Here is a 56,628-nt window from a genome sequence, read left to right as displayed (position 1 = left end):
GATTCGTTTGTCGTCGTTGTCCTTCCGGCATCTCAGCTCCGGGGTCGGTCCGCATTCGCGCGACGTGAACCACCACGCTCCCACCTCGCCGACGGCCCCGCAATAATTCAAACGGCACAACGATCGCGGAGACGTCCGTTCCGTCGCGTGGACCGACGTCGGGGTGGTCTATTCAGAACTGTTGGGAGACAAGGATACTAGCCAGATACTTGGCCGCCGAGATCGTCGTTGCGTGATGTGCGGCGGCCGATGGGTGGGTCGTCCGTTTGACGGATCGTTCGGCGTCGGTGGTAATACGACGTCGGCCGTCGACGAATCATCGTGTGTTGGATTCCCGATCGAATGAGGAGGAAGTGCAATGCACAGCAAGAGAACCACATTCAGTGCTCTGGCCGCCGGATTCATCGTCGGCGTCTCGGCGTGGGGGACCGGGGTTGCCGCGGCCCAACCGGCGCCGCCGATCGGCGGCGACGGCGAGGCCTGTCTCGTCAACGGTGACGGCACGCAACAATGTGTCGGAAACCGTGCACAAGCCGAGCAGTTGGCCGCAGCCCGAGGCTGGTCGATCATCGCCATCGGCACCAACAAGCCGAACTACAAAGGAAAGATCACCGTCTTTCCGGTTCGCAAGGGCGGGTGCAGCCCGCGCACCGACGACATCGACTACAGCATCCCGCTTCGGGGCAGCAACGGTTACAAGGCGTTGAGCTCGATGGACAAGATCGAGAAGTATCACTGCAACTACCAACTGGTCGACAAAGACGGCAAGAAGTCCACCTGGATCGACCACGACGTCGCTCGGCTGGGAACCATCGGCAAGGGCTGGAACAACCGCGCCGTGCGGGTGCGGTTCACCTGATCTCGACGGCGGGCGACCGTCTGGACTCGCCGCCGCCCATCCGCGGAACCTGCGAGCAAAAATGTGTGCTGCTACATCCGCGCGGGACAGGAGCCGCCGCATTCACCCGTGACTGGGGCAGCAGGTGCCGGGAGCGAGGGTTGCGACGGGCGCGAGTGGCTGCGTCGAGACCGCGAAGCGGTCGGAGCGCGGCTGTCGTTATGCCGCGGCAGGCGGTCGACGAGTGGTCGGCAACGGTTCAGCAGGTCCGGACAGATCGACGGCCCGCCTCGTCGCTCGAGGAGGCGGACCGTCCGGCCGGTTGGTCTGTCTGTTGTGCCTACTTCGGTGGCACGAAGGGAGAGTTGATCGTTTGGAAATACTGGATGCCGGCGATGAGCAGGGTGCCGCCACCGCCGAGCAGCAAACCTACGACCGCTCCAATGGAAGCTCCGGTTAGGAAGCCTGGGATGCATCCGACGCCAGCGATGGCCAAGCCGGGTACGCAACCGACGATTCCGCCGATAACGGCTCCCAGCGCTATTCCCACGATCTGCGAGATGGTCATCCCCGCGCCGAGTACTTGATTGAACCGTGCCAATGCCTGGTCGTCGCGTTCTTGTTTGGTCTTCGGTACATCGACCTGGTTGGCTGCCGACACCCGTAACGCCTCAACCTCGATCGGATTCACCGGTGTCGACCGGGCAACGTTTCGGGACGGTATCAGCGTCGCCTTGTTTCCGACGGTGCGCGCATCGATCGGGAATTGCCGATATTCCTTTCGGTAAAATAACGGCATTCGGAATTTCTCTGCGCCCGCAGAATTACGGATCACCAGCGATCCGGAATTGGTGCTGATCGATCCGTTGTGCACGGTGAGGCTGAATGCGCCGCCGCCCACCGAGACGTCGTAGGTGGTCGGTCTGTTCGGGTTCGGTGCCGCCTGTGCGGTTCCGGCGAATGCCGTAACAGCCACGGTGGCAATGGAAATGACGGTGAGTAACCAGAGGGGGGTGCGGGAATGGGGCCGGGATGAACCGGTGTGCCGATCGGGGAGCATGGGGTGACTTTCGGGTTATCGGCTCTGGCGGGATGGCCGTTTTCGAGTCGGGCTTGACGTATTTGATTTGTTCGCAGTACAAAAGACCTAGCCCCCGGCATTTTTCGCCGCTGCGGACGGATTCAACTGTCACAAATCAATGTTCTGTTGTGAATGAGAATGTGTCGCTTGTGGCCGAATGTTGCGATTCGTGATCGGAGTGTGATGTACGGCACACGATCCTTGTGATGGTTGTCGTACGAATGGTGGACGGTGTTACGCGATCTGGTTTTCGGGTGGGCTGAGGGTGGTCTCGATACGGCACGGGCTCGCTGCGCTCGCTCGTGCCTACTCGACCGGCAGGGGGCCGCTCGTGCCTACTCGACCGGCAGGGGGTGCGGGTCGGGCTGGTCTCGATACGGCTCGGGCTCGCTGCGCTCGCTCGTGCCTACTCGACCGGCAGGGGGCGCTCGTGCCTACTCGACCGGCAGGGGGCGAGTGTGGTGGTCTTTGTCCCGGGCGATGACCGGCATGACAAGCTAGAGATGTGCCCAGTCCTCATCGCACAGGCCCGTACGGCGACGACATCGAAGACATCCTGATCACCGAGGATCAGATCAAACAGCGCACCCAGGAGCTGGCCGACTCGGTGGCCGCCCGCTACACCGACATCGACGAGGATCTCGTGCTGATCGGCGTGCTCAAGGGTGCGGTGATGTTCATGACCGATTTCGCGAAGGCGTTGCCGATCCCGTCCCAGATGGAGTTCATGGCGGTGTCGAGCTACGGCTCGTCGACGTCGTCGTCGGGGGTGGTGCGGATCCTCAAGGATCTCGATCGCGACATCACCGGACGCGACGTGCTGATCGTCGAGGACATCATCGACTCCGGGCTCACCCTCTCGTGGCTGATGAAGAACCTGGCTACCCGTGCACCGCGCACGCTCGAGGTGTGCACCCTGCTGCGCAAGCCGGAGGCGGTGCGATCGCCGGTGAACGTCGCCGACGTGGGCTTCGACATCCCGAACGAGTTCGTCGTCGGCTACGGCCTCGACTACGCCGAGCGGTACCGCGACCTGCCCTACATCGGTCGGCTGCGCCCGTCGGTCTACCAGCCGGACTGAGCGTCGGCCGCGAGTCGTCAGGAAGGGTTCGAGGCGAGGTGAGCCGAGGTTCGGAACCGTTTTCCCTGGATGTTCGTTCACCGGTAGCCTGTCTACTGTCGACCGCGCGTCAGTAGACGGACGCGCTTTGGACCGCAGCTACCCCGACCGGGAAGGACAGTAGGAACGGCCCCGCAGCGTCGAGATCTCGACGGGCCGGACCTCCACACCAGGCATGAACCGTAAGTCAGTCTTCCGCAATCTCGCCATCGTGGCGCTCGTCGTGCTCGCCCTCTGGGGCTGGAGCGTGATGCGCGACTCCGATCGTGAGTACCGGTCTGTCGACACCTCGGTCGCCTTGACACAGCTGAACGTCAAGAACACCGAACGCATCGACATCGATGACCGTGAACAGCAGCTCCGGGTGGAACTCAAGAACCCGATCAAGGTCGACGGCAATGACGTCACCAAGATCACCACCAAGTACCCGGCGTCGGCTGGCGAGCAGATCTTCGATTCGGTCACCAAGACCGGGGCGCCGTATCAGACCAACGTCAGCCAGCAGTCGGTGCTGTGGCAGATCCTCATCTTCGTCCTCCCGATGCTGCTGCTGTTCGGCCTGTTCTTCTTCGTGATGAACCGCATGCAGGGTGGCGGCAAGGGCGGCGTCATGGGCTTCGGCAAGTCCAAGGCCAAGCAGTTGAGCAAGGACATGCCCAAGACCACCTTCGCCGACGTCGCCGGCGCCGACGAGGCGGTCGAGGAGCTCTACGAGATCAAGGACTTCCTGCAGAACCCGGCTCGCTACCAGGCGGTGGGCGCCAAGATCCCCAAGGGTGTGCTGCTCTACGGTCCGCCCGGCACCGGTAAGACACTGCTCGCGCGTGCCGTCGCGGGTGAGGCGGGCGTGCCGTTCTTCACCATCTCCGGTTCGGACTTCGTCGAGATGTTCGTCGGTGTCGGTGCCTCGCGCGTCCGTGACCTGTTCGAGCAGGCCAAGAACAACAGCCCGTGCATCATCTTCGTCGACGAGATCGACGCCGTCGGACGCCAGCGCGGCGCAGGCCTCGGTGGCGGTCACGACGAGCGCGAGCAGACACTGAACCAGTTGCTCGTGGAGATGGACGGCTTCGGCGACCGCTCGGGCATCATCCTGATCGCGGCCACCAACCGTCCCGACATCCTCGATCCGGCCTTGCTGCGGCCGGGCCGTTTCGACCGGCAGATCCCTGTCGGCAACCCCGACATGGCGGGTCGTCGCGCGATCCTGCGGGTGCACGCACAGGGCAAGCCGATCGACGCCGAGGCCGATCTGGACGGGCTGGCCAAGCGCACGCCCGGCATGTCCGGTGCCGATCTGGCCAACGTCGTCAACGAGGCGGCGTTGCTCGCCGCACGTGAGAACAAGACGTCGATCACCGCGGAGATGTTGGAAGAGGCGGTCGACCGTGTCATCGGCGGACCGCGTCGCAAGAGCCGCATCATCAGCGAGCACGAGAAGAAGACCGTCGCCTATCACGAAGGTGGTCACACGCTGGCCGCGTGGGCGATGCCCGACCTCGATCCGATCTACAAGGTCACCATCCTGGCCCGCGGCCGCACCGGCGGCCACGCCCTCGCCGTGCCCGAGCAGGACAAGGACCTGATGACGCGGTCGGAGATGATCGCCCGTCTGGTCATGGCGATGGGTGGTCGTGCCGCCGAGGAACTCGTGTTCCACGAGCCGACCACCGGCGCGTCGTCGGACATCGACCAGGCGACCAAGATCGCCCGCGCGATGGTGACCGAATACGGCATGAGCGCCAAGCTCGGCGCGGTGCACTACGGCCAGGAACAGGGCGACCCGTTCCTGGGTCGGTCCATGGGCAACCAGGCGTCGTACTCCGCCGAGATCGCCAGCGAGATCGACGACGAGGTCCGTCGCCTGATCGAGGCGGCACACACCGAGGCGTGGTCGATCCTGTCGGAGTACCGCGACACCCTCGACGTGCTGGCCACCCAGCTGCTCGAGAAGGAGACGCTGACCCGCAAGGACCTGGAGAAGATCTTCTCCAACGTGGTGAAGCGTCCGCGGATCACAACCTTCAACGAGTTCGGTGAGCGCACCCCGAGCGACAAGCCGCCGGTGAAGACTCCGGGCGAGCTGGCCATGGAACGCGGTGAGCCGTGGCCGCCCGAGCCCGTGGTGCCCGAGCCGGTTCCGGTCGCACAGTCGGTCGGCGCTCCGCAGCAAGGTCCCGGATACCCCAATCCGGCACCGGGCCAGGGCTATCAGCCTGCCTACCCGGCGCAGCCGGCACCCGGTCACCAGCCGTACGGTGGCTACCCGGGTCAACCGAACAGCGGCTACCCCGGCCAACCCGGCGGTTACCCGGGTCAGCCGAACAGCTACCCGGGTCAGCCGAACAGTTACCCGGGTCAGCCGACCCATGGCACCCGTCCCGACTACGGCGCCCCGCGCGACTGGTCGGCACCCGGTTGGCCTCCGCAGGATTCATCGCCCGCTCCCGGGGGCACCAACGGCACCAACGGTGCCAACGGGTCGGGCGCCAACGGCTCGGGCCGGCACGGACATCCCGACGATTCGTCGGATGATTCCGGCGGCGGGAGCCGGTAGTCCACGGGTCAGCGGTTCAGTAGAGCAAGGTCGTAGAACGGATCAGATGGACGATGACGATCAGTGAGGATCAGGACGCGCGTGTCGATCACAACGGTGCGGACTTGACCACCGACGAGGGGCGGTTCTTCGACCAGGCCCGGGCGGAGGCCGCGGTCCGCGAACTCCTGATCGCGGTCGGCGAGGATCCGGATCGACAAGGGTTGCAGCGCACGCCGACTCGCGTCGCCAACGCGTACCGGGAGATGTTCGCCGGGCTCTACACCGACCCCAGCGAAGTGCTCGCGACCATGTTCGACGAGGACCACGACGAACTGGTGCTGGTCAAGGACATCCCGCTGTATTCGACCTGTGAGCATCATCTGGTCTCGTTCCACGGCGTCGCGCACGTCGGGTACATCCCGGGCGACTCCGGTCAGGTGACCGGCCTGTCCAAGCTCGCGCGGCTCGTCGACCTCTATGCCAAGCGACCGCAGGTGCAGGAACGGCTCACCAGCCAGATCGCCGACGCCATCGTCCGCCGTCTCGAGCCGCGCGGCGTGATCGTGGTGATCGAGGCCGAACATCTGTGCATGGCGATGCGGGGTATCCGTAAGCCGGGTGCCAAGACCACCACCTCGGCGGTGCGCGGGTTGTTCAAGACCAGCGCGGTCTCCCGCGGTGAGGCCCTCGACCTGATCTCGCGGACCTGAGCGCCCATCCACCCGATGCGCACATCTGACGACCGGACCCTCGTCATGGGGGTCATCAACGTCACGGCAGACTCCTTCTCCGACGGTGGGCGCTACCTCGATCACGACGCCGCCATTGCCCACGGGCACGAACTCATCGCCCAGGGCGCCGATCTCATCGACATCGGTGGGGAGTCCACCCGGCCGGGTGCGGTCCGCGTCGATCCGGGCGACGAGGCGAAACGTGTAGCACCCGTCATCGCGGGCCTTGCTGGTACGGGCGTACCGATCTCGGTCGACACCATGCGTGCGTCGGTGGCGGCGGCGGCCGTGGAGGCGGGTGTCGCGATCATCAACGACGTCTCCGGCGGCCGCGCCGACCCCGACATGGCGCGGGTGGTCGCGGACTCCGGCCTGCCATGGGTGTTGATGCATTGGCGTCCGATGGATCGGGAGAACCGCCACGTCGCCGACGACGCGTTCGCCCACGGGCGTCACGACGCCAATTCGTACCGGGACGTGGTCGCCGAGGTGTGTGGCGAACTACTCGCGCAGGTCGACGTCGCGGTGGCGGCCGGAGTGAACCCCGACAAGATCATCCTCGACCCGGGCCTCGGCTTCGCCAAGACGGCCGAACACAACTGGGCTCTGCTGCACGCCTTGCCGACCTTCGTCGGCCTCGGATTCCCGGTACTCGTCGGTGCCTCGCGGAAACGATTCCTGGGCACCCTGCTCGCCGACGACGACGGCACACCCCGACCTCCCGACGGTCGCGAGACCGCGACGGCCACGATCTCCGCATTGTCGGCGATGGACGGGGCCTGGGCGGTCCGCGTCCACGATGTGGTGCGCAGTCGCGACGCGATCGCGGTTGCGACCGCGTGGAAGCGAGGAGCCGGCGGCTCGTCTCGCGGTGTGACAGGTGACGTCGGCCCGTCCCGTGGTGTGGCCGAGGAGAGTGGCATTTCTCGCGGTGTGGCCGAGGAGGGTGACGTTTCTCGTGGTGTGGCCGAGGAGGGTGACGTTTCTCGTGGTGTGGCTGGTGGTGGCGGCCCGTCCCGTGGTGTGGCCGAGGAGGGTGACGTTCCCCGCCGGTCGAGTAGCCGCGAACGGAGTGAGTGGCGTATCGAGACCCCGAGAACGGGAGCGACTGACTGATGGCTGATCGGATCGAATTGCGCGGTCTGGTGGTCCGCGGACATCACGGCGTCTTCGACCACGAGCGTCGCGACGGCCAGGACTTCGTCATCGACGTCACGTTGTGGCTCGATCTCGCCGAGGCGGCCGCCACCGACGACCTCGCCGACACGGTCGACTATGGCGCCTTGGCCCAACGCGCCCACGACATCGTCGCGGGCGAACCACGCAACCTGATCGAGACGGTCGGCGCCGAGGTGGCCGAGGCCATCATGGACGACGAACGCATCGCGGCCTGCGAGGTGACCGTGCACAAGCCGTCCGCGCCGATCCCGCTGCAGTTCGACGACGTGGCGGTCGTGACGCGGCGTTCTCGGAAGGCCATGTCGCGGTGAGTTCGGCGCCGGGAGCGGAGCGAGCGGGCCGGGATGTGATGGCGCCGGGAGCGGAGCGAGCGGGCCGGGATGTGTCGGCGCCGGGAGCGGAGCGAGCGGTCACGCGGGCGGTACTGTCGGCCGGTTCCAACATCGGCGATCGGCTGGCTCATCTGGCCGGTGTGGTGGAGCGTTTCGCCGACGAAGTGGTGTCGGTGTCTCCGGTGTATTCGACAGCCCCGTGGGGTGGTGTCGAACAAGACGACTTCTTCAACATCACCCTCGTCGTCGAGGGTCCGTATCGCGCGTCCGACTGGCTCGAGATCGGCGCCGAGCTCGAGCAGGCCGCCGACCGAACTCGTGAAGTCCGTTGGGGACCGAGAACTTTGGACGTCGACGTGATCACCGTCAGCGGTGCCGACGGGGTGATCCGCAGTGACGATCCCACGCTGACTCTGCCTCATCCGCGGGCCGCCGAGCGTGCGTTCGTGCTGGTGCCGTGGCTGGCGGCCGACCCGCAGGCGATGTTGTGGACGCCGCAGGGCATCACGCCGGTGGCCGAGCTGATCGAACGGATCGATCCGGCCGAACGCGCCGGGGTGGTGCGTGTGGCCGACGCACCGGGGGCAGGTTCGTCATGACCGAACCGAAGCCACCGACGGGGCCGTACAAGGAGGACGAACCGGGACTCGGGCCCACACGCCTGCGCGACCTCGTGGTGACCGCGATCGTCGTCGGCGTGGTGGCGTGGATTCTCGTTCGCTACAACTACGGCAGTCTGCCTCCGCTGCCACTGCTGTCCGGGCTCGTGCTCTATGTCCTGGCCGCCCTCGAGGTGATCATCGCCTTCGTCGTTCGCGCCCGGGTGGCCGATCGTCAGGTCGGGCGGGCGCGCGGGCAGTTGCATCCGCTGACCGCCGCACGGGTGTTGGCCTTGGCCAAGGCGTCGGCGATTCTGGGGGCGATCGCGGTGGGTGTGTGGGCGGGCCTGCTCATCTATCTGTGGACGCAGCACGATTTGGCCGCGGCCGATCATGACCGGCCGGGCGCGATCATCGGACTGGTGGGTGGCGTGCTGCTCGTCGCGGCGGCGGTGTGGCTCGAATACTGTTGCCGGGCACCGGACGATCCCACCGACGACAGGGTGGGGCGACGACCGGATGGTCATCCCGGCCCCGCCTGATCGGGGCGTCACACTGACCCGTCACAGGGATTTCTTATCGTGACTCTCCGATTCGGTTGGCCGACATCGGAGAGGTCAGGCGGTATGTTCCCCACATGACGACCTCAAATGGCCGTTCCACCGAGTCGCGGCGCTCCGGGAGATCGGTAGGACAGTGGCTGCTGGGGCTGCTCATCGTGCTGGCCTTGGTGGCGAGCATTCTCATGGTGTTCAGCGACCAGCTGTCGGTCACCGGCTCTCTCGCGGTGATCGCGGCGCTGTGGGCTGCGGTCATCGGGGCCATCCTGGTCACCAAGTTTCGTCGTCAGGCCGAGACCGCCGAGTCGAAGAGTCGCGACCTGAGGCTCGTCTACGAATTGCAGCTCGAACGTGAGATCGCCGCTCGACGCCAGTACGAGCTCGACGTCGAGACGACGATCCGCAAGGAGCTCAGCGACGAGTCCAATTCGGAGATCTCCGAGCTGCGCGAACAGGTGATGTCGCTGCGCGCGAGCCTGGAGGCGTTGCTCGGCGAATCGCTACCGGACCATCGCGCCGCCCTGCCCAGCGAGAAGCTGCGGGAGCTGGCCTCGGGGATTGACCGTCCCGACGAGGGCTACAAGCCGTTTCGGGCCGACGACAGCGCACTGGCCGCCCAGGACTTCGCGGCGACGGCCCCGGCCGCCGACAGCGGGCGTCACATTCCCGCCGACGTCGACCCGAACGAGCTGACCGAGGTCATCCCGATCATCACCGACGATCCGCTCTCGGGTCGGATCGCGACAGCCGTCCCCGAGGACGAGACATCCGATCAGGTCGAGGACGCGGTCATCGCGGAGACGCCGGGCGCGGACACCCCGGCGTACGTCGAAGACAACCCGACCGACCAGTGGGCCACCGAATCCCCGGCCGCGGTCGAAGAGGAGCCGGTTGCCGAGTCGCCTGAGCCGGTGGTCGCCGAGGTCGTGGAGGCCGAGCCGGTCGAGGCGGACACCGTCGTCGGTGACCAGACCCCGCAGGCCGAGGCCGCCGACCAGCCGACTGCAGAAACCGTCGAAGAGGCGGAGACCGCCGAGGCACCCGCCGACACCGCGGCTGCGGAAACCGACGAGGGTGAGCACGGTCGGCACGAGACCGCCGAGGAGCAGGGCGTGGATCCCAACGCGTACGGGGGACGACGTCGTCGTCGCGGCGGAGACGATGGGGAGAGCGCACACTCGGCCGGGCTGCCGGTCTCCGAACTGCTCAGCCAGCTGCGTCAATCCGGGGCGCCCGGCGGCGGACGTCGTCGCCGCGAGGACTGATCGACTCCGCACGTTCGACGATGAGGTGAAGCCTGTCACAGGCAATGGCCTCCGGTCCGGTCCAGGGCCTACCCTGGCCACGGACGTCTGGTACCCGCATGGCGGGACTGGAACGGAAATCGGAGGACAGTGGTGACCTCACCGAGTGATGATCTCGGCCCGGGTGCGGGCACGCCCGAGGCTGCCGCATACCCGTCAGGCATCTCGAATCTCCCCACCCCGGCCCGACTCACCGTCGGCGTCATCTCTGCGGGACGAGTCGGCACCGCACTCGCCGAGGCCCTCGAACAGGCCGGGCATGTGGTCGGTGCCGTCGTCGCGCGGTCGGACGAGTCCCGCCGACGGGCCACCAGCCGACTGCCTGAATCGCAGATCCTCGATCTGCCCGACGTGGTCGCCCGTGCCGAACTGCTGCTGCTCGCGGTGCCCGACGCGGCGTTGCCCGAGGTGATCGACGAGATCGCCGGCTCCGGTGCGCTGCGACCCAACACCCTCGTCGCGCACACCGCCGGCGCCAAGGGAGTGGGTGTGCTCGCGCCACTCGCATCGCTCGGTGCCTTGCCGCTGGCCATTCATCCCGCGATGACGTTCGTCGGATCCGCCGACGACACCGCACGGATTCGACAGGCGTGTTTCGGCGTCACCGCGGGTGACGAACTCGGATACGCGATCGCCCAGTCGCTGGTCTTGGAGATGGGTGGCGAACCCGTACGTATCGGCGAGGCCGACCGGGTGCTCTACCACGCGGCGTTGGCCCACGGTGCCAATCACCTGATCACCCTGATCTCCGACGCGGTGACCGCATTGAACGCCGCCATCGAGGGCGGGGCGGGATCGTCGGGACGCGCCGCCGCCACCGTCGACGGCAGCGGCACCCTGCTGGCCGAACGCATCCTCGGCCCACTGGTCACCGCATCGCTGCAGAACGTGCTGGAACTGGGGTCCGACGCACTGACCGGTCCGGTGGCGCGTGGCGATGCCGCTGCGGTGACCGACCATCTCACCGCTCTGCGGGCACTGAGCCCCGGCAGCGATACCACCGACGTCGCCGAGGCGTATCGAGTGTTGGCCCGGCGCACCGCCGACTACACCGACGCCCCGGCCGAGGTACTCGACGCACTGGAGACATCATGACCTCGGATCTGTCCGAAAAGGCATACACGCCTGGAGAACTCACCGTGCACCGCGATCCGGCGACGCTGCACCGGGTGACCGCTGCGCTGCGCCGTGCCGGCCGCCGCGTGGTGCTGGTGCCGACCATGGGCGCCTTGCACGCCGGGCATCTCGAACTGGTCCGCGCGGCCAAGGGCAAGGGCGACACCGTCGTCATCGTGTCGATCTTCGTGAACCCCTTGCAGTTCGGTGCCAACGAGGATCTCGACGCCTACCCGCGCACCCTGGACGCCGATCTCGAACTGCTGCGCCCACTCGGCGTGGAACTGGTGTTCGCGCCGACGGCCGCGGACATGTACCCGTCCGGGCAACGCACCATGGTGCACCCCGGTCCGACCGGAGCCATCCTGGACGGCATCTCGCGGCCGACACATTTCGCCGGGATGCTGACCGTCGTCCTCAAACTGCTCACCATCGCAGCGCCGCACGCGGCCTACTTCGGTGAGAAGGATTATCAGCAGCTGGTTCTCATCCGGCAGATGGTCACCGACCTCAACGTCGACGTGGAGATCGTCGGCGTCCCGACGGTGCGCGAATCCGACGGCCTGGCCATGTCGTCGCGCAATCGCTACCTCGACGAGTCGCAACGTGAACTCGCGACGACGTTGTCGGCGGCGTTGGTCGCGGGCGCGCATGCGGCAGCCGGCGGCCGCGATGCGGTTCTCGCTGCGGCACAGGCAGTTCTGGACACCCACCCGCAGATCGAGGTCGACTATCTGGAACTGCGTGGTCGGCAGCTCGAGGAGCCGCCGGAGCGCGGTGACGGGCGACTTCTCGTCGCCGCCCGGATCGGCGCCGCACGACTGATCGACAACGTCGGTGTGGCCATCGGCACCGGATTCGCCGACCGAGACGAGCCGACCGCCTGACGGCGGGCGACCACACCATCACAGACGACCGAGATAGAAAGGGACGCGACATGTTCCGCACCATGATGAAGTCCAAGATCCATCGGGCCCGGGTGACCCAGGCCGACCTGCACTACGTGGGGTCGGTGACGATCGACCAGGATCTGCTCGACGCCGCCGACCTGCTCGAGGGTGAGCAGGTCACCATCGTCGACATCGACAACGGCGCCCGCCTGGAGACCTACGTGATCGCCGGCGAGCGTGGCTCGGGTGTCATCGGGATCAACGGTGCCGCAGCTCATCTCGTCCACCCTGACGACCTGGTCATCATCATCGCCTACGGCATCATGAGCGAGCAGGAACTGCGCGACTACGCGCCGTCCGTCGTGTTTGTCGACGACCACAACCGGGTCCTCGACGCCGGTGACGATCCGGCGCACGTCCCGGCCGGGTCGGGTCTGCTCGATCCGCGCGAGCTCGCCGCGACCTCGGTCTGAGATGCTCCTCACCGTCGACGTCGGGAACACCAACATCCACCTCGGCCTCTTCACCGGTGCCGGTGACCATGCGACGCTGGTGCGCGACTGGCGGATTCACACCGATCCGAATCTCACCTCGGACGAGCTCGCGCTGCTCATCCGCGGGTTGATCGGGTCGGACATCGAGCAGGTGACCGGGGTGGCGGCATTGTCGACGGTGCCCTCGTTGCTCCGTGAACTCCGCGTGATGGTGCCCCGCTACTTCTCCGGGGCGCATCACGTGCTGCTGGAACCCGGTGTGCGGACCGGTGTCCCGCTGCTCGTCGACAACCCCAAGGAAGTCGGCACCGACCGCGTCGCCAATGCACTTGCCGCGCAGCACAATTATCCGGACGCCCCGGCCATCGTGGTGGCCTTCGGCACGGCCACCGTGGTCGACGCCGTCTCGGCGAAGGGGGAGTTCCTCGGTGGAGCCATCGCTCCCGGGGTCAACCTGGCGGTGCAGGCGCTCTCCGAGCACACCGTGACGGTGCGTCGCGTGGAGCTGATGCCGCCCCGCAGCGTGCTCGGCAAGAACACCGTCGAGGCCCTGCAGTCGGGGATTCTGTACGGCTTCGCCGGCCAGGTGGACGGGCTGGTCGATCGCGTCCGCGACACCATCCCCGACTTCGACGCCGACGATGTCACCGTGGTCGCCACCGGTTTCCTTGCGCCGCTGATGTTCTCCGAATGCGAGACCCTCACCGCCCATCACCCGTACCTGACCCTCGACGGTCTGCGCCTGGTGCACGAACGGTCGAAAGCGCAACGCAATCGCGGTCGGTGAGCCGTTCCACCGCCGGTCATTCCACTGCCCGTCGCTCCACCGCCCGTCGCTCCACTGCCCGTCGCTCCACTGCCCGTCGCTCCGCTGCCCGTCGCTCCACTGCCCGTCGCTCCGCTGCCCGTCGAGTAGCGTCCGAGGCGTAAGGCCGAGGCCGCGTATCGAGACGCTGCTTGTCGTGCGCGAGCCGTTCACTGCCGGCTATTTCGCCGCTCGTCGTTCCTCTGCCCGTCGTTTTCCCGCCGCCCGTCGCCCCGCTGCCCGTCGAGTAGCGTCCGAGGCGTAAGGCCGAGGCCGCGTATCGAGACGCCGCTTGTCATGCGCGAGCCGTTCACTGCCGGCTTTTTCGCCGTCGGTCGCCCCGCTGCCCGTCGAGTAGCGTCCGAGGCGTAAGGCCGAGGCCGCGTATCGAGACGCCGCTTGTCATGCGCGAGCCGTTCACTGCCGGCTTTTTCGCCGTCGGTCGCCCCGCTGCCCGTCGAGTAGCGTCCGAGGCGTAAGGCCGAGGCCGCGTATCGAGACGCCGCGTATCGAGACGTGCTGCGCGACAACGCCACCCTCACAACCAGCCGCACCGTCGGCTGCGCCTAACGGTGGCACCCCTGGTGCCGCCAGGAGATCTGTGGCAAACTGTCCGGCGTGATCAAGAGCTGTCTGGAGTGTTGTCAGGGCTAGTTCCGCATCTGCGGCCGCCCTCTTTCGACGACCCCCGCTCATCTCGATCATTCTCAGGACTTCTCATGACCGCCGTCATCGGCACCGCTGTTTCTGCAGCCAACCTGTCTGCCGCCACCGTTTCTGCCCCCGCTCCCGTCGACGCGTCTGCGCCGGTCACCTCCACACCGACGACCGACGCACCCCTGTCGGTGCAGGCCACCGCATACACCGCCCTCGTCGCCGCCGGGATCACGCCGGTCGACGTCCGTAGCCAGCGCAAACGCGACCTCGACGGAGTGCTGTCGGGCGCGCTGGCCATCGACGCCACCGAGGTCCTGCCCAGCCTCACACCCGGCACCGACAATTCGCTGCGCATCGCCGCGATCGGCGCCCGGTGGCTGCTGGTCAGCGACGACGGGCACGAGGCCGAGTGGCTCGCCTGGCATCTGCAGGCCCGCGGTGTGAGCGGCGCGGTGTTCGTCGTCGGCGGTTACCGCGCACTGCGCCGATCGGGTGTCGTCGGCACCGTCAGCCCGCAGGAACTCGCCGCCATCTCCGCGCACTGACTCCGCTCTAGCACCTCGGGCCCACACGCGGACCCTGCACGCAAAACGGAGTGTGGCTTCACACCGTTTTGCCTGGTGGGTCCGCGTGTGCGGGCTCAAGGGCGCCCGGCGTGGGCGCGGTCGTGTCTATGGTCGAAGCATGAGTACTTCGGCAGTGTGGAACGGCAAGATCTTCGACGGAACGTGGCGCCCCGGCGGTGCCGGAACTCTCGATGTGACCGCGCCGGCCACCGGCGAGGTCGTGTCCACCGTCGGCGCCGCGAGCGTCGACGACCTCGACCGCGCCGTCGACAAGGCGACGACAGCGCAAGCCGCATGGGCGGCGCTGCCGTACACGGAGCGCGCGGCGGTGATGAGCAAGGCTGCTGCGTTGCTGTCCGAAGAACCCGAACGCCTGACCCGTTGGCTGGTCCCGGAATCGGGCTCCGGACAGGGCAAGGCGTCCTTCGAAGCCGGGCTGGTCACCAGCGAACTCGCCGAGGCCGCCGGGCTCGCGTCTCAGCCCTACGGTCAGGTCCTGCGCAGCAGGAAGCCACGGCTGTCCATCGGCCGGCACGTACCGGTCGGTGTGGTCGGCGTGATCAGCCCGTTCAACTTCCCGGCCATCCTGTCGATGCGGTCGGTGGCCCCGGCGCTCGCGCTCGGCAACGCGGTCATCCTCAAACCGGACCCGCGCACCCCGATCGCGGGCGGTCTCGCACTGGCCGCGCTGTTGGCCGAGGCCGGTCTGCCCGACGGTCTGCTGCACGTGCTGCCCGCAGGCGCCGACGTGGGTGCGGCTCTCGTCGCGCATCCCGGCGTGCCGTGTATCTCCTTCACCGGTTCGACCGCGGCCGGCCGCAAGATCGGCGAGGCTGCCGCGCCGCTGCTCAAGAAGGTGCATCTCGAACTCGGCGGCAACAACGCGCTGCTCGTGCTGCCCGACGCGGACATCGATGCGGCCGCGTCGGCCGGTGCGTGGGGCTCCTTCCTGCACCAGGGGCAGATCTGCATGACGTCCGGCCGTCATCTCGTACCCGCCGACCTCGCCGCGGAGTACACGGCCAAGCTGGCGGAGAAAGCGCGCAACATCCCGGTCGGTGACCCCACGGACCCGGATAATGCGCTCGGCCCGATCATCGACGAGAACCAGCTCAAGAAGGTCGACGAGATCGTGCAGGCGTCCGTGCTGGCCGGTGCATCTCTCGAGGCGGGCGGTACCTATCAGGCGTTGTTCTACCGGCCGACGGTGCTGGGCAACGTGCCGAAGGACTCGCCGGCGTTCACCCAGGAGATCTTCGGCCCGGTCGCCCCGATCACCACCTACGAGACGATCGACGAGGCCATCGACATCATCAACGCGTCGGAGTACGGGCTGTCGGTGGGCATCCTGACCGGCAACCCCTACCGGGCGTTCGAACTCGCCGACCGGATCCGCTCCGGAGCCGTGCACATCAACGACCAGACCGTCGACGACGAGGCGGTCGCACCGTTCGGCGGTACCAAGGCGTCGGGCACGGGCGGGCATTTCGGGTCGTCGGTCAATCTCGACACCTTCTGCGATCTGCAGTGGGTGACGATGCAGGCCGACATCGAGCGATACCCGTTCTGATTCGTGTCGTCGGCGCCACCGGGGGTCGGGCGCCGACGAGGATTCCGATAGGGTTTCGGGGGTGAGCAACACCCCGACCACGCAGAACGCCGACGACGACAACGCACCGGAACAGCTTCGGATCCGTCGGGAGAAGCGCGAACTCATCCTCGGTGAGGGGCGCGAGGCCTACCCGGTCTCCATCCCGCGGACGCACAGTCTTTCCGAGATCCGGGCAAAGTATCCCGATCTCGAGGCGGGCACCGAGACCGGCGACATCGTCGGGGTGGCCGGGCGCATCATCTTCCTGCGTAACAAGGGCAAGCTGTGCTTCGCCACGTTGCAGGAGGGCGACGGCACGCAGCTGCAGGCGATGATCAGCTTCAACGGTGTGGGCGAGGAATCGCTGGCTCGTTGGAAGGCGCAGACCGACCTCGGCGACATCGTCTACGTGCACGGCGAGGTGATCAGCTCGCGGACCGGTGAGCTGTCGGTGATGGCCGACAACTGGGAGATGGCGTCGAAGGCGCTGCGCCCCTTGCCTGTCGCCCACAAGGAGATGAACGAGGAGACGCGCGTTCGTCAGCGCTACGTCGACCTCATCATGCGTCCGGAGGCCCGCAGCATCGCGCGTACCCGCATCGATGTGATCGCGGAACTTCGTGCGGCACTGGGTCGTCGGGACTTCCTCGAGGTCGAGACGCCGATGTTGCAGACCCTGCACGGCGGTGCGGCGGCGCGTCCGTTCGTGACGCACTCGAATGCCTTCGATCTGGACCTGTATCTGCGCATCGCGCCGGAGTTGTTCCTCAAGCGCTGCGTCGTGGGCGGGATCGAGCGGGTCTTCGAGATCAACCGCAACTTCCGTAACGAAGGCGCCGACTCGACGCACTCGCCCGAGTTCGCGATGCTCGAGACCTATCAGGCCTATGGCACCTACGACGATGCCGCGGTCATGACTCGTGAACTGGTGCAGGAGGTTTCGCAAGCCGCGCTGGGCACGTTGACGCCGACGATGCCCGACGGCAGCACCTACGATCTCTCCGGCGAGTGGACATCGTTGGAGATGTACCCGTCGTTGTCGGAGGCGCTGGGCCAGGAGATCGTGCCGGCCAGTGGGGATTCCGGTACCACCGTCGACGAGTTGCTCGCGATCGCCGCCCGAGTCGGACTGGAGATCCCCGAGGACAAGGGCTACGGCCACGGCAAGCTGGTCGAGGAACTCTGGGAGCACATGGTCGGACAGCACCTGTCGCAGCCGGTTTTCGTCCGCGACTTCCCGGTCGAGACCTCGCCGCTGGTGCGTGCCCATCGTTCGGTGCCCGGTGTGGTCGAGAAGTGGGACCTCTACGTCCGCGGCTTCGAACTGGCGACCGGATACTCCGAACTCGTCGATCCGGTGATCCAGCGTGAACGGTTCGTCGACCAGGCTCGCCTCGCCGCGGCCGGCGACGACGAGGCGATGCGTCTCGACGAGGACTTCCTCGCCGCGATGGAGTACGGCATGCCGCCCACCGCGGGCACCGGGATGGGCATCGACCGCCTGCTGATGGCCCTCACCGGTCTCGGTATCCGCGAGACGATTCTGTTCCCGCTGGTCAAGCCGCGCGCCTGAATCGGGTTTCGTAGTAGAAATCGGGTTCTGGTCCGCATTCTTACTACGAGGACGGATTCACTTCGGCGGGTGGAACCGGATCGGTGGTCGGCACGTCTGATGATGCATGATCGATGCCCCCGCACTGCGCAAGATGATCGCCGAGCATGAAGGGGTCTTCACCTCCGCGCAGGCCTACGGTTGCGGGATGTCGGCCGACCAGGTGCGTCATCGTGTGGCGTCGGGTGAATGGGTCAGGATCAGTCGCGGCGTCCTGAGGACCGCCGATCGCACGGTGGGCTCGAGGACGCGGATGCGGATCGGGGTCTTGCGCGCCGGTCCCCGAGCCGCGCTCGCAGGTGCAGCGGCCGCGTGGTGGCACGGGCTGCTGTCACAACCACCACCGACGATCTCTGTGATCGCACCGCGAGGCCGTCGCGGAACCAAGATCGGCGGCGCGATGGTGGTGCATCGAACGCTGCAACCGGTCGATGTCGCGGTCAGAGACGGCCTGCAGGTCACTGCGGTCCCTCTCACCGTGCTCGACGCTGCCGTGGAACTCGGAGTCGGGGTGATGGATTCGGCTCTCCTACGCAGACAAGTCGAACTCGAACAACTCGTCGAGGCACAGCAACGCAATGCGGGGCGCCACGGATCACCGCGGGCGAAGGCGATGGTGGAGGTGATGCGCGACGGTGCGCGGTCCGAAGCCGAGCGCAAGGCGCTTGCGCTCCTGCGGAAGTCCGATATCACGGGGTGGGTCGCCGACCACGCGGTCGGCAGATGCATCCTCGACTTCGCGATCCCCGAGAGCAAGATCGCCATCGAGATCGACGGGCTGGCGTTCCACAGTGATGCCGGGGCGTTCCACCACGATCGGGAGCGTCAGAACGACCTCGTCGCGAACGGATGGACCGTGCTGCGGTTCACCTGGCATGACCTCACGACGCGCCCACAGTGGGTACTGGCGCAGATCCGGGCCGCGATTCGTCAGACGTCGGCAGCCTGAATCCGGATTCGTAGTAGAACTTGGGGTCTGATGCCGACTATTACTACGAACCCGGATTCAGATTGCGCTTGAGGATCTTCCCCGCGGCGTTGCGCGGGAAGGCATCGAGGATGATCACCGACCGCGGGACCTTGAAGTTCGCCAGATGCTGCTTGCAGTAGGCGATCACGGCGTCTTCGTCGAGCGAAACACCTTCGCGGAGAGTCAGATACGCGCGACCCACCTCGCCGAGCCGATCGTCGGGCACGCCGATCACGGCGGATTCGGTGACACCGTCGAGCCGCGCGAGGGTCTGCTCGATCTCGGCAGGGTAGACGTTGAACCCGCCGCTGATGTACATGTCCTTGAGCCGGTCGGTGATGGTGAGATTGCCGCGTTCGTCGAGGGTGCCGATGTCGCCGGTGTGCAGCCAACCGTCGTCGTCGATGGTCTCCTTGGTGGCGGCCGGGTCGTCGAGGTAGCCGCGCATCACCATCTTGCCGCGCGCGAGCACCTCACCCTGCTCCGAGAGCATGATCTCCATGCCGTCGAACGCGCGCCCGCACGTGTTGGCGACGGTCTGGTCGTCGTCGTCGGGGGTACAGGTGGAGACGAAGCCGCTGGCTTCGGTCAGACCGTATGCGGTGACCACGGTGTCGACGCCGAGGTCGCTCTGCAGGCGCTCGATGAGTACGACGGGCACGATGGCCGCGCCGGTGACGACCAGGCGCAGCGACGACAGGTCGTGATTCGCACGATCGGGATCGTCGAGGATGGTCTGGAAGATCGTCGGTGCTCCGGGGAACACGGTGACCTTTTGCGCCGCAGCAAGTTCCATCGCAGCGGTGGGGGAGTAGACGGCCAGCGGAAGCATGGTGACGCCGAACAGCGTGCACGGCAGGATGCCGGCCTTGTAGCCGAACGTGTGGAAGTACGGGTTGACCATCAGGTAGCGGTCGGTCGGTGAGAGGCGCCCGTTGGCACCCCATGCCGTCGAACCCGCCATCGTCTGTTGGTGTTCGGCGAGAACGCCTTTCGACTTGCCGGTGGTGCCCGAGGTGAACAGGATGTCGGAGATGTCGGTGGGTGCGACCGCATCCGCGCGACGCTCGGCCTCGGTGAGGGTGTCGTCGGAGGCGCGATCGAGGAACGCCGACCATTCGACCGCCCCGTCGGGAACCTCCGACGATCCGTTGAGCGTGACGCCGACGACGACGTCGGGCAGTGAAGCGGCATGCTCGGCGAGGAGTTCGGCCAGATGGTCGTTGCCGAGAAACTCGCCCGACACCACCACCGCCCGCGCGCGGGAACGTTCGATGATCTCGATCGCCTCGCTGCTGGTGTACCGGGTGTTCAGCGGCACCAGGGTGGCGCCGGCGTAGTGGGTGCCCAGTGCGGCGATCGGCCAGTGATGGCTGTTCGGAGACCAGACGGCGACGCGATCGCCGGCCTCGACGCCCGACGCGATCAGCGCGGCGGCGAAGGTTCGGATCTCGTCGGCGAACCGGGTCCAGGTCAGTTCGACAGGGTCCCCCCACTGCTCGTCGACGACGGCGAGCTGGTCGGGCCAGGTCTGGGCGGCCCGGCGCAGGGCGGCCGGGGTCGTCAGGATCGGCTCCATGTCCCCAACCTAGCACTTGCTTGGTGAGTTATGCTAGCGGTCATGACCTCGATCAACCTGGCCGATCGGTCCGTCGACCTCGGTGAATGGGCGCGCAGCACGCCCGATGCCGCGGAGATCTTCGCGACCGCGGTCCGTGCCTGGCTCGACGAGAATCTCGCCGGCGAATTCGCCCATCTGAAGGGGCGTGGCGGCCCGGGTAGCGAGCACGAGTTCTTCGACGACCGACTCGCCTGGGACCGGCATCTCGCGCGGTCGGGCTGGACGTGCCTGGGCTGGCCGACCCGCTACGGCGGTCGGGGCGCCACACTCGAGCAGCGCATCATCTTCCATCAGGAATACGCACGCGCCAACGCTCCGGCGCGTGTGAACCACCTCGGCGAGGAACTGCTCGGACCCACACTGATCGAATACGGCACCGAGGCGCAGAAACAACGGTTCCTGCCCGGCATCGTCGACGTGACGGAACTGTGGGCGCAGGGGTACTCCGAGCCGGGCGCCGGATCGGACCTGGCCGGTGTCGCCACGAGTGCCCGCCTCGACGACGAGTCCGGTTCCGGACGCTGGATCATCAACGGGCAGAAGATCTGGACATCGTTGGCGCACGTCGCGCAATGGTGCTTTGTGATCTGCCGGACCGAGAAGGGCAGCACCAGGCACAAGGGGCTCAGCTTCTTGCTGGTGCCGCTCGATCAGGACGGTGTGACCGTCCGCCCCATCCAGCAGCTCACCGGTACCTCGGAGTTCAACGAGGTCTTCTTCGACGACGCGGTCACCGACGCCGACCTCATCGTCGGCGAGCCCGGCGAGGGTTGGAAAGTGGCGATGGGTTTGCTGCAGTTCGAGCGCGGGGTGTCGACGCTCGGGCAGCAGGTCGGCTTCGAACGCGAACTCCGCAACATCACCGAGCTCGCACAAGCCAACGGCTCGGCCAAGAATCCGGAGATCGCCTCCCGACTCACCCGCGCATGGATCGGACTGAAGGTCATGTGGGCCAACGCCGAACGCACCCTCGCCGGCGACATCGTCTCCCAAGACGGTGCGGCATCGGTGGCAAAGCTGTTGTGGGCCAACTGGCATCGCGATCTCGGTGAGCTGGCGATGGCCGTGGTGGGGCCTCCGTCCCTGCTGGGTCCCACGCACACCGTCGAGGGCGTCGCCAACGACATCACCGACCCCGACAACGTCGAACTCGACGAATGGCAACGCCTGTATCTGTTCACCCGCGCCGACACCATCTATGGCGGTTCGAACGAGGTGCAGCGCAACATCATCGCCGAGCGTGTGCTCGGCCTTCCCCGAGAGGCTCGCCAGTGACCGCATCTTCTGTCGAAACCGGACGTTCCCCGCTCGCCACGCCGCCCGAGGAAACCCCCGGCCACGGACTGCTTCTGGGCCGCAAAGTGGTCGTCACCGCCGCGGCGGGCACCGGGATCGGATTCGCCACCGCGCGGCGTGCGCTGCTCGAAGGCGCCGACGTCCTGATCAGCGACTGGCACGAACGACGCCTCGGGGAGGCCCAGACGCGCCTCGCGGAGGAGTTCGGCGATCAGACCGTCAGCCAGTTCGTCTGCAACGTACAGGAATCCGAGCAGGTCGACGCGCTGATCTCGGCTGCGGCCGCCGAACTCGGACGCATCGACGTCCTGGTCAACAACGCCGGGCTCGGCGGTGAGACCCCGGTCGCCGACATGACCGACGAGGAATGGGACCGCGTCCTCGACATCACCCTCAACGGCACCTTCCGTGCGACGCGAGCCGCGCTGCGCTACTTCCGGGGTGCCGAGCACGGTGGCGTCATCGTCAACAACGCATCGGTGCTCGGCTGGCGTGCCCAGCGCGGTCAGGCGCACTACGCTGCGGCCAAGGCGGGTGTCATGGCGCTGACCCGTTGTTCCGCGGTGGAGGCCGCCGATTTCGGAGTCCGCATCAACGCCGTCGCACCGTCGATCGCCAAACACCCCTTCCTCGCGAAGGTCACCAGTGACGACCTGCTCGACGAGCTCGCCTCGGCCGAGGCATACGGCCGCGCCGCCGAGGTGTGGGAGGTGGCCGCCACCATCGCCATGCTCGCCAGCGACTACACCACCTATCTCACCGGCGAGGTCGTTTCGATCTCGAGCCAGCGTGCCTGACAACAGAATTGGAGACATCCACATGACCACACCGCAGGCCTACATCGTCGACGCCATCCGCACGCCGGTCGGCAAACGCAACGGTTCGTTGGCCAAGAGCCACCCTGCCGACATGGGCGCGCACGTGATCTCCTCGATCATCGAACGCACCGGCCTCGACCCCAATGTCGTCGACGACGTGGTGTTCGGCTGCGTCGACGCCATCGGCCCGCAAGCGGGAAACATCGCCCGCACGGCATGGTTGGCCGCCGGTCTGCCGCTCGACATCCCGGGGACCACCGTCGACCGGCAGTGCGGATCGTCGCAGCAGGCAATCCATTTCGCCGCCCAGGGCGTGATGAGTGGCACTCAGGACGTCGTCGTCGCCGGTGGAGTCCAGAACATGAGTGCGATCCCGATCTCGCAGGCGATGATCGCCGGGCAGGAGTTCGGGTTCACCACCCCCACAGCCGAATCCGCCGGTTGGCGCGAGCGGTTCGGTGATCAGTCGATCTCGCAGTTCAACGGCGCGGACATGATGGCCAACAAGTGGGACATCAGCCGTGAGGACATGGAGCGCTGGGCATTGCAGTCGCACGAGCGTGCGCGCGCGGCCATCGCCGAGGGACGTTTCGACAAGGAGAACGTGGCATTGGGCGACTGCGTCGTCGACGAATGCCCGCGCGAGACGTCGATGGAGAAGATGGCCGGCCTGCAGCCTCTCGCCGAAGGGTCCCGACTCACCGCCGCGGTCGCGTCGCAGATCTCCGACGGTGCGTCGGCGACGCTGGTGGTCTCGGAGAAGGCGCTCAAGGAGTACGGACTGACCCCGCGGGCCCGCATCCATCACATGTCCGTTCGCGGCGACGATCCGGTGATGATGTTGTCGGCGCCGATCCCGGCGACCAAGTATGCGCTGGGCAAGACCGGACTCACCATCGACGACATCGACGTCGTCGAGATCAACGAGGCCTTCGCGTCCGTCGTGCTGGCCTGGCTCAAGGAGACCGGCGCCGACCCCGCGAAGGTCAACCCCAACGGTGGCGCCATCGCGCTCGGCCATCCGCTCGGTGCGACCGGCGCCAAACTGTTCGCGACGCTGCTGAACGAACTCGAGCGCACCGGCGGTCGCTACGGTCTGCAGACCATGTGCGAAGGCGGCGGCACCGCCAACGTCACGATCATCGAACGTCTCTGACCCGATCCTCACCGTCGGGCACGCCCAGGACCGGGTGTGCCCGACGGTTGTCTTTTGTCCCGGCCCGGCTGCTCTTTCGCCGGCAGCAACCGACTTCGCGCTGACGGCAACCAGTTCTACGTCGACAGCAACCGGGTTCGCGCTGACAGCAACCGATTCTGCGCCGAGAGCAACCGATTTTGCGCCGACAGCAACCAGATTCGCGCGCTGAACCCGGCCGGTCTCGCACAGACGTCGACGAACCTGCACCACGCCTGGCCAGGCGTGGCGGCGACAATCGGGGCGGCGACGCCGGTTGCTCTCGACGAAAATGTGGTTGCTCTCGGCGAAAAATCGGTTGCTCTCGGCGCTCGGAGGGGAGCTCGAAGGGGAGCGAGTGTCTTGGGGTCGGCGGTGGGCGCGTCGCGTGGCTTCGGACCGGTCTACCCACCCCGGAAACCGCCCAGATTTCGAGCTCGCCGTGAGATCCGCCCTCGAGGGCTGGGGTGAGGGCGTTATGTCGACGGGTCGTCCCTGCTGGGCGGTTATCTCGGGCGGTTTTCTGGCCGACGGTGAACCCGGCCGACGGTGAACCCGGCCGACGGTGAACCCTGGGGACGTGGAGCCGGGCGACAGCGAACCCCGGGCGACGGCAAACCGCTGACGGCGACGCGACGCCGGTAGCCCGGCCACCAGCGAGCATCTGAAAACGGGTGTGGCCAGAACTCTGTGATCTGACGCATACTATGGTGGAACAAACGTGTTGGATCGTCTCAAGACGTCTGCACAGCCGTAGTCACAAGTGTCGGAGGATCGTAATGACCAAACCAGCAGAGGTGAACGCCGCGACCGCCGCCGGTCGGGTGTCGTCGGAAGCGCACACCATGTCCGAGCTGCTGGAGATCCAGCGTGCAGCGTTCCTGCGCGACGGCATCCCGGACGCCAAGACCCGCATCGACCGCATCACGCGACTCTCGTCGCTGCTCCTCGACAACGCCGACGAGATCGCGGAGGCGCTCGACGCCGATTTCGGTACGCGGCCGCGGGAGTTGTCGGTCGCGGCTGACGTCGTCGGCTGCATGATCGACCTCACCCACCAGCGTCGTCACGCCGAGAAGTGGATGAAAGAGGTCAATGTCGCCAAGGCGCAGGGTGTCGCCGGCTTCAAGCAGCGCCTGCGGCATGACCCGCTGGGCGTCGTCGGCATCATGGGGCCCTGGAACTTCCCCCTGCAGCTGACCATCGTGCCCGCCGGTTCGGCTTTCGCTGCCGGTAACCGGGTCATCATGCGTCCGTCGTCGATCACCGCTCGCACTACGGACGTGATCGCCAAGCATGCTCCCGACTACTTCTCCATCGAAGAGTTGGCGATCATCACCAGCAAGCATGGGTCGGGCTCGGACTTCGCGAAGCTCAAGGTCGACCACATGTTCTTCACCGGCTCGCCCGAGGTGGGTGCGTCGGTCGCGCAGGAGGCCGCCAAGAACCTTGTGCCGGTGACCCTGGAACTCGGTGGCAAGAACCCTGCCGTCGTGGACCCCGACGCCGACATCGACAAGGCCGCGAAGTTCCTCGCGGACGCTCGCATGGTCAACGGGGGGCAGGTCTGCCTGTGCCCCGACTACGTGTTCGTGCCCGAGGCCAAGCTGGGCGAGTTCACCGACAAGGTCATCGCGCGGTGGACCGAGAAGTTCCCGACGGTCCGGTCGAACCGCGAGTACACCGCGACGATCAACGAGAAGAACTACAACCGCATCGTCGGACTCATCGAGGATGCCGAACAGCTCGGCGCGACCAAGCGGCAGGTCGTGCCGGCGGGAGAGTCGTTGCCCGACGCGGAGGCGCGCAAGATCCCGCCGACCCTGCTCACCGGGGTCAAGGCCGGCATGAAGATCGAGGAGGACGAGGTCTTCGGTCCGGTGCTCACCGTGTACCCGTACCGCGATCTGTCCGAGGCGATCAGTCACATCAGCAGCCACCCGCATCCGCTGACGATGTACTGGTCCGGTGAGGACAACGAGAACCTCGCCAACCTCGCCGACCACACCCGCAGCGGTTCGATCAACGCGAACGACTTCGCCACGCACCTGTTCAGCGGTGGTCTGCCGTTCGGTGGTGTCGGCAAGAGCGGCATGGGCAACTACCACGGCCGGTTCGGGTTCGAGACGTTCAGTCACGCCCGTGCGGTCACCGTGTCCAAGCTGCCGATGTCGGTGGCAGAGATGATGTCGCCGCCGTTCACCGCACGCGACAAGAAGATGACCGACGGCCAGTTGAAGTTCTGGACTCGACTCAACAAGCGGGCGATCAAGAAGCTCAAGCGACGCTGAACGTCGCACCATGGCAGGCTGGCCGGGCACCTCTGGGGGGTGCCCGGCCGGCCTGCTTTCGGTGCGGCGCGCACCGGGCCGTTGGTGACGACGGAAAAACCGGCCAAGCGCTTGCTAGGGTGGACCAATGGCACCACGCGGCACCGTTACCGGTTCGACCCGTCGCGACGAACTCCTGGCGACCGCCGGAAAGATGTTCGCCGAGCAGGGGTTGCGTTCGACGACGGTGCGCGACATCGCCGACGCCGCGGGCATCCTGTCCGGAAGCCTTTATCACCACTTCGATTCCAAGGAGTCGATGGTCGATGAGATCCTACGCGGATTCCTCGACGATCTCTTCGCTCGATACCGCGAGATCTCGTCGCAGGGGTTGTCGGCGACCGACACGCTGCGACAGTTCGTGGTCGCCTCCTTCGAGTCGATCGATACCCGACGCAACGCCGTCGCGATCTATCAGGACGAGGCCAAACGTCTTGCCTCGCAAGAACGTTTCATCTACATCGACGAGTTGAATGCCGAGTTCCGTCAACTCTGGCATGCGGTGCTGAAGAGAGGCGTCGACGACGGTGAGTTCCGCGCCGACCTCGACGTCGAACTCGCGTACCGATTCCTGCGCGACACGGTCTGGGTGGCGGTGCGCTGGTATCGCCCGGGCGGGGCGCTCTCCGCCGACGACATCGCGACCCAGTACCTCTCGATCGTGCTGGACGGTATGCTGCCGCGCTGAGGCGTTCAGGGTCTCAGTGCTGTGCGAGGTCGCCGGCGATGGCCTTGGCTGAGGGCCTGACAGTCCCCGGAAACCGCCCGGATTTCGAAGGCGCCGTGAGATCCGCCCTCGAAAGGCGGGTCGAGGACGTCACGTCAATGGGCCGTCGGTGCTGGGCGGGGCGGCATCGCCCCAACCGGCGACCATCACCGGACCGCGCACGCGCGGCCACGGTCCGGACGGTGGCGGCCCCGAAGCTCAGTGCCCGGTGGTGAAGCGTTCCCGTACGTGGTTGCGTTGTTCGATCTCGTCGACAAAGGCGAGCGCGTAGTCGGTGCCGGAGATCTCCGAGCTGCCGTCGTCCTTGGTGACCAGGAGGTCCTTGTCGGTCCGGTAGCTGCCGGTGGTCTCGCCCGGTGCGAACGAACCGAACAGGGCGGCAGGGGATACATAGAACCAGTCGAGTTCGGCAGGGGCCACCCGAAGTGCTTCGAGAACCTCCGCATGGGCGAGCGCCTCGGGCTTCCACGCATCCTGGAACTCAGGGGTGTCGACGAGACGTGGTCCGCCGTCGGCGACGAGTGAACTGCCTGCACCGCCGACGACACCGAGGCGCGCATTGTGGGTGATCGCCGCGTCGACGATCTGCGGAACCACATCGAGCAACGGATGTCCGCCCACGTCGGCGCCGTGCACGGCGATCACCAGATCGTCGGCGTCGGTGGCGGCCTGTGCCAGGTCGTTCGCATCGGTGAGGCTGCCGGTTGTGTAGGTCACGCCTTCGATCGGATCGGCGGGGGCGCCCGAGCGACTGTAGGAGATCACCGTGTGGCCGCGGCCGACTGCCTCGCGTGCGATGTGGCCACCGGCGTATCCGGTGCCTCCGAAGATGACGATTGTTTTACTCATGAAGTAGGCAACATCGGATCGCGGCGCGCTATTCCGTCCTCTGTGCGCGGCGCCGCAGAGAGGACGGCGAGCCGACGGATCTCGAACACCGGGCGCATGTGGCGACACTTCGCCGTTCACCACTCGGCGGGGTTCTCGCGGACCTGCCGGAGTCTGCTCAGTAGCCGAGCGGTCCCTGGTGGCACTCTTCCGTTGCGGCCGAACATGTCTCGTGGGACATCCGCCACGAACATGGTGGGGACATCGCGGTCATAGAGGACGTCGACGAGGTGGACGAACCGCATCGCGGGCTCTCGACCCGCGATCGCGAGGTCGGGGATGTGGTCGACGATCCACCGCCGGTGGCGGGCGGCGAGGTCCAGGTAGTCGGTTGCGCCGAGGGGCATGCCGCAGATCTGCGCAAAGTCGACCCAGAGACGCTCGGGCGTGGATTGCCTGGCGGTGAAGGACCTTCCACCGACACCGACGCCCATGTTCGACGAGAGGTGTTGCAGGAGAGGGGTATCCGACGTCAACCATTGTCCGCTGGCGAACCCGGTCCGATGACCAGGCAGTGTGCGGTAGTCGATGCCGGCATCGAGATCGAGTACCGCAAACCGCGTCTCGATCATCCGGGCGGTGGGTGCGAAGTCCTTGTGGAACAGTGGATTGGGCATCTGTTGGTCCGGGCGCAGATTCGAGGTGACCACCACGCGGACGGCCGCTGCCGCGGTTGCGTCGAGGAGTCGGCGCACGAAGATCCCGTCGGCCGGATCGTCCACGTGGAACTCGTCGAAGCAGAACACGCGGACGTCGGCGACGAGGCTCGCGACGGCGCGGTCGAGACCGCCGTGGCGACGAATGAGAACGTGCAGATCGCGGACGAACTCATGCCAGTGTCTGCGCAGTACGGTGTCGGTCGGCAGTGCATCGGCGAGCGTGTCGAGCAACCACGTTTTTCCCCGCCCGGCCGGGCCGGTCAGATAGACGTCACGATCGCCGAGGAGCGCGTCGACGGCACGCCATTGACTCGCGTCGAGGGTGAGGCCGTGTCGATCTGCCGCGATCGAGAACGACGCGGGCGTCGTCGTCGGGTGCGTCGTCGCACGTCCGAATCGGAACATGACGAAAACTCTATCATCGTAGAGGATTGGGTAGAGTGTGAGTCGTGTCCCGCTTCGACCGCCGCCAGATCATCTGTGACGCGACCCTCGACCTGGCTGCGGCAGGTGGCAATCATGCCGTGAGCCATCAGGCCGTCGATCGTCATCTGTCGTTGCCGAAAGGCTCGACGTCGTACTACTTCCGCACGCGACAGGCGTTGATCTCGGCAGCGGCACAACGACTGGTCGACCGATCGCGGGCCGCATTCGACGAACGCTTCGGCGGTGACGGGCGTGGCCCGGACGCGATCGAGCTGATCTCGGACTACCTCGACGAACTGCTCACCGATCGACGTCGCGACGTGCTGGCCCGCGCGGCGCTGGTGCAGGAACCGGTCGACGACAGCGCGATCGTCGACGTGCTCGCACGCTGCTTCTTCTCGGTGGATGCGGCGGTTGCGCTGATGCGCTCGCGTGCGATCGCCGATCCCGAGGCCGCCGCGGATCGGCTGATCACCGTTCTCGAAGGCATCGCATTCGCGCATACCCACGGACTGCATGGACGCGCCGATCCTCGGCGTGGCGAGCTCGCGCCGGCGATGCGACCGCTGGTGTCGATGGCGCTGGGTACACCACCGGCCGACACCGGTTGATACTGTGATCTGGATTACCCTCCGGGGATGGCCCGGACGTGAGTGAAGGACGGGTCATGATCGAGATCTACACACCCCAGACCACTGCTGCGATCGACACGGCACGCCAGCACACCGTCGGTGATCTGTTGCGCCGGACTGCACTTCGCGTCCCGAACAAGACCGCGATCATCAACGGCGACACCACGTTGACATTCGCGGACCTCGACACCGCGGTCAATCGCTGCGCCAACTCGCTCACCACGAGAGGGCTGACCAAGGGGGACCGCCTGGCCCTCGTGAGTCACAACAGCTGGCAGTTCGCCGTGCTCGTCTTCGCGACAGCACGTCTCGGGGTGGTGCTGGTTCCGGTGAATTTCGGACTCGGAGCCGAAGAGATCGCATTCATCCTCGATCATTCGGGTGCGCGGGCCGTGGTCGCCGAAGACCTACTCGTGCCGACGGTCGCCAAGGCGATGGAATTGTCGGGGCTCACCTACGCGACGCGTGGTCGGATCGTGTTGGGTGGTGTCGCGGCCGCCGAAGGCTGGGAGGACGTCGACAGCTGGATGCTCGACGGGGATGTCACGGCGCCGCAGGTGCCGGTCGCCGACGACGATCCGTTGCGTCTGATGTACACCTCGGGCACCGAATCGCGCCCCAAGGGTGTCTTGCTGTCCTCGAAATCGTTGATCACACAATATGTCTCGTGCATCATCGACGGTGGCATGAGCGGTGACGACGTGGAGATCCACTCGCTGCCGATGTATCACTGTGCCCAGTTGGATTGCTTCTTGTCGGTCGACGTCTACCTCGGCGCGACCAGTATCGTGCTGCCTGCACCCGACCCCGCGACGATCCTGTCGACCATCGAGTCACATCGCGTCACCAAGCTCTTCTGCCCACCGACCGTGTGGATTTCGCTGCTTCGCCATCCGGACTTCGATCGACGTGATCTGTCGTCGTTGCGCAAGGGCTACTACGGCGCATCTCCGATGCCGGTGGAAGTGCTGCGCGAGATGGCACGCCGACTACCCGACGTGTCGCTCTGGAATTTCTACGGACAGACCGAGATGTCGCCGCTGGCAACGATTCTGCAGCCACGTGAGCAGATACCGCGCGCCGGTTCCGCAGGCCGGGCGGCACTCAACGTCGAGACGCGGGTCGTCGACGACGAGGACAACCCTGTGCCGACCGGTGAAGTCGGCGAGATCGTTCACCGCAGTCCGCACGCGGCGCTCGGCTACTACAACGACGAAGAGAAGACGGCAGCCGCCTTCCGCAACGGCTGGTTCCACTCCGGCGATCTCGGCATCATCGACGCGGAGGGCTACCTGTCGGTCGTCGACCGTAAGAAGGACATGATCAAGACCGGCGGCGAGAACGTTGCGTCCCGTGAGGTCGAGGAGGCGATCTATCAGCTCGACGGCGTCGCCGAGGTCGCGGTTTTCGGTGTGCCGCACCCGAAATGGATCGAGGCGGTGACTGCCGTGGTGGTGCCCAAGGAGGGCGTCACGCTGACCCGGGACCAGGTCGATGCGCACCTCGCCGACCATCTGGCCGGCTACAAGCGGCCGAAGTTCGTGGTGTTCACGGACGCGTTGCCGAAGAACCCCAGCGGCAAGATCCTCAAGAAGGACCTGCGTACGCGGCATGCGGATCTCGCGGGCTGATGATCCGGGCAGTCGATTTGTTCCCGCCGTCGTTCGCGTGACGCAGGGCCCTCGTGTACCCATGGGCGCACGGATAACGTCGCGGTATGCCTTACGACGACGCAGACTGGCACACCGACTCCGTGACCGACCTGGGATTGGACCGGACCGCGGCCGCATTCCACATCGGTGTCTTCCTGGCATGGGCGGCCAAGCGCGGCATGATCTCACCGGATCTCGACGGTCGTGCCGCGGTGATGCGTGCGGTCGACGACCGCGGCGTGTCACCGGGGCGCTTCGCCGATGACCACTTCGTCGGGCAGTTCTACGCATCCACGTTCACCGCGCGGGCCGCTCGATTCACCGAAGAGTGTTACCGCGCCTATCTCGGTGCACTTCCGCTGATGCCGGTCGGGGCGCGGTACGAGTCGACCTACGAGATACCGGACACCTGGGATTCCTACGACGAGATCGAGCCGTATCTCGACGAGCTCTACGCGGTGTGGGAATCCGAACACCGCAACCCCTGAACCCGTCGACAGCACCCCAAGAATCGCCGACAGCAACCAAGAAACCACCGACAGCAACCACTGGTGGGTGGTGGCCGAACCGGCCCGGTTGCTGTCGGTGGTTTATCGGTTGCTCTCGGTGGATTATCGGTTGCTGTCAGCGGGATTGCGAGCTAGGGCGACGACAGCTGGCCTGCGAGCCCGGCCCTCAACCGCCGATCGAGTAGCTGCGAGCGAGCTTGCGAGCCCGCGGCGTATCGAGATCAGACGTCAGCCCAACGACGCGAGTGCCTTCAATCTCGAATGCGCCTGCGACATGATCGACTGGATCAGGTCGTGGCAGCTGGGCAAGTCGTCGATCATGCCGACCACCTGACCGGACGCCAGCACGCCGGCATCGGTGTTGCCCTCGACCAGTCCGGCCCGCAACAACATCGGGGTGTTGCCTGCCATGATGACCTGCTGCCAGGTGCGCTCGCCGGACTTGCGCATGGTGCGTCCGTCGCGGAGCATCGTCGTCCACTTCATGCCCGTCAACTGCTTGAACTCGTTGGCATTGCGCGCCGCAGCGATCAGCGCACGCAGACCGTTGCCGCTCTCCAGTGCTTCCACCAGGGGAGTGCGCAGCACCCGATGCGGCATGCCGTCGACCTTCACCGACACCACGGTGTCGCCGAGGCCGCGTTCCAAGTACTCGTGCTTGACCGCCTCCGGCACCGCGCTGTCGGACGTGAGCAGGAATCGGGTGCCCATCGCGACACCCTCGGCGCCGTAGGAGAGCGCGGCGACCAGACCGCGGCCGTCGAAGAATCCGCCCGCGGCGACGACGGGCATGTCGATACCCTTCTGCGCCAGCGCATCCAGCACCGACGGCAACAGCAGAGTGGTGGCCACCGGACCGGTATGACCACCACCTTCGCCGCCCTGCACGATCACCGCGTCGGCGCCCCACGACGCCACCTTGACCGCATGCTTTGCCGCACCGATCGACGGGATCACCACCACCCCGTTGTCTTTCAACTTGGCGATGAGTTCCTGCTTGGGAGCCAGGGCGAACGACGCCACCCGGACACCCTCACGGATGAGCAGGTCGATCCGCTCCGGGGCATCGGTCGCGTCGGCGCGGATGTTGACACCGAATGGCTTGTCGGTCAACGACTTCGTCTTGGCGATCGCCGCCTCGAGTTCGGCATAGGTCATCGTCGCCGAGGCGAGGATGCCCAGTCCGCCCGCATTGGACGTCGCCGACGTCAGCGCAGGCCCGGACACCCAACCCATACCGGTCTGCACGATCGGATACTCGATACCGACGAGTTCGGTGAACTTGGTCGACAACCCGGCCGCACGGGCAGTACCCGGCGCGCCATTGTTTCCGCCCGCTCGCTCCGCTTCCGGCGCGGTACTGTTTCCGCCCGCTCGCTCCGCTCCCGGCGCGGTACTGTTTCCGCCCGCTCGCTCCGCTCCCGGCGCGGTACTGTTTCCGCCCGCTCGCTCCGCTCCCGGCGCGGGACTCATTTCACTTCTCGATTCCGAACACCCTTGGGATCGAGGACATCCCGGATCAACGTGAGTTCTTCGTCCGAGGGCAACCGTGTCGTCGGGGCCGACTCCAGCTCCGCGATCTCGAAGCTGGTGTTCTCGGCGACCTCGGCAGCGGTGACACCCGGGTGCAACGAGCGGGCGCGCATGGTGTGCCCGGGACCCTCGAAGTCGAAGACACCCAGGTTGGTGACCACGCGGGGGATGTCCAGAAACCGGAACGCCGGGTTGTCGGGGTCGATCTTGTCGTATCCGACGCCCGACACGATGTCGACCTTTTCGGTGAACACCCGGGCGGAATGCCGTGCCACCCAGTAACTCGTCGGATGGTTCAGCGTGTTGCCGGGTGCCCCACGCACACCGAACATCTGGCGCGTGGGCTGTTGCAGCGGGCCGAAGGCCGACAGGTTCTGATTGCCGTATCGGTCGATCTGGTTGGCGCCCATCACCACATGGCGACGCCCGGACGCGACGACATCGAACACCTTGCCGAACGGCATCCAACCTTCGATGGGGCCGGACTTCCCGATCGGCGGTGTGTCGGCCAGAACCCGCGCCTCACCGTCGGTGATGAGCAGGTCGAGCTCGGTGGTCAGGCGAGCGAGTCGTGCGCCGAGCAGCGGCGTCGGTGCCATCGGCGATGCCATGATCTCGCCTGCTCCGGAGAAGATCTCAGCGCATGCGACCACGCAGATCTCGGCGCGGGTGGCCTCGGTGGTGGGTTCGGTCGTGGTCACTTGGACTCCTCCTGTTCGGTCTGCCATTCGGTGACCGCGCGTTGGTAGGCGGCCTCGTCGACCTCAAGGAAGCGCTTCGAGAACGCTGCCCAGGCCTCGGGGTCCTTGGCAGATTCGACATAGAACTGCTGGAACTTCTCGTCGCGGGCGTAATCGCTGTGCACGCCTGCGCCACTGGCCTCGCTGGCCGCGCCCGCAAACGTGAAATGTGCGCCGTTGGGCGTGTGCACCACCCGGTCGACATTCATCCGGCTCAGCAGCAACCGTTGCGTCGGAACGGTTTTCACGAGGACCTCGGTGGACACCAGCTGGTCGGTCTCCAGGTAGCGGCGTTCGGCGGCCGCGCAGTACAGATCGTCCATGTAGGGGTCGATGCCGGTGTAGGCGGCATTGCCGCGGTTGTCGGCGAGGTCGAGATGGACGAATGCCGCGTCCAGACGCAGGGCAGGCATCGCGATGAGCGTCTCGCTGCGCCCGTCGGCCTCCGGGTAAGGCGAGGTGACGGTCTTGAGTTCACCCTCCCAGAAGTTGGGCACATCCGATCCCAGTCCGGCACGGATCGGCAGGAACGGGAGTCGAGCCGCGGCGGCCTGTAGGCCGCACTTGATCATGCCCTCGTCCATCTCGCGCGCTTCGATGGCGCCGGTGGTACGGGCCTTGGCGAACCACGGATCATAGAACGGCGCGGAGTCCAACGACACGAAGCCGTAGTAGGCCCGGCGCACTTTGCCTGCGGCGCAGAGCAGTCCGAGGTCCGGACCGCCGTAGGTCACCACGGTCAGATCCTTGACGTCGGAGCGTGCGAGGGCGCGCACGAGCGCCATCGGCTTGCGGCGTGAGCCCCAACCGCCGATGCCGATCGTCATACCGTCGCGCAATTCGCCGATGACGTCGTCGAGGGAACTCGTCTTGTCGGTGGGCGTGGGTGCCATCAGGCGTGACCTCCGTTGGTGTTCAGGGCTTTTCCGGTCGACACGAATGCATCGCGGTGTTCGTCGGCGACACCGGCCAGGTTGAGCTCGAAGGTGAAGCCCTGCTCGAGGCGGTAGCTGCTCTTCACGTCGACCGGATCGATGTGGTTGATGGCCTCTTTGGCCGCGCGGATGACGCGCGTGTCCTTGGTCGCGATCTTCTCGGCGATCTCGACGGCGGCGTCGAGCAACTCATCGCGCGGCACGACCCGAAAGACCGAGCCGAAGTGCTCGAGTTGCTGGGCCGTGACGTTCTGCGCCGTGTAATACAACGTCCGCATCATGTGTTGCGGGACCAGGCGCGCGAGGTGGGTGGCGGCGCCGAGTGCGCCGCGGTCGACCTCCGGGAGGCCGAAGACCGCGTCGTCGGAGGCCACGATGATGTCGGCATTGCCGACGAGCCCGATGCCGCCACCGACGCAGAAGCCGTTCACGGCGACGATCACCGGCACCGCGCAGTCGTACACCGCACTGAACGCCGCAGCGCATCCGCGGTTGGCACCGATCAAGGCGTCGAAACCGTCGGTGGCCTGCATTTCCTTGATGTCCACGCCGGCGTTGAACCCGCGCCCTTCGGCCCGCAGGATCACCACGTGGGTGGTCGGATCCTCACCCGCCGCGGTGATGGCCTTCGCCAGTTGGAACCACGCGGCCGACGGCAGGGCGTTCACGGGTGGGTAGTCGACGGTCACCGTCACGATGCCGCTGTCGGTGCGTGTCGTGGTGATCGGCACACCTGCTCCTCTCGAAGGGCTGAAGACAAACCAAGCAAGTGCTTGGTTGTTTGGTAGGGTAGCACCCATGAACGCACAGTCACAGGCTGCGGACCCGGGTGCACGATCGGCCGCGACGGCCATCGGCGCAATGGACCTGGGCCTGGAGAAGAAGGTCGTCCTGGTGACCGGTGGTACTCGGGGAGTCGGGGCGGGGATCACCAAGGTGCTCGCCGACCTCGGTGCCGTGCCGATCGTGTGCGGGCGCAGCGCCGTCCCCGATCTGGCCGCCGAGTTCGTGTCGTGCGATGTACGAGACGCCGACGCGGTCGACGCCATGGTGCGCGGCATCGTCGACCAGCACGGTCGACTCGACGCCGTGGTGAACAACGCCGGTGGATCGCCGTTCGCCCTGGCCGCCGACGCATCCCCTCGTTTCGCGTCGAAGATCATCGAACTCAACCTGTTGGCCCCGCTGACCGTGGCGCGCGCCGCCAACGCGGTGATGCAGGAACAAAGCGGCGGCGGTGCGATCGTCAACGTATCCAGCGTGAGCGGGCATCGACCGTCGCCCGGCACTTCGGCTTACGGCGCGGCAAAAGCCGGGCTGGACAACATGATCACGTCGCTCGCGATCGAATGGGCGCCACAGGTGCGGATCAATTCGGTGGTGTGCGGGGCCGTGCTCACCGAGCAGGCGCATCTGCATCTCGGCGACGACGAGGGTGTGGCCGCGGTGGGGGCCACCATTCCGATGGGACGTCTCGCGATGCCGGCCGACGTCGGCAACGCCGTGGCCTTCCTGCTGAGCCCGCTCGCCGAGTACATCACCGGCTCCACGCTTACCGTGCACGGTGGCGGCGAGAAGCCTGCCTTCCTGGCGGTGGCGAACGCCGAGAACAAGGTGTGATGCCGTGATGGCATCATCTGGACCGAACATTTCGATGAAGGGGAAAAGTCTTGGCTGACAAGCTGAACGAGGGCCGGGTCGCGATCGTCACCGGCGCCGGACAGGGAATCGGACGTGCCCACGCGTTGGCGCTGGCCGCCGACGGTGCCAAGGTCGTGGTCAACGACTTCGACGGCGACGCCGCCCGGGCTGTGGCCGCGGAGATCGTCGCGGCCGGCGGTGCCGCCGTGGCCGGCGTGGCCGATGTCGCGGACTGGGATGGCGGTGCGGCCCTGATCGACACCGCGGTCACGGAGTTCGGTGGCCTCGACATCCTCGTCAACAACGCCGGATTCGTTCGGGACCGCATGCTGGTCGCCATGTCCGAAGACGAGTGGGACGCGGTGATCCGCGTCCACCTCAAGGGGCATTTCGTCACCCTGCACCACGCGGCGGCCTACTGGCGCGGACAGTCCAAGGCCGGGAACCAGCCGACGGCACGCATCATCAACACGTCGTCGGGAGCCGGACTGTTCGGTTCGGTGGGGCAGGGCAATTACGTTGCCGCCAAAGCAGGCATCTCGGCGTTGACGATCCAGGCCGCCGCCGAGCTCGGCAACTACGGGATCACCGCGAACGCGATCGCACCGTCGGCCCGCACCCAGATGACCATGGGGGCCGGCGAGGCGATGGCCGCACAGATGGCTGCGCCGGCCGACGGTTCCTTCGACGCGATGGACCCGGCGAACATCTCCCCGCTGGTCGTCTGGCTCGGATCGCCCGAGTCGTCGTCGGTCAGCGGCCGAGTCTTCGAGGTCGAGGGCGGCCGGATCACCGTCGTCGACGGATGGCAGCGCAGCGCGGAGCAGGACAAGGGTTCTCGGTGGGCGCCGAGTGAACTCGGAACCGTCGTCGAGGAGATCCTGGCGAAGGCTCCGCGCCCGGTGCCGGTCTACGGCGCACGGTAGCCGTGACACCACATGTCGATCCCGAGCGGGCCGCGCAGCGAATCGCGGCCGCTCGGGCCTACGTGGATGCACTGGTGAGCCATGACCCGTCCGGCGTTGCGCTGCACCCCGATTGCACACGCATCGAACTCGGCCTCAAGACCGGACGCAACGGTGCGCACATCGCACGCGGGCTCGAGCGTGGCCCGCAGTTCCGACTCATCCACCGGATCAGTGACTTCACCGCCGAGGTCGACGGGCACATGGTGACGACCCGCTACTGGGTGCACGTGCGGCCCAAGGTGATCGGCTTGGCGGCCGAGGTGCACGAGTCGTTCGTCGTCGACGAGGACAACCGGATCCGCGCCATCGTGGCGAAGTTCGGGGTTCCGCGGCGCCGCAGCTGACCGACCTCGAAGACCATTTCGTTCCCGCCCCTCGGTCGAAGGGCGGGAACGAAAACGTCTGATGACCTGGTGCGGTCTACGCGCTGGGAGCCCGCACCACCATCGGCACGCCGGGGAAGTTCGCGGCCATCTCCGAACGTGACTTGCGCAGCGCCGCAGTGCCGTAGCCCTTCTTGCGGTGATCGGGGTGGATCCAGATCCGCACGTCGACCTCGCCGTTGATGAGCTCACCGAACACGAATCCGACCTTGGCCGAACCCTCGGCGGCGACCAGCCAGACCGCATCCTCGTTGTCGACGCGCTCCACCGCCTGCGCGATCTCCTCGGAGATGTCGGCGGCCGGGGTGCCGGAACCGTCGCCTGCGACCTTGAGCTCCTCGGTACGAACGGTGAAGAGATCGGCGTCTGCCGAGGCGTCGAACGGGCGCAGGTCCAAGGTGTCGCCGCTGCTCGCCGGTCGCTCCGCGAGCGTGAAGGTCAGCGCGTTGTTCAGGTCATCGAGCTCGGCCTGGTTCTTGCGGCGTTCGTCCTTGGTGAGCTGGTAGAAGGACATGCCCAACACGGCCTCGGCGCCCAGCGTCGACTTGTCGAGCAGTGTGGCGATCGCCTTGACGGCCTCGCCGCGGTCTTCGGCCTCGACGATCGCGTCGAGCACTTCGTGGCGGCGCTCGAGGGCGGTGAGCAGCGCGTCGGTGATGTCACGGCGGGTGGTCGCCAGGTCCAGATCAGTCATGGTGCGATCGTAGTTCAGTACCTCGGGGTCTGTGGCGTCGACGTCGGCGAACCGAATGTCCGAATTGAAACATGTTCTAGTTTGTTCTGAGCGCCAACTGTCCACTCAATCAGCACGTCAATGCGGTGAATCCACCCCTTGAGCTTCCGTAGATCTGTAACACGTCCTAGTGTGGAGGGCATGACTGACGTTCAGGATGCGATCTCTGATTTCGACCACCTGCGTGGCGGCACCCATTTGGGCGACCTGTTGGTGGCGGCGCTGCGGCGTCACGCCGACCGCAAGGTGCTGTTCCTCGGTGACACCGAATTGACCGGTGGTGAGATGGCCGCGGCCGTCAGCCGCTACCAACAGGCATTCGAGGCGCTCGGCGCCGGGACTGGCTCGACGGTCGGGTTGCTCGCGCTCAACCGGCCCGAGGTGCTGCTCGTCATCGGTGCCGGCCAGACGCAAGGATGGCGTCGGACCGCGCTGCACCCGCTCGGTTCCCTCGACGACCACGCCTACGTCCTCGGTGATGCCGGCGTCACAACCCTCGTCATCGACCCGGTTCCGATGTTCGTGGAGCGTGCGGTTGCGCTGATGGAACGGGTGGACAGCCTCAAGCAGGTGCTGACACTCGGCCCGGTTCCCGAGGAACTCGCCGCGCACGGTCGCGACATCATCGCCGAGGCGGAGAACTATCAGCCGAAACCGCTTGCGGCCACCGAGCTCTCGCCCGATCACATCGTTTCGATCACCTACACCGGCGGCACCACCGGTAAGCCCAAGGGCGTCATCGGCACCGCGCGGGCGATGTCGACGATGACGCAGATCCAGCTCTCCGAGTGGGAATGGCCGGAGAATCCGCGCTTCCTCATGTGCACTCCGCTGTCGCATGCGGGTGCGGCGTTCTTCGTGCCGACCCTCATCAAGGGCGGATCGATGGTCGTCATGGCCAAGTTCGATCCCGGCGAGGTCTTGCGGATCATCGAGGAAGAGAAGATCACCGCGACCATGCTGGTGCCGTCCATGCTGTACGCGCTGCTCGATCACCCGGACTCCAAGACCCGTGACCTCTCGTCGCTGGAAACCGTGTATTACGGTGCGTCCGCGATCAATCCGGTTCGACTCGCAGAAGCCATCGAGCGGTTCGGGCCGATCTTCGCGCAGTACTACGGCCAGTCCGAGGCCCCGATGGTGATCAGCTACCTCGGCAAGAACGATCACCCGAAGCCTGGCGAAGACCCGCGGCGCCTGAGCAGCTGCGGTCGACCGTCGGCCTTCCTGCGGACCGCCCTGCTGGGACCCGACGACAAGCCGGTCGCGCAGGGCGAACCGGGCGAGATCTGCGTCGCCGGACCGTTGTTGGCCGGAGGCTACTGGGGACTTCCCGAGCAGACCGCCGACACCTTCCGCGACGGGTGGCTGCGCACCGGGGACGTCGCCCGCGAAGACGAGGACGGATTCTGGTACATCGTCGACCGCACCAAGGACATGATCGTCACCGGCGGTTTCAACGTGTTCCCGCGTGAGGTGGAAGACGTTGTCGCCGAGCATCCTTCGGTCGGACAGGTGGGTGTCATCGGCGTCCCCGACGACAAGTGGGGTGAGGCGGTGACCGCTGTCGTGGTGCTGCGGTCGGATGTGGACTCCAGCGAGGCGGCCAAGGAGCAGGTCACCCGCGACATCCAGCAGTCGGTGAAGGACCGCAAGGGTGCGGTGCAGTCTCCCAAGCAGGTGATCTTCGCCGAGTCGTTGCCGCTCACCGCACTCGGCAAGCCGGACAAGAAGGCGCTGCGGGCCCAGTTCTGGGAGAAGGCCGGTCGCGCCGTCGGCTGAATCGGGACCGTCAGGTTCGCTGCCTGACTGATGGTTGGCGTGCTCGTTGTGCGTCTGGTGATCGAGTAGCGTCCGAGCGCAGCGAGGCCGCGTATCGAGATCTTGGTGGTGTTGGTGGTGGGTCTCGATACGCGTCGGGCTCGCTGCGCTCGCTCGTCGCTACTCGACCGGCGTGTGGTCGGCTCGCTCGTCGCTACTCGACCGGCGGTGGTGGGCTTGCTCGTTGTGCGTCTGGTGATCGAGTAGCGTCCGAGCGCAGCGAGGCCGCGTATCGAGATCTCGCTGTTGTTCGGATATGCGGGGATCAGGTGTAGGAGACGCGGAGTTCTTTCACACCGTTGAGCCAGCCGGAGCGGACGCGCTGCGGCTCGGCGAGTTTGGTCATGTCCGGCACGATGTCGGCTAGTGCGTTGAACATCGTGTTGATCTCGAGCCGGGCCAGATTGGCGCCGATGCAGAAATGCGCGCCGTTGCCGCCAAAGGCCAGATGCGGGTTGGGATCGCGGGTGATGTCGAAGACGAACGGATCCTCGAAGACCTCTTCGTCGTAGTTGGCCGAACTGTAGAACAGGCCGACGCGTTGTCCCGCGGAGATCGGCACACCGCAGACCTCGGTGTCCCGCTTGGCCGTTCGTTGAAAGCAATGCACCGGCGTGGCCCACCGGATCGCCTCGTCGACGGCGGTCGACGGTCGTTCCCGACGATAGAGCGCCCACTGGTCGGGATGATCCAGGAAGGCATTGACGCCGTTGCTGATGGCGTTGCGGGTGGTCTCGTTGCCCGCGACGACGAGGAGGATGACGAAGAACCCGAACTCGTCCTCGGTCAACGCGTGTCCGTCGATGTCGGCCTGGACCAGAATGGTGACGATGTCGTCGCGGGGATGTGCACGCCGATCCTCGGCGAGCGCTGCGGCGTAGGCGAGCATCTCGATGTTCGCGGTCAACGGGTCGTATTTGCTGTCCGGATCGTCGGGGCTGACCATCGAGTCGGCGAGTTCGCACAGATGCGCGTGGTCGCTCTCGGGTATACCGAGCAAGTCGAGGATCGCGCGCAGGGGAAGGTGGATGGCGACGTCGGTGACGAAGTTGCCGTCGCCCTTCTCCGCGGCGCGGGTCACCACCTCCCGGGCGTGGGCGGTCAGCGCATCCTCGAGGGACGCCACCGCACGAGGCGTGAACATGCGCGAGACGATCTTGCGCATCCGGGTGTGTTCGGGCGGGTCCATGTTGAGCAAGAACGCTCGGCCGGCCTCCACCTGTTCGCGCGTCGAGGTCTCCGGCATCCGCATCAGCGCACCCTTGGCCCAGTTCGACCAGGTCTCGGTGTCCTTCGAGATAGCTCGGATATCGGCGTGGCGACTGATGACCCAGAACCCGTCGTCGTCGAAGAACATCGGACCGATGGCCTGCGGATTCCACCACACCGGGGCGGTGGCACGACGTTCGGCGAACTGGGTCAGCGGCAGACCACGTTCGAGGAGCATGGGATCGGTGAAGTCGATGTCTTCGAACCGATGTGTGGTGGAGATGGTCATGGCATCCTCGCGATCCCCACAGCCGGTACTGTGGTCTACCTCACACGACGGTACCTCAGGCTTCGCCTCCGGAGGTGTAGTCGACGGGGAGATCCTTGACCCCGTTGAGCCAACCGGACCGGACGCGGCGCATCGTGCCGAGGCGGTCGATGTCGGGTAGGTGGTCGGCGATCGCGTTGAAGATGAGGTTCAGCTCGAGCCGTGCGAGGTTGGCGCCGATGCAGAAGTGTGCGCCGTTGCCGCCGAACGCCAGATGCGGGTTGGGATCGCGGGTGATGTCGAAGCGGAACGGATCCTCGAAGACCTCTTCGTCGTAGTTGGCCGAGCTGTAGAACAGGCCGACGCGGCGGCCCTTCGGGATGTCGACGCCGCCCACCTGGGTGTCGGCGAGCGCCGTCCGCTGAAACGCGTGCACAGGTGATGACCAGCGCAGGATCTCGTCGATGGCGGTGGCCGGACGTTCCTGTTTGTACAGCGACCACTGCTCCGGGTTGTCGAGAAAGGCGTTCATGCCGTGCGTGGTGGCGTTGCGGGTGGTCTCGTTGCCCGCCGTGATCAGCAGGATGACGAAGAAGCCGAACTCGATCTCGTTGAGGGCCTCGCCGTCGATGTCGGCCTGCACCAGCGTGGTGATGATGTCGTCGGTGGGGTTCTTGCGGCGATCTTCGGCCATCGCGTAGGCGTATCCGAGCAGTTCGGCGTTGGCGGTCGTCGGGTCGATCGTCTGGTCGGGGTCGTCGCTGTTGATGATCGCGTCGACGAGTTCGTGGATGCGTGCCCGGTCGGCGTGCGGAACCCCGATCAGGTCCAGGATCGCCTGCAGGGGAAGGTGAATCGCGATGTCGTCGACGAAGTTTCCTTTGCCCGACGCGGCGGCGCCCTGGACGATCCGGCGAGCCGAGGCGGCAAGGTTCTCCTCGAGCGAGCCGACTGCTCGCGGTGTGAAGATCCGCGACACGATCTTGCGCAGCCGGGTGTGCTCCGGCGGATCGTGGTTGATCAGCAAGGCCTTGGTGAACTCGATCTGATCCGGCGTGACGTAGTCGGGGAGGCGGATGATCGCGCCGTTGGCGTTCGTGGACCAGAGCTGGCTGTTCTTGGAGATCTCCCGGACATGGGCATGTTTGCTGATGACCCAGAACCCGCCGTCGGTGAAGCCCGAGGTGCCCTCGGGCTGCGCGTTCCACCACACCGGCGCGGTTCGACGTAGTTCTGCGAACTCCTGCAAGGGAATTCCCTGTTCCAGGACGTCGGGATCGGTGAAGTCGAATCCGGGGTTGATGTGGCCGAGACCGGTGGCTGCGGTCATGGTTCCTCTCGATCTGGCATTACGCCGCGCAGGGGAGATGTCGATGCGCCCAGTCCTCGGGACTGCTCGACGAAGGGCAGGAACGTGGATTGTGGCTGTCGTCACCACACCATACATCATCTACTGCTGTGTATGGTCGACCGATTTCGGGCGACCCGCCCGGGCCGCGCCGGTAAGCTGATCAGCCATGACGACGGGCGGATTCGGCGACTGATGCGTACGCACGGGTGGGGCGGCCAGGTGCCGGTCAACGACGAAGAAGCCGTCGCCAGGATTCTGGCGGCGGCGCGCGAGACGATCGACCGAGAAGGCGCGGGGACCGGACTGGCCGACGTCGCGCGGACTCTCGGCGTCACAAGGCAGACGGTGTACCGATATTTCCGCAGTACCGACGAACTGTTGTCGGCGACCGCCATCGACGCCGTCGGTGCGCTGCTCGACCGCGTGGAGTCACGGTTGCGAGGCATCTCGACGGCGGATGCTGCGGTGGTCGAGGGTCTGGCGGCGGTGCTCGAGGAACTCGCCGACGACAACTACGTGGGTCTGCTGCTGCGGGCGGAGAGACTCAGCGTGCCTGTCGTCGGCGACTTCACGTCGGAACTCGGGCGCAGTCTTGCCCATTCGATGGTCGAGCGGATGGACGTCGCATGGTCGGCGACGGGGTACGGGCCCGCCGAGATCGACGACGTCATCGAATTCGTTTTGCGGACACTGCAATCGATGATCCTCGACCCCGGAACACCGCCTCGCTCCGGAGATGACCTTCGTCGGTTTCTGGATCGGTGGGCGGGCGCGGCCATTCGCGCACTGCCGCAGTCGGCGCCTGCCGGGAAGCTATCGACTCACTGACCCGTGAACGACCTCGCTCCCTCGTTCTGTGTTCGCTCCGCCGATCGGCGGAGCGAACACGAAACGAGGGAGCGAGTGTTGTTGCGGGCTAACGCGGCTCGCAGATGACCACCGGGATCGTTCGATCGGTCCAGGCGGCATAGGTGTCGAAATCGGCATAGAGATCGACGAGCTGAGTCCACAGCTCGTCACGCTCTGCGTCGGTGGCGGTACGGGCGCGCAGCTCGTGCTTCTCCTTGCCTGCCTGGATGGTCACGTCCGGGTTGGCGACGAGATTCAGATACCACGCAGGGTTCTTGGGCAGACCGCCCTGCGACGCGACGACGACGAAGGTGTCCCCGTTGCGCAGGTAGAGCAGGGGAGCGGTACGTGGCTCGCCACTCTTGCGTCCGATGGTGGTGAGCAGGCAGACGGGCGGCGGATTGCGGAACCCGGCCCCGACGCGCCACTTGCTGCCCAGCCGACCGCCGGTCACCTGATAGAGCTTCGTGTTCAGTCGGGAACCGACCTTGATCAGTGAGGCGACGACCGGCGAACCGAGTTGCTTGGGCCGCGCATTCGGGTCCATGACCGGCATCAGATGCGCTCGATGATGGTTCCGGTGGCCAGCGCCCCGCCGGCGCACATGGTGATCAGAGCGGTCTGCTTGTCGGAGCGCTCGAGCTCGTGCAATGCCGTCGTGATCAGGCGGGATCCGGTGCTGCCCACCGGATGTCCGAGCGCGATCGCACCGCCGTTGACGTTGACCTTGTCCATGTCGGCGTTGTGGACCGAGGCCCAGCTCAGGACGACCGACGCGAACGCCTCGTTGATCTCCACGAGGTCGATGTCGGAGAGCGCCATCCCCGACTTCGCGAGCACGCGTTCGGTCGCCTGAACCGGACCGTCGAGGTGGAAGTGCGGTTCGGCACCCACCAGCGCCTGGGCCTTGATGCGGGCCCGCGGCGTCAGGCCCAGCGCGCGGGCCTTGTCCTCGTCCATCAACAAGATGGCAGCTGCACCGTCGGAGATCTGTGAAGACGTTCCGGCCGTGTGGATTCCACCGTCGATGACGGGCTTGAGGGCGGCCAGCGACTCGCGCGTGGTGTCGCGCAACCCCTGGTCGCGGCTGACGTCGATGATGTTGCCGGTGAGCTCGCCCTCCTTGGTGCGCTCGGGTGCCTTGAAGGTCAACACCTCACGCTCGAAACGGCTTTCGGCCCACGCCTGCTTGGCCAACCGCTGGCTGCGCTCGCCGAGCCAGTCGACGTCGTCGCGGGTGATACCGCGCCGCTTGGCGATACGCTCGGCGGCCTCGAACTGATTGGGCATGTCGATCTGCCACGAATCCGCGTGGTAGGGACCGGCTTCGGTGCCGACGTTGGCGCCGAGCGGGACCATGGACATCATCTCGACACCGCCGGCGACGCCGACATCGATGGTGTCCGAGGCGATCAGGCCTGCGATCAGATGGTTGGCCTGCTGGGCCGAACCACACTGGCAGTCGATGGTGGTGGCGCCGGTGGTCTCTGGGAGTCCGGCGGACAACCACGCCTTACGCGTGATGTTGCCTGCCTGCCCGCCGGCCTGGGTGACGCAGCCGCCGATGGCCTGCTCGACGAGGGTGGGGTCGATACCCGCCCGCTCGACGAGACCCTTCTGGGCGATACCCAGCAGCTCCTCAGGGTGCAGCCCCGACAACCAACCGGCCCGCTTGCCGATCGGGGTCCGCACTGCTTCGACGATCACCGGCACACCCATGCCCACTCCTTGTTCGAACGATTCACCAAGTCACCCTCAAAACTAGAACATGTTCTCATCGCCGTCTATCGTTGGGCTCACCACGGATTGTCTGCGTGCGGCGGGGTCGTCCGGTCGGGGTGGCGCGATGGTCGGCAGGCCGTGCCGCGATCCGGATCGGCGGCCCGAGCGGGCGTGGATGTCCACGACCGTCCGGTCGATGTCTCAACGAGTATTGGTAGTATTTCCGCACTTCGCGGGCCTGCCGGGTTCGGAGAACTAGAACAAGTTCTCGTTGGGGACTGTCATCCCGGTCACAATGTGCTCTAATGTGAATTGAAACAGGTTCTAAATCTCACAGCGAGGTGGTGTGACGTGACCCAAGTTCAGGGTGCGACGACCAGTGCCGACACGGGGGGCGCTGAGTTCATGAAGACGGAAGGCTGGGATTTCACCAGCCCGGATCTGCTCGAAAAGGGCATCCCCGTGAAGGAGTTCGCGCAGCTCCGCTCGACCGCACCGGTCTGGTGGAACGCGCAGCTGCCCGGCAAGGGCGGCGGCTTCCACGATGGTGGGTACTGGGTCATCTCCAAGCACGCCCACATCCGGGAGATCTCCAAGAACAACGATGACTGGTCGACCGCCAAGGACGGCGTCATCATGCGTTTCGACGACGAGATGACCCAGGAGCAGCTCGACGTCACCAAGGCGCTGCTGATCAACCACGACCCGCCGGACCACACCCGTCTGCGCAAGCTGGTCTCCAAGGCGTTCACGCCGCGTGCCGTGCAGGCGCTGGAGGACAAGCTCGACGGTGCGGCACGGGCCATCGTCCAGGCGGCCGCAGACAAGGGCACCGGCGACTTCGTCCACGACGTCGCGGTCGATCTGCCGCTGCTGGCCATCGCGGACCTGCTCGGCGTGCCGGAGACCGACCGCGGCAAGTTGTTCGACTGGTCGAACAACATGATGAACTACGACGATCCGGAGTTCGGCGAGGATCCGCAGATGGCCTCCGCGGAGATCCTGGGCTACGGCTACAACATGGCCGAGGAGCGTCGGAAGAACCCGGTCGACGACATCGTCTCGACGCTGGTCAACGCCGACATCGACGGGCTGTCGCTCGACGAGGCAGAGTTCGGGTTCTTCTTCATCCTGCTCACCGTCGCGGGCAACGAGACGACTCGTAACGCGATCAGCCACGGCATGAACGCCTTCCTCGAGCACCCCGATCAGTGGGAGCTGTTCAAGAAGGAGCGGCCCGCCACCGCGGTCGACGAGATCGTCCGTTGGGCGACCCCGGTCAACTGCTTCCAGCGCACCGCCAAGCGCGACACGCAGGTCGGCGGCGTGGACATCAAGGAAGGCCAGCGCGTCGGCATGTTCTACGGCTCGGCCAACTACGACGAAGACGTCTTCGACGATCCGTTCAGCTTCAACATCCTGCGTGATCCCAACCCGCACGTCGGCTTCGGCGGCAACGGTGCGCACTTCTGCGTCGGGGCCAACCTGGCTCGCATGGAGATCAACCTGATGTTCAACGCGCTGGCAGATCTGGTGCCCGACATCAGCCGGCTCGAGGCTCCGCGTCGACTCCGTCACGGATGGATCAACGGCGTCAAGGAACTCCAGGTCGACTACGGGACCAAGTGACCACGCAGGAAACCGGCGAGCCGGCCTACCTGAACATCGATCGGGAGAACCATCCCGCGGTGCTCGCCGGTCGCCGGTCGCGTGAGACCGTCGAGTCTCGCGACAAGCAGGCGTGGTTGGAGAACTTCGCGGTCGACGGGTCGGTAGAGGACCCGGTCGGACCGTCGATGTTCGACCCCGAGGGCAAGGGTTTCCACGGACGCGAGGAGATCTCGGAGTTCTGGGACAAGTCCATCGGGACCACCGAGAAGATCGAGTTCGTCTTCGACGACGAGATCATCTGCGGCAACGAGGTCGCCTACGTCGGCAAGATCGTCACGCACATCGCGGGGCACATCTCCGAGGCGCACGGTGTGTTCACCTACCGCGCCGACGACGACGGAAAGCTCAAGGCGCTGCGCGCGTTCTGGGAAGTCGAGAAGACGATCAACTCGGTTCGCCCGGCCTGAGAACCCGATCACGTATCCACCCCATCTCTTGTCATTCACCTTCGGTTGCGGCCAAGGTAGATGGTGAGAGATGGGGTGGTCGTCGTTTCACCCCTCCAACCGCAGCTGCAAAGGTGGAGCGAATTCGGAGCTATGTCAAAGCATTCGGATCTTCGAAACGTCACCGCGGAGATCTCACCGGCTGGTTGATTCGCCGCCCGCAGTTGCTCGCCACGACCGGTATGTACGAGACCGCGCTGCTGCTGACCAACGCGCTCGACCCGAAGCTCAAGGAACTGGCCGAGCTCAAGACCGCCGGCCTGGTCAGCTGCGAGTTCTGCCTCGACATCGGATCGGCCCTCGCCCATGGCGCCGGCGTCACCGAGCAGCAGATTCGGGACCTGCACCGCTTTCGGGACAGCGACGCATACACCGAGCTGGAGAAGCTCGTCATCGCCTATGCGGAGGCGATGACGGTGACGCCTGCCGTCGGTGACGATCTGGCCGAGCTGCGCCGACAACTCCTCGAGCAGCTGTCCAAGACGCAGGTCGCCGAACTCGCCGCCACCGTCGCATGGGAGAACCAGCGCGCCCGACTGAACCAGTCGCTCGGCGTCCGTCCGACCGGGATGTCGGATGGCCAGGCGTGTGCGCTGCCGGAGCCGCGGACGATGTGACGTCTGGTCGCCCGGCGCCGCGTCTGCTTTGCGTCCGGGCGTAGACGCGGACATTTCGTGTAGGCGCGGGTGTTGCTACGCACTGTTTTTCGTGGAGTGTCCGCGTGTGCGTTGGGTGGCGCCGGGGTGGCGGGTGCCGAGGGCGTTGGGCCGGTGGTGGACGCCGGTGCGCCGTGCGGGTGTAGACGCGGACATTTCGTGTAGGCGCGGGTGTTGCTACGCACTGTTTTTCGTGGAGGTTCCGCGTGTGCGTTGGGTGGCGGGCGGACGGTGCTGCGGCGCGGTCCCGCCGGGGCGGATGCGACGCCCTTCGCGCCGAGAGCAACCACTTTTTCACCGACAGCAACCGCGGGTCTGAACGACAGCAACCGCCCTCATCCAAGGGCGGTTGCTGTCAGCGAAAAAGTGGTTGCTCTCGGCCGCCGTGGTGATGGCGTCGGGCGGTGAGGTGCGGCCCGTTGCCGTGCTGATGGCGTCGGGCGGTGCGGTGCGGCCCGTTGCCGTGCTGATGACGTTGGCGGGCGAGCGTGACCGGCTGCGCGCCGGGGCGGTGCGGTGCGAACCGTAGTCCGCCGCCGGGGCGCGAGAGCGGTCGGGCTAGTGCGCGGGCTTGTCGGCGCCCACCAGCCACATCGAGAAGTACTGCGACCCACCGCCGTAAGCGTGTCCGAGTGCCTTGCGGGCATCGGGGACCTGATGGTCGCCGCCCTTGCCCATCACCTGGATGGCGGCCTCGGCGAAGCGGATCATGCCGGAGGCGCCGATCGGGTTGGACGAGAGCACGCCGCCCGAGGCGTTGACCGGCAGCTTGCCGCCGATCTCGGTCTCGCCGGCCTCGGTGAGCTTCCAGCCCTCTCCTTCGCCGACGAAGCCCAGATTCTCCAGCCACATCGGCTCGAACCACGAGAACGGGACGTAGATCTCAGCGGCGTCGATCTCCTCGAGGGGATTGTCGATGCCGCCCGCCTTCCACAGCGCGGCCGCGGCGTCGCGCCCCGCCTGCGGGCTGACGACGTTGCGGTGTGCGAACGACAACGGTTCGGTCCGCATCGCGGTCGCATGCACCCAGGCGACCGGATCGCCCGCCGCGACTGCATCATCGGCGGCCTGTTCGTCGCCGATGACCACGGCACAGGCACCATCCGACGACGGGCATGTCTCGTCGTAGCGGATCGGATCCCACAGCATCTGCGACTCCATCACGCTCTCGGCGGTGATGTCGGGCTGGTGCAGGTGGGCGAGAGGGTTCTTGGCGCCGTTACGACGGTCCTTGGCGGCCACGATGGCGCCGATGTTGTTCGGCGATCCCGACTGCCGGATGTAGGAACGCACGTGCGGCGCGAAGAAGCCACCTGCTCCGGCGCCCACCGGCTTGGTGAACGGCACCGGGATCGACAAGGCCCACATCGCATTCGACTCGGACTGCTTCTCCCAGGCCACCGCGAGCACGCGTCGGTGGACACCGGCGAACACCAGCGATGCCGCGACGTTGGCGGTGGACCCGCCGACCGAACCGGCGGTGTGCACGCGGATCATCCGTTTGCCGACAGCTCCGAGGGCCTCGGCCATCGCGAGCTCGGGCATCATCGACCCTTCGAACAGGTCGGGTGCCTTGCCGACGACGATCGCGTCGATGTCGTCGATCGACACCTTGGCGTCGGCAAGTGCTGCGTCGATCGCCTCCCGGCACATGCCGGCCATCGTCACGTCGTGGCGCTTGGCGACGTACTTCGTCTGTCCCGTACCGAGGACGGCCGCGCGATTGTTGTGTGCCATCAGTTCTCGTCTCCCGCCAGTGTGACCACCATGTTCTGCTGCAGCAGTGGGCCGCTCGTCGCGTGGGCGACGGCGGTACCCGCATTGCCGGTGAGGATCTCGTGGGCCGCGTAGCCGACGCGCTGCAGACCTGCCGAGAACATCGAGTTCCCGGCCAGTGCGCCGCCCGACGGGTTGATGCGCACCGAATCCGGCAGTCCGAGAGCGTTTTTGACGATCAGCTCCTGATGGGTGAACGGAGCATGGATCTCGGCGACGTCCACGTCGCGGGCGCGATGCCGGAAGGCGGACTCGGCGGCGAGCGCCGTGGACGGCGACACGGTGAGATCGCGGGCACCGAAGTTCGGCGAGTCGATGCGGTGATCCCACCCGGTCACGAACGCCGGGTTGGCGACGAGTTCCCGTGCGCGCCGTTCGCTCGCGATGATGACCGCCGCAGCCGCGTCGGTGTACGGCGCGATGTCATGTGCACGAAGTGGATTCGCCACGTAGTCGGCGGCGAGCAGGTCATCGACCGACGTCCCCGAGGTGCGCGAGGCCACCGCGGCCATGTCGGCCTCGGTCCAGGCGCCCGAGTCGAGGCCGGCCCGTGCCTGCAGCGCGCCCAGCGACCGTGCGTCGGGCCACAGCGGCGCGACCGTGTACGGGTCGGTCTGCATCGACAGGGTCAGGTCCATGTCGCCCGCGGTCGACTTGCCGAATCCGTAGGCCAGCGCGAGGTCGACCTCACCGGTCGCGATCTTCACCCATGCCTCGTAGAGTGCCCACGCACCGTCCATCTCGACGTGGGATTCGTTGATGGGTGGCATCGCGCCGATCGAGTCGATCGCCGAGATGAACGAGAATGCGCGGCCGGCAAGGTAATCCGACGATCCGCTGCACCAGAAATCGATGTCGGTGCGGGTGATGCCGAGTTCGGCGTAGAGCTTCTGGAAACACGGGATCAACATCTCGACACCATTGGTGGTGCCGTGCGTCCCGACGACATTCGGGCTGTGGGCGAACCCGATGATCGCTATCCGGGGGAGGGTCACAAGAACTCCTTGGTCAGGCAGGACAGAGTGGTCAGAGGTGATCCCGGTACGACTCGTAGTCGGCGTCGGGCTCGCCGGTCGGGGCGAAGTGGCTGATGTTGCCGATCGAGTGCTCCCACTCGTCTTGCGGAAGCCAGACGGCCTTGACCCGCATGCCCATTCGGACATCCTCGGCGGCACAGTCCAGGATCAGGTGCAGGAACGTGATGTCGGCGCCGTCGAGCAGCACGTAGGCGGCGACGTAGGGCGGCTTGATCCGCTGGCCCTGGAACGGCACGTTCACGATGCAGAAGGTGGTGACGATGCCGGTGTCGGGCAGTTCGACCCGCTCGACCGACGGCGATCCGTCCGACGGGCTCACCTTGCGGGGCGGGAAGTAGACGCGGCCGGCGTCGACGCCCGAGCCGACGCGGGAGCCGACGAGCTTGCCCTGCATGAGGCCCTCGAGGTACCAGGACTCCTCTTCGGTGGCGCAATGGCTGATCTCGGTGGTGATCGGCGTGGTGATCACGACCAGGTCGCCGTCGGGGTTCTCGGTCTGGTTCTCGGGTGCTGCGGCCGCGGTCTCGCCGGGGGCGAAGTACGCGATGTCGTCGATGCGCCCGCTGCGGGTTGCGCTCCACACGGCGTGCACGCGCATGCCGGTGGAGATGTCGGCAGGGGAGTCGACGGCGACGGCGTGCAGCAGCGCGGTGTCGGCGCCGTCGAGCTTGATCAGGGCCCAGGCGAACGGCTTGTCCAGGGGTTGCGGCGCGGCGGGAGTCGGCTGCCACGACCAGGTCACGACGGTGCCGGTGCTGGCGACGTCGACGATCTCGGTGGTCGGTGCGCCGCCTGTCGGGTCGAACTCCACGGGCGGCACCGATACGGTGCCGTCGCTGCTCTTGGAACCGACGATGCGGCCGTCGCGCAGGGCGAGTGCGAACTGACTCAGCACCGGCCCGAGCGAACGCGTGTAGTCGAACGAGTTCTTCAGGGGCGCGGACAGAATCGTGGATTCGGGATCGGGGACCGCGGCAACCGGACTGGCCGCGGCCGGACGGGGTGCTGTTGTGCTGGTGCTCACCCATCGAGTAGAACACGTTCTAGTATTGAGGCACAAGACGCACGTCACGGACTCGTGACCGGTGATCAGCGGAGGGACAGCATGAAGCTCGGACTACAGCTCGGCTATTGGGGTGCCGGCCCCATCGACAATGCACCCGATCTGATCGCAGCGGCCGAAGAGGTCGGATTCGATGCCGTGTTCACCGCGGAATCCTGGGGCTCGGACACCTACACGCCGCTGGCCTGGTGGGGCGCGGCCACCGATCGAATTCGTCTGGGCACCGCCGTCTCCCAACTGTCTGCCCGGCCGCCGACATCGCTCGCGATGGCAGCGCTGACCCTGGATCACCTGTCCGGCGGGAGGCACATCATCGGTCTGGGTGTGTCCGGGCCGCAGGTCGTCGAAGGGTGGTACGGGCAACCGTTCGGTAAGCCGCTCGCCCGGACCCGCGAGTACGTGCGCGTGGTGCGCGACGTCCTGGCGAGGGAGGGGGCGGTCGCCAACCCTGGCCCGCACTATCCACTGCCGTATCCGGCCGACGCGCCCGGGTCGACAGGTCTGGGCAAATCGCTCAAACCGATCACCCATCCGCTGCGTGCCGACATCCCGATCTGGCTCGGCGCCGAAGGGCCCAAGAACGTCGCGCAGACCGCCGAGATCGCCGACGGTTGGCTGGCGATCTTCTACAGCCTGCGTCTGGCCGACCAGTACGAGGAGTGGCTTGCCGAGGGATTCGCGCGGCCCGGCGCGCGCCGGACCCGCGACGAGTTCGAGGTGGCCGCGACCGTACAGGTGATGATCACCGACGATGTTTCCGCGGCAGTGGAGCGTTATCGTCCGTCGACCGCGCTCTACGTCGGCGGAATGGGTGCCAAGGAGAAGAACTTTCACGCCGAGCTGTATCGGCGGATGGGCTACGGCGACGCGGTCGACGAGATCGGTGCGCTGTTCCGGGCGGGCAAGAAGGCCGAGGCGATGGCGGCGGTGCCCGACGAGATGGTCCTCGAAACCCTCATCGCCGGAACCGCAGACGATGTCCGCGATCAGATCAAGGCGTGGGAGGCCGCCGGGGTCTCGATGCTGATGGTCACCGCGCGTGACACCGAGACGATCCGCGAGTTGTCGACACTGGTCTGACCGTGCAGGATCGGTGGGAGAGTGGCGATCTCGTCGATACGCAGTGGTGACACCGATCGACGGTTCACGCGCCGATATCGGTCAGGATCTCATGAGCGGAACGAATGGTGAACTCGCGCAACCACTGTGCCGGTAGTCCTCGATCGGGAAGGTGTCGTCGGACGGCCGCATACGGAAGGTCGACGAGTGCGTAGGTGACCCGGTCCATCACCGCCGGGTCGTCGGAGCCGTAGCGGCGCCGCGCATATGCCCGCAGGGCTGCACGCGCCGCGTGGTTGTGCTCGCGCAGTTCTCGGGCCAGGGTGTCGGGCCAGGCGGCAGCGATATCGGACTTGTCGTACAAGAGGAGGAGCGCGGCCTCGCCACGGTGCTCGGTCGTCCAGTCGAAGCAATGCGCGATCGCGGCGTCGGCGGCCGCGTCGAGATCGTCGACGCCGACGGCCTCGATCACCGGGCGCTGGTAGTTCTCGATGGTGCGCAACCAGAGTCGGGCCATCATCTCGTCGCGGCTGGCGAACCGGTGGTAGACCGAGCCCGACGGCGCCCCGATGGCCCGCCCGACGGCCGTCGCCGTCGCCGCTGCCGGGCCGCCGGCGATCACCAGTTCGAGTGCGGCGTCCAGGATCTCGTCAGTGCTGAACCGCGGTCGTCGTCCCACGATTCCGGACCATACTCGTGCCGAGCGCGGTGGCCACGACGCGACGGGTCCCGTCGTCGGACACCATGCTGATCTCGCATCGCGCAACGGCCTTGGTCCGTCCGGCATGGACGAGGACCGCATCGGCCTGCAACTCGCGACCGTCCTTGGCCGGCGCAACGTACTCGATGCTGAATCCGCTGGTGATGATGTCGGGGCCCAGTCCGAGGGCTGCGGCGTAGGTGAGCGCGTTGTCGGCGAGATAACTGAGCACCCCACCGTGGATGTATCCGTACTGCTGGCGCAGGTCGTCTCGGACGTCGAGGGTGAGTGTCGCGCGGTCACCGTCGAGTCGGGTGAGCCGTGCGCCGAGCATCCGGCTGAAGGGCTGTGCATCCAGGACGGTGCGTCCGGCCTCGAAATCCAACATTATTAGAGAATGGTCGCTAATAAAGTCGATGTCAAGGTCGTTCCCCTTGTGGCGCGATGTCTTGTCGTGTGGTGTCGCCCGCTCCGACGATTGACATCGACGAGGGGCGCGAGCATCGTCGAGATGTGCGTAGGAAACTGAAGAACGACTGGTCGGGGCAGTCCTTTCCGCACGCCGGTCGTCGTAAGCCGTTCGTGGGTGATCTGGGCGTGTCCGACCCGCGTCACCCCCTGCTGAGCCTGCTGGAATGGGGCGAAGGCCTCGGGCCGATCTACGAGATGCGCATCTTTCGGCAGAACTTCGTGTTCGTCTCCGGCGCCGCGCTGGCCGCCGAGCTGTGTGACGAATCGCGGTTCTGCAAGGCGCTACCGCCCGCGATCGTCGCGTTGCGCCAGTATGCCGGCGACGGTTTGTTCACCGCCTACAACGACGAGCCGAATTGGCAACTCGCCCACGAACTCCTGATGCCGGCGTTCACCAAGTCGGCGATGCAGTCGTACCACCCGATCATGCTGGGCACCGCCTCCGAACTCTTCGACTACTGGGACCGGGGTCAGGGGCCGGTGGACGTCACGCGATCGATGACGAAGCTGACGATGGAGACCCTGAGCCGGGCGGCGTTCAGCCACGATTTCGGGTCGTTCACCACGTCGCAGCCGCATCCTTTCGTGGGTGCGATGATCCGGGCATTGGAGACCGGGCGACGCAAGGGTGGGTTGCTCACCGCACCCGGAGGGCAACTGCTGGGCCGTTATCTCGACCGTCGCAACGCCGACCAGCAGGCGTATGTGGACAACATGCTCGACGAGCTCATCGCAGAGCGCACGGGCAGTCCCGACCAGCACGACCTGCTCGGCATCATGCTGAACGTGTCGCATCCGGAGACAGGGGAGCGGTTGTCGCCCTTGAACATCCGTCACCAGATCCTCACATTCTTGGTTGCCGGACACGAAACCACCTCGGGTGCATTGTCGTTCACGCTCTACTACCTGTCGCGCAACCCGGAATGCCTGGCGGCCGCGCAACGGGAGGCCGACGAGATACTGGGCGAAGATCCCACGGCCACCCCGACTTTCGAGCAGGTGCCCAAGTTCCGCTACATTCGTCGCTGCCTCGACGAAGCCTTGCGGATCTGGCCGACGGTTCCGGCATTTGCACGCAGGCCTCGCGAACAGACCACCCTCGACGGCCGGTACGTCATGACACCCGAGGACTGGGCCGTCATCGTGCTCGGACAGGTGCATCGGGACCCGACCGTCTGGGAGAACCCCGACGTCTACGATCCCGATCGCTTCTTGCCTGCGAACGTCAAACAACGTCCGGCACACAGTTACAAGCCGTTCGGCGCCGGTCTGCGCGCGTGTATCGGCCGACAGTTCGCGATCCACGAGTCGGTGTTGGTGCTCGCATGTCTGCTGCACCGTTACGACGTGGTCGGCGACCCCGACTATGAACTCGCCGTCGACGAGCGACTCACGATGGTGCCGCGAGGTTTCGAGCTGAGCCTCGAACCCCGACGTGCGCGTGCGGTGGTCGAGTAGCTCGCGAGCCTTCTGGTTGAGTGGCTCGGGCCTTCTGGTGGTCGAGTAGCTCGAGCCGCTAGGCGAGAGCGTATCGAGGCCTTGGGGCTTGGTCTCGATACGTTCTCGGCTTTGCGCCTCGAACTACTCGACCGGCGAGAAGGGGCGACCGGCGAGAAGGGGCGACCGGCGAGAAGGAGCGACCGGCGAGAAGGAGCGACCGGCGTGTGGGGGTGGCCGGCGTGTGGAGCGACCGGCGTGGTGCGCGAGTCTTCTGGTGGTTGAGTGGCGCGAGTCTTCTGGTGGTCGAGTAGCTCGAGTCGCCTGATGGTCGAGTAGCTCGAGCCGCTAGGCGAGAGCGTATCGAGGCCTTGGCGCTTGGACGCTCCTATGTTCGGTCAAGCGGGTGGGTGCTCGAGGATTCGGAAGATTTGGCGCGCTGC

General features: G+C 66.3%; 54 protein-coding genes and 1 pseudogene (1 of these 55 only partly in view). 36 read left to right on the top strand and 19 right to left on the bottom strand.

The features are described from left to right. On the bottom strand, positions 1–31 hold the 5' portion of the coding sequence (locus AAFP35_RS23825) for a hypothetical protein (protein WP_419224153.1). 299 nt of this gene lie to the left of the window's left edge; the window shows 31 of its 330 coding nt (coding positions 1–31); the start codon lies at positions 29–31; its stop codon lies beyond the left edge, outside the window. Positions 32–358: 327 nt separating this feature from the next. On the opposite strand from AAFP35_RS23825, the gene AAFP35_RS23820 reads away from it, so the two are divergent. Further along, positions 359–859 (top strand): hypothetical protein, encoded by a 501-nt coding sequence (locus tag AAFP35_RS23820; protein ID WP_419224152.1) that lies wholly within the window; start codon positions 359–361, stop codon positions 857–859. Positions 860–1,178: 319 nt separating this feature from the next. On the opposite strand, the gene AAFP35_RS23815 is transcribed toward AAFP35_RS23820, so the two are convergent. Beyond that, positions 1,179–1,898, bottom strand: coding sequence for a glycine zipper family protein (locus AAFP35_RS23815; protein WP_419224151.1), 720 nt, complete (start codon positions 1,896–1,898; stop codon positions 1,179–1,181). A gap of 526 nt (positions 1,899–2,424) precedes the next feature. Here AAFP35_RS23815 and hpt point away from each other — a divergent pair. The 16 genes and pseudogenes from hpt (at position 2,425) to AAFP35_RS23735 (ending at position 18,963) form a co-directional block, all read left to right on the top strand. Beyond that, positions 2,425–3,000, top strand: a complete 576-nt coding sequence (hpt, locus tag AAFP35_RS23810) for a hypoxanthine phosphoribosyltransferase (RefSeq protein ID WP_419224150.1) — start codon at positions 2,425–2,427, stop codon at positions 2,998–3,000. Positions 3,001–3,214: 214 nt separating this feature from the next. After that, positions 3,215–5,596: an ATP-dependent zinc metalloprotease FtsH gene (gene ftsH / locus AAFP35_RS23805; protein WP_419224149.1), complete on the top strand. Its 2,382-nt coding sequence runs from the start codon at positions 3,215–3,217 to the stop codon at positions 5,594–5,596. Positions 5,597–5,649: 53 nt separating this feature from the next. Further along, on the top strand, positions 5,650–6,288 hold the full coding sequence (folE, locus tag AAFP35_RS23800) for a GTP cyclohydrolase I FolE (RefSeq protein ID WP_419224148.1): 639 nt from the start codon (positions 5,650–5,652) through the stop codon (positions 6,286–6,288). 45 nt (positions 6,289–6,333) lie between these two features. Further along, a pseudogene (folP, locus tag AAFP35_RS23795) lies at positions 6,334–7,200 on the top strand (dihydropteroate synthase); the annotation flags it as partial. A 224-nt stretch (positions 7,201–7,424) separates the two neighbouring features. Continuing rightward, positions 7,425–7,799: a dihydroneopterin aldolase gene (gene folB / locus AAFP35_RS23790; protein ID WP_419224147.1), complete on the top strand. Its 375-nt coding sequence runs from the start codon at positions 7,425–7,427 to the stop codon at positions 7,797–7,799. Positions 7,800–7,837: 38 nt separating this feature from the next. Continuing rightward, positions 7,838–8,419 carry a 2-amino-4-hydroxy-6-hydroxymethyldihydropteridine diphosphokinase gene (gene folK, locus AAFP35_RS23785; RefSeq protein WP_419224181.1) on the top strand — a complete coding sequence of 194 codons (582 nt, stop codon included), beginning with the start codon at positions 7,838–7,840 and terminating at the stop codon, positions 8,417–8,419. After that, positions 8,416–8,961, top strand: a complete 546-nt coding sequence (locus AAFP35_RS23780; RefSeq protein ID WP_419224146.1) for a DUF3180 domain-containing protein — start codon at positions 8,416–8,418, stop codon at positions 8,959–8,961. Before folK ends, AAFP35_RS23780 begins: the two co-directional genes overlap by 4 nt. A gap of 95 nt (positions 8,962–9,056) precedes the next feature. Then, positions 9,057–10,244, top strand: coding sequence for a DUF6779 domain-containing protein (locus AAFP35_RS23775; protein ID WP_419224145.1), 1,188 nt, complete (start codon positions 9,057–9,059; stop codon positions 10,242–10,244). Between the two features lie 132 nt (positions 10,245–10,376). After that, positions 10,377–11,378, top strand: coding sequence for a Rossmann-like and DUF2520 domain-containing protein (locus tag AAFP35_RS23770; protein ID WP_419224144.1), 1,002 nt, complete (start codon positions 10,377–10,379; stop codon positions 11,376–11,378). Continuing rightward, positions 11,375–12,286, top strand: coding sequence for a pantoate--beta-alanine ligase (gene panC / locus AAFP35_RS23765; protein ID WP_419224143.1), 912 nt, complete (start codon positions 11,375–11,377; stop codon positions 12,284–12,286). The genes AAFP35_RS23770 and panC overlap by 4 nt, the downstream gene beginning before the upstream one ends. 50 nt (positions 12,287–12,336) lie before the next feature. Continuing rightward, a complete protein-coding gene (panD, locus tag AAFP35_RS23760) occupies positions 12,337–12,762 on the top strand; it encodes an aspartate 1-decarboxylase (protein ID WP_419224142.1) in 426 nt (141 codons plus the stop codon). A gap of 1 nt (position 12,763) precedes the next feature. Continuing rightward, on the top strand, positions 12,764–13,570 hold the full coding sequence (locus AAFP35_RS23755; protein ID WP_419224141.1) for a type III pantothenate kinase: 807 nt from the start codon (positions 12,764–12,766) through the stop codon (positions 13,568–13,570). Positions 13,571–14,307: 737 nt separating this feature from the next. Further along, positions 14,308–14,790, top strand: coding sequence for a rhodanese-like domain-containing protein (locus AAFP35_RS23750; protein WP_419224140.1), 483 nt, complete (start codon positions 14,308–14,310; stop codon positions 14,788–14,790). A 139-nt stretch (positions 14,791–14,929) separates the two neighbouring features. Then, positions 14,930–16,381 carry an aldehyde dehydrogenase family protein gene (locus AAFP35_RS23745; protein WP_419224139.1) on the top strand — a complete coding sequence of 484 codons (1,452 nt, stop codon included), beginning with the start codon at positions 14,930–14,932 and terminating at the stop codon, positions 16,379–16,381. A 61-nt stretch (positions 16,382–16,442) separates the two neighbouring features. After that, positions 16,443–17,975 carry a lysine--tRNA ligase gene (lysS, locus tag AAFP35_RS23740; RefSeq protein ID WP_419224138.1) on the top strand — a complete coding sequence of 511 codons (1,533 nt, stop codon included), beginning with the start codon at positions 16,443–16,445 and terminating at the stop codon, positions 17,973–17,975. 106 nt (positions 17,976–18,081) lie between these two features. Then, a complete protein-coding gene (locus AAFP35_RS23735) occupies positions 18,082–18,963 on the top strand; it encodes a DUF559 domain-containing protein (protein WP_419224137.1) in 882 nt (293 codons plus the stop codon). Positions 18,964–19,006: 43 nt separating this feature from the next. Here the strand turns inward: AAFP35_RS23735 and AAFP35_RS23730 are convergent, their stop codons facing one another. Next, positions 19,007–20,563: a FadD3 family acyl-CoA ligase gene (locus AAFP35_RS23730; protein ID WP_419224136.1), complete on the bottom strand. Its 1,557-nt coding sequence runs from the start codon at positions 20,561–20,563 to the stop codon at positions 19,007–19,009. A gap of 42 nt (positions 20,564–20,605) precedes the next feature. Here AAFP35_RS23730 and AAFP35_RS23725 point away from each other — a divergent pair, with 42 nt between their 5' ends. From AAFP35_RS23725 to AAFP35_RS23705, 5 genes are all read left to right on the top strand, one after another. Continuing rightward, entirely contained in the window at positions 20,606–21,880 is a 1,275-nt protein-coding gene (locus AAFP35_RS23725) for an acyl-CoA dehydrogenase family protein (protein ID WP_419224135.1), read from the top strand. After that, positions 21,877–22,698, top strand: coding sequence for an SDR family oxidoreductase (locus tag AAFP35_RS23720; RefSeq protein ID WP_419224134.1), 822 nt, complete (start codon positions 21,877–21,879; stop codon positions 22,696–22,698). Before AAFP35_RS23725 ends, AAFP35_RS23720 begins: the two co-directional genes overlap by 4 nt. 22 nt (positions 22,699–22,720) lie before the next feature. After that, the gene (locus tag AAFP35_RS23715; RefSeq protein WP_419224133.1) at positions 22,721–23,875 is read left to right on the top strand and encodes an acetyl-CoA C-acetyltransferase; all 1,155 of its coding nucleotides are present in this window, start codon (positions 22,721–22,723) and stop codon (positions 23,873–23,875) included. A 797-nt stretch (positions 23,876–24,672) separates the two neighbouring features. Then, entirely contained in the window at positions 24,673–26,184 is a 1,512-nt protein-coding gene (locus AAFP35_RS23710; RefSeq protein ID WP_419224132.1) for an aldehyde dehydrogenase family protein, read from the top strand. Between the two features lie 127 nt (positions 26,185–26,311). Then, a complete protein-coding gene (locus tag AAFP35_RS23705; protein ID WP_419224131.1) occupies positions 26,312–26,911 on the top strand; it encodes a TetR/AcrR family transcriptional regulator in 600 nt (199 codons plus the stop codon). 237 nt (positions 26,912–27,148) lie between these two features. Here the strand turns inward: AAFP35_RS23705 and AAFP35_RS23700 are convergent, their stop codons facing one another. Together AAFP35_RS23700 and zapE are read right to left on the bottom strand one after the other, a co-directional pair. Beyond that, positions 27,149–27,799 carry an NAD(P)-dependent oxidoreductase gene (locus AAFP35_RS23700; protein ID WP_419224130.1) on the bottom strand — a complete coding sequence of 217 codons (651 nt, stop codon included), beginning with the start codon at positions 27,797–27,799 and terminating at the stop codon, positions 27,149–27,151. A gap of 116 nt (positions 27,800–27,915) precedes the next feature. Further along, positions 27,916–28,902 carry a cell division protein ZapE gene (gene zapE / locus AAFP35_RS23695; RefSeq protein ID WP_419224129.1) on the bottom strand — a complete coding sequence of 329 codons (987 nt, stop codon included), beginning with the start codon at positions 28,900–28,902 and terminating at the stop codon, positions 27,916–27,918. A gap of 44 nt (positions 28,903–28,946) precedes the next feature. Here zapE and AAFP35_RS23690 point away from each other — a divergent pair, with 44 nt between their 5' ends. The 3 genes from AAFP35_RS23690 to AAFP35_RS23680 all read left to right on the top strand — a co-directional run bounded on the left by AAFP35_RS23690 (position 28,947) and on the right by AAFP35_RS23680 (position 31,695). Beyond that, positions 28,947–29,534 (top strand): TetR/AcrR family transcriptional regulator, encoded by a 588-nt coding sequence (locus AAFP35_RS23690; RefSeq protein WP_419224128.1) that lies wholly within the window; start codon positions 28,947–28,949, stop codon positions 29,532–29,534. Positions 29,535–29,590: 56 nt separating this feature from the next. Beyond that, entirely contained in the window at positions 29,591–31,186 is a 1,596-nt protein-coding gene (locus tag AAFP35_RS23685; protein ID WP_419224127.1) for an acyl-CoA synthetase, read from the top strand. Positions 31,187–31,272: 86 nt separating this feature from the next. Then, the gene (locus AAFP35_RS23680; protein WP_419224126.1) at positions 31,273–31,695 is read left to right on the top strand and encodes a hypothetical protein; all 423 of its coding nucleotides are present in this window, start codon (positions 31,273–31,275) and stop codon (positions 31,693–31,695) included. 249 nt (positions 31,696–31,944) lie between these two features. On the opposite strand, the gene AAFP35_RS23675 is transcribed toward AAFP35_RS23680, so the two are convergent. From AAFP35_RS23675 to echA20, 4 genes are all read right to left on the bottom strand, one after another. Further along, positions 31,945–33,009 carry an NAD(P)H-dependent flavin oxidoreductase gene (locus AAFP35_RS23675; protein ID WP_419224125.1) on the bottom strand — a complete coding sequence of 355 codons (1,065 nt, stop codon included), beginning with the start codon at positions 33,007–33,009 and terminating at the stop codon, positions 31,945–31,947. 176 nt (positions 33,010–33,185) lie between these two features. After that, on the bottom strand, positions 33,186–33,977 hold the full coding sequence (locus AAFP35_RS23670; protein ID WP_419224124.1) for a CoA-transferase subunit beta: 792 nt from the start codon (positions 33,975–33,977) through the stop codon (positions 33,186–33,188). Next, positions 33,947–34,882, bottom strand: coding sequence for a CoA transferase subunit A (locus AAFP35_RS23665; protein ID WP_419224123.1), 936 nt, complete (start codon positions 34,880–34,882; stop codon positions 33,947–33,949). Before AAFP35_RS23665 ends, AAFP35_RS23670 begins: the two co-directional genes overlap by 31 nt. Continuing rightward, entirely contained in the window at positions 34,882–35,655 is a 774-nt protein-coding gene (gene echA20 / locus AAFP35_RS23660; RefSeq protein WP_419224122.1) for a (7aS)-7a-methyl-1,5-dioxo-2,3,5,6,7,7a-hexahydro-1H-indene-carboxyl-CoA hydrolase, read from the bottom strand. Before echA20 ends, AAFP35_RS23665 begins: the two co-directional genes overlap by 1 nt. A 130-nt stretch (positions 35,656–35,785) precedes the next feature. On the opposite strand from echA20, the gene AAFP35_RS23655 reads away from it, so the two are divergent. The 3 genes from AAFP35_RS23655 to AAFP35_RS23645 are packed head-to-tail and all read left to right on the top strand — an operon-like array spanning position 35,786 to position 37,877. After that, positions 35,786–36,544, top strand: a complete 759-nt coding sequence (locus AAFP35_RS23655; protein WP_419224180.1) for an SDR family oxidoreductase — start codon at positions 35,786–35,788, stop codon at positions 36,542–36,544. A 50-nt stretch (positions 36,545–36,594) separates the two neighbouring features. Further along, positions 36,595–37,491 (top strand): SDR family oxidoreductase, encoded by an 897-nt coding sequence (locus AAFP35_RS23650; protein WP_419224121.1) that lies wholly within the window; start codon positions 36,595–36,597, stop codon positions 37,489–37,491. Between the two features lie 2 nt (positions 37,492–37,493). Next, positions 37,494–37,877 carry a hypothetical protein gene (locus AAFP35_RS23645; RefSeq protein WP_419224120.1) on the top strand — a complete coding sequence of 128 codons (384 nt, stop codon included), beginning with the start codon at positions 37,494–37,496 and terminating at the stop codon, positions 37,875–37,877. A 76-nt stretch (positions 37,878–37,953) separates the two neighbouring features. On the opposite strand, the gene AAFP35_RS23640 is transcribed toward AAFP35_RS23645, so the two are convergent. Further along, the gene (locus AAFP35_RS23640) at positions 37,954–38,610 is read right to left on the bottom strand and encodes a GNAT family N-acetyltransferase (RefSeq protein WP_419224119.1); all 657 of its coding nucleotides are present in this window, start codon (positions 38,608–38,610) and stop codon (positions 37,954–37,956) included. Between the two features lie 180 nt (positions 38,611–38,790). On the opposite strand from AAFP35_RS23640, the gene fadD8 reads away from it, so the two are divergent. Next, entirely contained in the window at positions 38,791–40,431 is a 1,641-nt protein-coding gene (gene fadD8, locus AAFP35_RS23635; protein WP_419224118.1) for a fatty-acid--CoA ligase FadD8, read from the top strand. A 304-nt stretch (positions 40,432–40,735) separates the two neighbouring features. Here the strand turns inward: fadD8 and AAFP35_RS23630 are convergent, their stop codons facing one another. Together AAFP35_RS23630 and AAFP35_RS23625 are read right to left on the bottom strand one after the other, a co-directional pair. Further along, positions 40,736–41,968, bottom strand: coding sequence for a cytochrome P450 (locus tag AAFP35_RS23630; protein ID WP_419224117.1), 1,233 nt, complete (start codon positions 41,966–41,968; stop codon positions 40,736–40,738). A gap of 55 nt (positions 41,969–42,023) precedes the next feature. Then, complete coding sequence (locus AAFP35_RS23625) at positions 42,024–43,277, bottom strand: cytochrome P450 (RefSeq protein WP_419224116.1); 1,254 nt, start codon at positions 43,275–43,277, stop codon at positions 42,024–42,026. A gap of 213 nt (positions 43,278–43,490) precedes the next feature. Between AAFP35_RS23625 and AAFP35_RS23620 the strand changes: the two genes are divergently transcribed. After that, positions 43,491–44,126 (top strand): TetR/AcrR family transcriptional regulator, encoded by a 636-nt coding sequence (locus AAFP35_RS23620; RefSeq protein ID WP_419224179.1) that lies wholly within the window; start codon positions 43,491–43,493, stop codon positions 44,124–44,126. An 88-nt stretch (positions 44,127–44,214) separates the two neighbouring features. On the opposite strand, the gene AAFP35_RS23615 is transcribed toward AAFP35_RS23620, so the two are convergent. Both AAFP35_RS23615 and AAFP35_RS23610 read right to left on the bottom strand, forming a co-directional pair. Then, positions 44,215–44,703: a nitroreductase family deazaflavin-dependent oxidoreductase gene (locus AAFP35_RS23615; RefSeq protein ID WP_419224115.1), complete on the bottom strand. Its 489-nt coding sequence runs from the start codon at positions 44,701–44,703 to the stop codon at positions 44,215–44,217. Continuing rightward, positions 44,703–45,866, bottom strand: coding sequence for a steroid 3-ketoacyl-CoA thiolase (locus AAFP35_RS23610; RefSeq protein WP_419224114.1), 1,164 nt, complete (start codon positions 45,864–45,866; stop codon positions 44,703–44,705). The genes AAFP35_RS23615 and AAFP35_RS23610 overlap by 1 nt, the downstream gene beginning before the upstream one ends. 354 nt (positions 45,867–46,220) lie before the next feature. Here AAFP35_RS23610 and AAFP35_RS23605 point away from each other — a divergent pair, with 354 nt between their 5' ends. From AAFP35_RS23605 to AAFP35_RS23590, 4 genes are all read left to right on the top strand, one after another. Then, positions 46,221–47,498, top strand: coding sequence for a cytochrome P450 (locus AAFP35_RS23605; protein WP_419224113.1), 1,278 nt, complete (start codon positions 46,221–46,223; stop codon positions 47,496–47,498). Next, on the top strand, positions 47,495–47,947 hold the full coding sequence (locus tag AAFP35_RS23600) for a nuclear transport factor 2 family protein (RefSeq protein WP_419224112.1): 453 nt from the start codon (positions 47,495–47,497) through the stop codon (positions 47,945–47,947). Before AAFP35_RS23605 ends, AAFP35_RS23600 begins: the two co-directional genes overlap by 4 nt. A 113-nt stretch (positions 47,948–48,060) precedes the next feature. After that, positions 48,061–48,603: a carboxymuconolactone decarboxylase family protein gene (locus AAFP35_RS23595; protein ID WP_419224111.1), complete on the top strand. Its 543-nt coding sequence runs from the start codon at positions 48,061–48,063 to the stop codon at positions 48,601–48,603. Positions 48,604–48,991: 388 nt separating this feature from the next. Next, the gene (locus tag AAFP35_RS23590) at positions 48,992–49,171 is read left to right on the top strand and encodes a hypothetical protein (RefSeq protein WP_419224110.1); all 180 of its coding nucleotides are present in this window, start codon (positions 48,992–48,994) and stop codon (positions 49,169–49,171) included. A 29-nt stretch (positions 49,172–49,200) separates the two neighbouring features. Here AAFP35_RS23590 and AAFP35_RS23585 read toward each other — a convergent pair whose 3' ends face one another. Genes AAFP35_RS23585 through AAFP35_RS23575 form a run of 3 tightly spaced genes read right to left on the bottom strand, consistent with a single transcriptional unit; the run spans position 49,201 to position 52,479 of the window. After that, complete coding sequence (locus AAFP35_RS23585) at positions 49,201–50,379, bottom strand: thiolase domain-containing protein (RefSeq protein WP_419224109.1); 1,179 nt, start codon at positions 50,377–50,379, stop codon at positions 49,201–49,203. Next, positions 50,379–51,413, bottom strand: a complete 1,035-nt coding sequence (locus AAFP35_RS23580) for a thiolase domain-containing protein (RefSeq protein ID WP_419224108.1) — start codon at positions 51,411–51,413, stop codon at positions 50,379–50,381. Before AAFP35_RS23580 ends, AAFP35_RS23585 begins: the two co-directional genes overlap by 1 nt. A 31-nt stretch (positions 51,414–51,444) precedes the next feature. Next, positions 51,445–52,479, bottom strand: coding sequence for a Zn-ribbon domain-containing OB-fold protein (locus AAFP35_RS23575; protein ID WP_419224107.1), 1,035 nt, complete (start codon positions 52,477–52,479; stop codon positions 51,445–51,447). An 81-nt stretch (positions 52,480–52,560) separates the two neighbouring features. On the opposite strand from AAFP35_RS23575, the gene AAFP35_RS23570 reads away from it, so the two are divergent. Next, positions 52,561–53,598: an LLM class F420-dependent oxidoreductase gene (locus AAFP35_RS23570; RefSeq protein WP_419224106.1), complete on the top strand. Its 1,038-nt coding sequence runs from the start codon at positions 52,561–52,563 to the stop codon at positions 53,596–53,598. A gap of 64 nt (positions 53,599–53,662) precedes the next feature. Here the strand turns inward: AAFP35_RS23570 and AAFP35_RS23565 are convergent, their stop codons facing one another. Both AAFP35_RS23565 and AAFP35_RS23560 read right to left on the bottom strand, forming a co-directional pair. Then, the gene (locus AAFP35_RS23565; protein ID WP_419224105.1) at positions 53,663–54,256 is read right to left on the bottom strand and encodes a TetR family transcriptional regulator; all 594 of its coding nucleotides are present in this window, start codon (positions 54,254–54,256) and stop codon (positions 53,663–53,665) included. After that, on the bottom strand, positions 54,228–54,665 hold the full coding sequence (locus AAFP35_RS23560; protein WP_419224104.1) for a PaaI family thioesterase: 438 nt from the start codon (positions 54,663–54,665) through the stop codon (positions 54,228–54,230). The genes AAFP35_RS23565 and AAFP35_RS23560 overlap by 29 nt, the downstream gene beginning before the upstream one ends. Before the next feature lie 71 nt (positions 54,666–54,736). Between AAFP35_RS23560 and AAFP35_RS23555 the strand changes: the two genes are divergently transcribed. Further along, positions 54,737–56,206: a cytochrome P450 gene (locus AAFP35_RS23555; RefSeq protein ID WP_419224103.1), complete on the top strand. Its 1,470-nt coding sequence runs from the start codon at positions 54,737–54,739 to the stop codon at positions 56,204–56,206. Positions 56,207–56,628: the final 422 nt, after the last annotated feature.

This window comes from Gordonia sp. CPCC 206044 (assembly GCF_048537895.1).
In the GTDB taxonomy this organism is placed as follows: Bacteria; Actinomycetota; Actinomycetes; order Mycobacteriales; family Mycobacteriaceae; genus Gordonia.
The sequence above is the reverse complement of the archived record's forward strand: the minus strand, read 5'-3'. Positions and strand labels throughout refer to the sequence as shown.

Excerpts from the sequence above, each read along its gene's own strand:
- AAFP35_RS23820 (WP_419224152.1), top strand. The coding sequence starts at position 359 with ATGCACAGCAAGAGAACCACATTCAGTGCTCTGGCCGCCGGATTCATC.
- AAFP35_RS23815 (WP_419224151.1), bottom strand. The coding sequence starts at position 1,898 with ATGCTCCCCGATCGGCACACCGGTTCATCCCGGCCCCATTCCCGCACC.
- ftsH (WP_419224149.1), top strand. The coding sequence starts at position 3,215 with ATGAACCGTAAGTCAGTCTTCCGCAATCTCGCCATCGTGGCGCTCGTC.
- folE (WP_419224148.1), top strand. The coding sequence starts at position 5,650 with ATGACGATCAGTGAGGATCAGGACGCGCGTGTCGATCACAACGGTGCG.
- folB (WP_419224147.1), top strand. The coding sequence starts at position 7,425 with ATGGCTGATCGGATCGAATTGCGCGGTCTGGTGGTCCGCGGACATCAC.
- folK (WP_419224181.1), top strand. The coding sequence starts at position 7,838 with ATGGCGCCGGGAGCGGAGCGAGCGGGCCGGGATGTGTCGGCGCCGGGA.
- AAFP35_RS23780 (WP_419224146.1), top strand. The coding sequence starts at position 8,416 with ATGACCGAACCGAAGCCACCGACGGGGCCGTACAAGGAGGACGAACCG.
- AAFP35_RS23775 (WP_419224145.1), top strand. The coding sequence starts at position 9,057 with ATGACGACCTCAAATGGCCGTTCCACCGAGTCGCGGCGCTCCGGGAGA.
- panC (WP_419224143.1), top strand. The coding sequence starts at position 11,375 with ATGACCTCGGATCTGTCCGAAAAGGCATACACGCCTGGAGAACTCACC.
- panD (WP_419224142.1), top strand. The coding sequence starts at position 12,337 with ATGTTCCGCACCATGATGAAGTCCAAGATCCATCGGGCCCGGGTGACC.
- AAFP35_RS23755 (WP_419224141.1), top strand. The coding sequence starts at position 12,764 with ATGCTCCTCACCGTCGACGTCGGGAACACCAACATCCACCTCGGCCTC.
- AAFP35_RS23750 (WP_419224140.1), top strand. The coding sequence starts at position 14,308 with ATGACCGCCGTCATCGGCACCGCTGTTTCTGCAGCCAACCTGTCTGCC.
- AAFP35_RS23745 (WP_419224139.1), top strand. The coding sequence starts at position 14,930 with ATGAGTACTTCGGCAGTGTGGAACGGCAAGATCTTCGACGGAACGTGG.
- AAFP35_RS23735 (WP_419224137.1), top strand. The coding sequence starts at position 18,082 with ATGATCGATGCCCCCGCACTGCGCAAGATGATCGCCGAGCATGAAGGG.
- AAFP35_RS23730 (WP_419224136.1), bottom strand. The coding sequence starts at position 20,563 with ATGGAGCCGATCCTGACGACCCCGGCCGCCCTGCGCCGGGCCGCCCAG.
- AAFP35_RS23725 (WP_419224135.1), top strand. The coding sequence starts at position 20,606 with ATGACCTCGATCAACCTGGCCGATCGGTCCGTCGACCTCGGTGAATGG.
- AAFP35_RS23715 (WP_419224133.1), top strand. The coding sequence starts at position 22,721 with ATGACCACACCGCAGGCCTACATCGTCGACGCCATCCGCACGCCGGTC.
- AAFP35_RS23710 (WP_419224132.1), top strand. The coding sequence starts at position 24,673 with ATGACCAAACCAGCAGAGGTGAACGCCGCGACCGCCGCCGGTCGGGTG.
- AAFP35_RS23705 (WP_419224131.1), top strand. The coding sequence starts at position 26,312 with ATGGCACCACGCGGCACCGTTACCGGTTCGACCCGTCGCGACGAACTC.
- AAFP35_RS23700 (WP_419224130.1), bottom strand. The coding sequence starts at position 27,799 with ATGAGTAAAACAATCGTCATCTTCGGAGGCACCGGATACGCCGGTGGC.
- zapE (WP_419224129.1), bottom strand. The coding sequence starts at position 28,902 with ATGTTCCGATTCGGACGTGCGACGACGCACCCGACGACGACGCCCGCG.
- AAFP35_RS23685 (WP_419224127.1), top strand. The coding sequence starts at position 29,591 with ATGATCGAGATCTACACACCCCAGACCACTGCTGCGATCGACACGGCA.
- AAFP35_RS23680 (WP_419224126.1), top strand. The coding sequence starts at position 31,273 with ATGCCTTACGACGACGCAGACTGGCACACCGACTCCGTGACCGACCTG.
- AAFP35_RS23670 (WP_419224124.1), bottom strand. The coding sequence starts at position 33,977 with ATGGCAGACCGAACAGGAGGAGTCCAAGTGACCACGACCGAACCCACC.
- AAFP35_RS23665 (WP_419224123.1), bottom strand. The coding sequence starts at position 34,882 with ATGGCACCCACGCCCACCGACAAGACGAGTTCCCTCGACGACGTCATC.
- AAFP35_RS23655 (WP_419224180.1), top strand. The coding sequence starts at position 35,786 with ATGGACCTGGGCCTGGAGAAGAAGGTCGTCCTGGTGACCGGTGGTACT.
- AAFP35_RS23640 (WP_419224119.1), bottom strand. The coding sequence starts at position 38,610 with ATGACTGATCTGGACCTGGCGACCACCCGCCGTGACATCACCGACGCG.
- fadD8 (WP_419224118.1), top strand. The coding sequence starts at position 38,791 with ATGACTGACGTTCAGGATGCGATCTCTGATTTCGACCACCTGCGTGGC.
- AAFP35_RS23630 (WP_419224117.1), bottom strand. The coding sequence starts at position 41,968 with ATGACCATCTCCACCACACATCGGTTCGAAGACATCGACTTCACCGAT.
- AAFP35_RS23625 (WP_419224116.1), bottom strand. The coding sequence starts at position 43,277 with ATGACCGCAGCCACCGGTCTCGGCCACATCAACCCCGGATTCGACTTC.
- AAFP35_RS23620 (WP_419224179.1), top strand. The coding sequence starts at position 43,491 with ATGCGTACGCACGGGTGGGGCGGCCAGGTGCCGGTCAACGACGAAGAA.
- AAFP35_RS23615 (WP_419224115.1), bottom strand. The coding sequence starts at position 44,703 with ATGCCGGTCATGGACCCGAATGCGCGGCCCAAGCAACTCGGTTCGCCG.
- AAFP35_RS23610 (WP_419224114.1), bottom strand. The coding sequence starts at position 45,866 with ATGGGTGTGCCGGTGATCGTCGAAGCAGTGCGGACCCCGATCGGCAAG.
- AAFP35_RS23585 (WP_419224109.1), bottom strand. The coding sequence starts at position 50,379 with ATGGCACACAACAATCGCGCGGCCGTCCTCGGTACGGGACAGACGAAG.
- AAFP35_RS23570 (WP_419224106.1), top strand. The coding sequence starts at position 52,561 with ATGAAGCTCGGACTACAGCTCGGCTATTGGGGTGCCGGCCCCATCGAC.
- AAFP35_RS23560 (WP_419224104.1), bottom strand. The coding sequence starts at position 54,665 with ATGTTGGATTTCGAGGCCGGACGCACCGTCCTGGATGCACAGCCCTTC.